This window comes from Streptomyces sp. NPDC004126 (genome assembly GCF_050275515.1).
Lineage (GTDB): Bacteria > Actinomycetota > Actinomycetes > Streptomycetales > Streptomycetaceae > Streptomyces.
In genome coordinates this window covers 1-51612 of the sequence record NZ_JBNNPF010000013.1, presented here as the reverse complement: position 1 = coordinate 51612, position 51612 = coordinate 1, and the positions used below count along the sequence as shown (strand labels likewise).

The 51612-nt window shown below is 74.3% G+C and carries 38 protein-coding genes and 1 pseudogene; 26 read left to right on the top strand and 13 right to left on the bottom strand.

Annotated elements, in window-relative coordinates:
- Positions 1-82, bottom strand: a pseudogene (locus ACQKM2_RS14850) (beta-ketoacyl synthase N-terminal-like domain-containing protein); the annotation flags it as partial.
- Between the two features lie 39 nt (positions 83-121).
- Positions 122-526 carry a DUF5997 family protein gene (locus tag ACQKM2_RS14845; protein ID WP_427709734.1) on the bottom strand — a complete coding sequence of 135 codons (405 nt, stop codon included), beginning with the start codon at positions 524-526 and terminating at the stop codon, positions 122-124.
- Between the two features lie 58 nt (positions 527-584).
- Here ACQKM2_RS14845 and ACQKM2_RS14840 point away from each other — a divergent pair, with 58 nt between their 5' ends.
- Positions 585-1382, top strand: coding sequence for a LysR substrate-binding domain-containing protein (locus tag ACQKM2_RS14840; protein WP_427709732.1), 798 nt, complete (start codon positions 585-587; stop codon positions 1380-1382).
- A 64-nt stretch (positions 1383-1446) separates the two neighbouring features.
- Positions 1447-2847 carry an NADP-dependent succinic semialdehyde dehydrogenase gene (locus ACQKM2_RS14835; protein WP_427709730.1) on the top strand — a complete coding sequence of 467 codons (1401 nt, stop codon included), beginning with the start codon at positions 1447-1449 and terminating at the stop codon, positions 2845-2847.
- 10 nt (positions 2848-2857) lie between these two features.
- Here the strand turns inward: ACQKM2_RS14835 and ACQKM2_RS14830 are convergent, their stop codons facing one another.
- Together ACQKM2_RS14830 and ACQKM2_RS14825 are read right to left on the bottom strand one after the other, a co-directional pair.
- The gene (locus tag ACQKM2_RS14830; RefSeq protein ID WP_427709728.1) at positions 2858-3451 is read right to left on the bottom strand and encodes a TetR/AcrR family transcriptional regulator; all 594 of its coding nucleotides are present in this window, start codon (positions 3449-3451) and stop codon (positions 2858-2860) included.
- Between the two features lie 83 nt (positions 3452-3534).
- Positions 3535-5544, bottom strand: a complete 2010-nt coding sequence (locus ACQKM2_RS14825; RefSeq protein ID WP_427709928.1) for a discoidin domain-containing protein — start codon at positions 5542-5544, stop codon at positions 3535-3537.
- A gap of 298 nt (positions 5545-5842) precedes the next feature.
- Here ACQKM2_RS14825 and ACQKM2_RS14820 point away from each other — a divergent pair, with 298 nt between their 5' ends.
- The 3 genes from ACQKM2_RS14820 (at position 5843) to ACQKM2_RS14810 (ending at position 8364) form a co-directional block, all read left to right on the top strand.
- Positions 5843-6952, top strand: coding sequence for a hypothetical protein (locus ACQKM2_RS14820; protein ID WP_427709726.1), 1110 nt, complete (start codon positions 5843-5845; stop codon positions 6950-6952).
- A 64-nt stretch (positions 6953-7016) separates the two neighbouring features.
- Complete coding sequence (locus tag ACQKM2_RS14815; RefSeq protein WP_427709724.1) at positions 7017-8003, top strand: alpha/beta fold hydrolase; 987 nt, start codon at positions 7017-7019, stop codon at positions 8001-8003.
- 97 nt (positions 8004-8100) lie between these two features.
- A complete protein-coding gene (locus ACQKM2_RS14810; RefSeq protein ID WP_427709723.1) occupies positions 8101-8364 on the top strand; it encodes a hypothetical protein in 264 nt (87 codons plus the stop codon).
- 3 nt (positions 8365-8367) lie between these two features.
- Here the strand turns inward: ACQKM2_RS14810 and ACQKM2_RS14805 are convergent, their stop codons facing one another.
- On the bottom strand, positions 8368-8826 hold the full coding sequence (locus ACQKM2_RS14805) for an N-acetyltransferase family protein (protein WP_427709722.1): 459 nt from the start codon (positions 8824-8826) through the stop codon (positions 8368-8370).
- A gap of 585 nt (positions 8827-9411) precedes the next feature.
- Between ACQKM2_RS14805 and ACQKM2_RS14800 the strand changes: the two genes are divergently transcribed.
- On the top strand, positions 9412-11652 hold the full coding sequence (locus tag ACQKM2_RS14800; RefSeq protein WP_427709721.1) for a hypothetical protein: 2241 nt from the start codon (positions 9412-9414) through the stop codon (positions 11650-11652).
- Between the two features lie 73 nt (positions 11653-11725).
- On the opposite strand, the gene ACQKM2_RS14795 is transcribed toward ACQKM2_RS14800, so the two are convergent.
- Positions 11726-15202 carry a M28 family peptidase gene (locus ACQKM2_RS14795; RefSeq protein WP_427709926.1) on the bottom strand — a complete coding sequence of 1159 codons (3477 nt, stop codon included), beginning with the start codon at positions 15200-15202 and terminating at the stop codon, positions 11726-11728.
- A gap of 169 nt (positions 15203-15371) precedes the next feature.
- Here ACQKM2_RS14795 and ACQKM2_RS14790 point away from each other — a divergent pair, with 169 nt between their 5' ends.
- The 10 genes from ACQKM2_RS14790 to ACQKM2_RS14745 all read left to right on the top strand — a co-directional run bounded on the left by ACQKM2_RS14790 (position 15372) and on the right by ACQKM2_RS14745 (position 29391).
- Positions 15372-16331: a LysR family transcriptional regulator gene (locus ACQKM2_RS14790; protein WP_427709719.1), complete on the top strand. Its 960-nt coding sequence runs from the start codon at positions 15372-15374 to the stop codon at positions 16329-16331.
- A gap of 126 nt (positions 16332-16457) precedes the next feature.
- Entirely contained in the window at positions 16458-17903 is a 1446-nt protein-coding gene (locus ACQKM2_RS14785; RefSeq protein WP_427709717.1) for a glyceraldehyde-3-phosphate dehydrogenase, read from the top strand.
- A 74-nt stretch (positions 17904-17977) separates the two neighbouring features.
- Complete coding sequence (locus ACQKM2_RS14780) at positions 17978-18334, top strand: zinc ribbon domain-containing protein YjdM (RefSeq protein WP_427709715.1); 357 nt, start codon at positions 17978-17980, stop codon at positions 18332-18334.
- A 410-nt stretch (positions 18335-18744) separates the two neighbouring features.
- A complete protein-coding gene (locus ACQKM2_RS14775; RefSeq protein WP_427709714.1) occupies positions 18745-18930 on the top strand; it encodes a thiazolylpeptide-type bacteriocin in 186 nt (61 codons plus the stop codon).
- A gap of 103 nt (positions 18931-19033) precedes the next feature.
- Complete coding sequence (locus ACQKM2_RS14770; protein WP_427709712.1) at positions 19034-21763, top strand: lantibiotic dehydratase; 2730 nt, start codon at positions 19034-19036, stop codon at positions 21761-21763.
- 29 nt (positions 21764-21792) lie between these two features.
- Positions 21793-22932 carry a lantibiotic dehydratase C-terminal domain-containing protein gene (locus tag ACQKM2_RS14765; protein WP_427709710.1) on the top strand — a complete coding sequence of 380 codons (1140 nt, stop codon included), beginning with the start codon at positions 21793-21795 and terminating at the stop codon, positions 22930-22932.
- On the top strand, positions 22929-24713 hold the full coding sequence (locus ACQKM2_RS14760) for a hypothetical protein (RefSeq protein WP_427709708.1): 1785 nt from the start codon (positions 22929-22931) through the stop codon (positions 24711-24713). Before ACQKM2_RS14765 ends, ACQKM2_RS14760 begins: the two co-directional genes overlap by 4 nt.
- On the top strand, positions 24713-26662 hold the full coding sequence (locus ACQKM2_RS14755) for a TOMM precursor leader peptide-binding protein (RefSeq protein ID WP_427709706.1): 1950 nt from the start codon (positions 24713-24715) through the stop codon (positions 26660-26662). Before ACQKM2_RS14760 ends, ACQKM2_RS14755 begins: the two co-directional genes overlap by 1 nt.
- A gap of 46 nt (positions 26663-26708) precedes the next feature.
- On the top strand, positions 26709-28388 hold the full coding sequence (locus ACQKM2_RS14750; RefSeq protein WP_427709704.1) for a thiopeptide-type bacteriocin biosynthesis protein: 1680 nt from the start codon (positions 26709-26711) through the stop codon (positions 28386-28388).
- A gap of 115 nt (positions 28389-28503) precedes the next feature.
- Complete coding sequence (locus ACQKM2_RS14745) at positions 28504-29391, top strand: DMT family transporter (RefSeq protein WP_427709702.1); 888 nt, start codon at positions 28504-28506, stop codon at positions 29389-29391.
- A 7-nt stretch (positions 29392-29398) separates the two neighbouring features.
- Here ACQKM2_RS14745 and ACQKM2_RS14740 read toward each other — a convergent pair whose 3' ends face one another.
- Complete coding sequence (locus ACQKM2_RS14740) at positions 29399-30796, bottom strand: STM4012 family radical SAM protein (RefSeq protein WP_427709700.1); 1398 nt, start codon at positions 30794-30796, stop codon at positions 29399-29401.
- Between the two features lie 188 nt (positions 30797-30984).
- On the opposite strand from ACQKM2_RS14740, the gene ACQKM2_RS14735 reads away from it, so the two are divergent.
- Together ACQKM2_RS14735 and recQ are read left to right on the top strand one after the other, a co-directional pair.
- Complete coding sequence (locus ACQKM2_RS14735; protein ID WP_427709698.1) at positions 30985-32124, top strand: DUF1152 domain-containing protein; 1140 nt, start codon at positions 30985-30987, stop codon at positions 32122-32124.
- 9 nt (positions 32125-32133) lie between these two features.
- Entirely contained in the window at positions 32134-34107 is a 1974-nt protein-coding gene (recQ, locus tag ACQKM2_RS14730) for a DNA helicase RecQ (protein WP_427709697.1), read from the top strand.
- A gap of 309 nt (positions 34108-34416) precedes the next feature.
- Here recQ and ACQKM2_RS14725 read toward each other — a convergent pair whose 3' ends face one another.
- A complete protein-coding gene (locus ACQKM2_RS14725; protein WP_427709695.1) occupies positions 34417-36798 on the bottom strand; it encodes an ATP-binding cassette domain-containing protein in 2382 nt (793 codons plus the stop codon).
- Between the two features lie 263 nt (positions 36799-37061).
- On the opposite strand from ACQKM2_RS14725, the gene ACQKM2_RS14720 reads away from it, so the two are divergent.
- Both ACQKM2_RS14720 and ACQKM2_RS14715 read left to right on the top strand, forming a co-directional pair.
- Complete coding sequence (locus ACQKM2_RS14720; RefSeq protein ID WP_427709693.1) at positions 37062-38003, top strand: NAD-dependent epimerase/dehydratase family protein; 942 nt, start codon at positions 37062-37064, stop codon at positions 38001-38003.
- 53 nt (positions 38004-38056) lie between these two features.
- Complete coding sequence (locus ACQKM2_RS14715; RefSeq protein ID WP_427709924.1) at positions 38057-41341, top strand: aminotransferase class I/II-fold pyridoxal phosphate-dependent enzyme; 3285 nt, start codon at positions 38057-38059, stop codon at positions 41339-41341.
- A 19-nt stretch (positions 41342-41360) separates the two neighbouring features.
- Here ACQKM2_RS14715 and ACQKM2_RS14710 read toward each other — a convergent pair whose 3' ends face one another.
- From ACQKM2_RS14710 to ACQKM2_RS14690, 5 genes are all read right to left on the bottom strand, one after another.
- Positions 41361-41927, bottom strand: coding sequence for a toxin (locus tag ACQKM2_RS14710; RefSeq protein WP_427709692.1), 567 nt, complete (start codon positions 41925-41927; stop codon positions 41361-41363).
- The gene (locus tag ACQKM2_RS14705; RefSeq protein ID WP_427709690.1) at positions 41924-42376 is read right to left on the bottom strand and encodes a helix-turn-helix domain-containing protein; all 453 of its coding nucleotides are present in this window, start codon (positions 42374-42376) and stop codon (positions 41924-41926) included. The genes ACQKM2_RS14710 and ACQKM2_RS14705 overlap by 4 nt, the downstream gene beginning before the upstream one ends.
- Before the next feature lie 306 nt (positions 42377-42682).
- Complete coding sequence (locus tag ACQKM2_RS14700) at positions 42683-43837, bottom strand: MAB_1171c family putative transporter (protein WP_427709688.1); 1155 nt, start codon at positions 43835-43837, stop codon at positions 42683-42685.
- Positions 43838-43878: 41 nt separating this feature from the next.
- Positions 43879-44607 carry a WHG domain-containing protein gene (locus ACQKM2_RS14695; protein ID WP_427709686.1) on the bottom strand — a complete coding sequence of 243 codons (729 nt, stop codon included), beginning with the start codon at positions 44605-44607 and terminating at the stop codon, positions 43879-43881.
- Between the two features lie 107 nt (positions 44608-44714).
- A complete protein-coding gene (locus ACQKM2_RS14690) occupies positions 44715-45977 on the bottom strand; it encodes an MFS transporter (RefSeq protein ID WP_427709684.1) in 1263 nt (420 codons plus the stop codon).
- Positions 45978-46129: 152 nt separating this feature from the next.
- Between ACQKM2_RS14690 and ACQKM2_RS14685 the strand changes: the two genes are divergently transcribed.
- The 6 genes from ACQKM2_RS14685 to ACQKM2_RS14660 all read left to right on the top strand — a co-directional run.
- On the top strand, positions 46130-47164 hold the full coding sequence (locus tag ACQKM2_RS14685; protein WP_427709682.1) for an ABC transporter substrate-binding protein: 1035 nt from the start codon (positions 46130-46132) through the stop codon (positions 47162-47164).
- Positions 47154-48416: a FecCD family ABC transporter permease gene (locus ACQKM2_RS14680; RefSeq protein WP_427709680.1), complete on the top strand. Its 1263-nt coding sequence runs from the start codon at positions 47154-47156 to the stop codon at positions 48414-48416. Before ACQKM2_RS14685 ends, ACQKM2_RS14680 begins: the two co-directional genes overlap by 11 nt.
- The gene (locus ACQKM2_RS14675; RefSeq protein ID WP_427709678.1) at positions 48413-49201 is read left to right on the top strand and encodes an ABC transporter ATP-binding protein; all 789 of its coding nucleotides are present in this window, start codon (positions 48413-48415) and stop codon (positions 49199-49201) included. Before ACQKM2_RS14680 ends, ACQKM2_RS14675 begins: the two co-directional genes overlap by 4 nt.
- Positions 49202-49211: 10 nt before the next feature.
- On the top strand, positions 49212-50096 hold the full coding sequence (locus ACQKM2_RS14670; RefSeq protein WP_427709676.1) for a Rossmann-like domain-containing protein: 885 nt from the start codon (positions 49212-49214) through the stop codon (positions 50094-50096).
- Entirely contained in the window at positions 50093-51148 is a 1056-nt protein-coding gene (locus tag ACQKM2_RS14665; RefSeq protein ID WP_427709674.1) for a GHMP kinase, read from the top strand. The genes ACQKM2_RS14670 and ACQKM2_RS14665 overlap by 4 nt, the downstream gene beginning before the upstream one ends.
- Positions 51069-51612: pyridoxal-phosphate dependent enzyme (locus tag ACQKM2_RS14660; protein ID WP_427709672.1), on the top strand; the 544-nt coding region annotated here is incomplete at its 3' end. The genes ACQKM2_RS14665 and ACQKM2_RS14660, both read left to right, overlap by 80 nt.

Here is a 51612-nt window from a genome sequence, read left to right as displayed (position 1 = left end):
GCTGCGGGTCCATGGCGGCGGCCTCGCGCGGCGAGATGCCGAAGAACCGGGCGTCGAAGGTGTCGACGCGGTCGCCGAAGGGTCCCGGCCCGGCCGTCGTCGTGTCCCGCGGTGGCGGGGCTCAGTCCTGCTTCCCGGCGCGCCGGGCCTCGTCCTGCGCGTGCTTCTCCTTGATCCGCACCGTTTCCTTGCGGACCTCGGCCTGGGTGGCGCGCTCCTTCTGCAGCCACTCCGGGTTCTCCTGCTTGATCGCCTCGATCTGCTCGGTGGTGAGCGCCTCGGTGACCCCGCCGCGCGCGAGGCCGGCGATGGAGACGCCCAGCTTCGAGGCGACCACCGGACGCGGGTGCGGGCCGTTGCGCCGCAGCTCCACCAGCCAGGCCGGCGGCTCGGCCTGGAGTGCGTTCAGCTCGGTGCGCGAGACCACGCCCTCCTGGAACTCTGCGGGGGTGGCCTCGAGGTACACACCCAGCTTCTTCGCCGCGGTCGCGGGCTTCATCGTCTGGGTGCTCTGGTGCGACGTCATGGGGTCAAGGGTATCGAGCATGTGCGCTACCTCCGACCACGACCGGTAGCCTTGCGGGGTGACAGGCTCGGATACACCCCCTTCGTTCCGGCTCGCCTACGTCCCGGGAGTGACGCCCACGAAGTGGGTGCGGATCTGGAACGAGCGGCTGCCCGACGTCCCGCTGACCCTCGTCGGCGTCCCCGCCGCCGAGGCGTTCGCCGCGCTGCGCACCAGCGACGCCGACGCCGGGTTCGTACGGATGCCCGTGGACGGGGCGGACCTCAGCGCGATCCCCCTCTACACCGAGACGACCGTCGTGGTCGTCCCGAAGGACCACGTCGTGGCCACCGTGGAGGAGATCACCACGGAGGACCTGGCCGACGAGATCGTGCTGCACCCCCTGGACGACGTCCTCCCCTGGGAGACCCTGCCCGGGCGCCCCGCCTTCGAGCGGCCCGCCACCACGGCCGACGCCGTCGAGCTGGTCGCGGCGGGCATCGGCGTCCTCGTCGTCCCGCAGTCCCTGGCCCGCCTGCACCACCGCAAGGACCTGACCTACCGGACGGTCTCCGACGCCCCCGCCTCGCGGATCGCGCTGTCCTGGCCGGAGGAGAAGACCACCGACCTGGTGGAGGAGTTCATCGGGATCGTCCGCGGACGGACCGTGAACAGCACCCGCGGCCGGCAGCCCACCCCGCCGCAGCCCAAGCAGCGCAAGGCCGCCGGGAGCGCCGGCGGCAAGACGGGCGCCAAGGCCGGCGGCGCGAAGAGCGGCGGCGGCAAGCCCGCCGCCCGCTCCGGCGGCAAGCCGGCGGCGAGGTCCGGCGGCAAGCCCGCCGCCAAGCGGGGCGGCAAGCCGCGCGGGCGGCGCTAGGCCGGGCATGACCACGGCCGGTCCTCGCGTTGCGGGGGCCGGGCCGGGCGGGCAAGGTCGGAGCATGCCCATCGCCACCGTCAACCCCACGACGGGCCGGACGCTGCTCTCCTTCGACGCCCTCGACGCCGCAGGCATCGAACGCTGCCTGGCCCTGGCCGCGCGCACGGCCGCCACGTACCGGCGCACCTCCTTCGCCGAGCGCGCCGCGCTGCTGAACCGCGCCGCGGACCTGCTGGAGGCGGAGGCCGAGGACGTCGCCCGCACCATGACCGTCGAGATGGGCAAACCGCTCGCGGCGGCCCGCGCGGAAGCCGCCAAGTGCGTCAAGGCGATGCGCTGGTACGCGGCCCGCGCCGAGTCCCTCCTCGCCGACGAGCACCCCGCCGACGCCGACGTCCGCGACGCGGGCGCCTCGGCCGTACGGGTCCGCTACCGGCCCCTGGGCGTGGTGCTCGCCGTCATGCCGTGGAACTTCCCCCTCTGGCAGGTCGTGCGCTTCGCCGCGCCCGCGCTGATGGCCGGCAACGTGGGCCTGCTCAAGCACTCGTCGAACGTCCCCCAGACGGCCCTGTACCTCGGCGACCTCTTCCAGCGGGCGGGCTTCCCGCAGGGCTGCTTCCAGACCCTGCTGATCGGCTCGGGCCCCGTCGAGGGGATCCTGCGCGATCCCCGGGTGGCGGCGGCCACCCTGACGGGCAGCGAACCGGCCGGGCGCGCGGTGGCGTCCGTCGCGGGGGACGAGGTCAAGAAGACCGTCCTGGAGCTCGGCGGCAGCGACCCGTACATCGTGATGCCCTCGGCCGACGTCGCCCGGGCGGCGCGGACGGCGGTGACCGCGCGGGTGCAGAACAACGGGCAGTCCTGCATCGCCGCCAAGCGGTTCATCGTGCACACCGACGTCTACGAGGAGTTCGCCCGCCTCTTCACCGACGGCATGCGGGCGCTGACCGTCGGCGACCCCATGGAGGAGTCCACCGATGTCGGCCCGCTGGCCACCGAGAGCGGCCGCGCCGACGTGGAGGAGCTGGTCGACGACGCCGTGCGCCACGGGGCCACGGTCCTGTGCGGGGGCCGCCGCCCGCCCGGCCGCCCCGACGGCTGGTTCTACGAGCCGACGGTGCTGGCCGACGTCACCCCGCGGATGCGCGTCGACCTGGAGGAGACCTTCGGTCCCGTCGCCACCCTCTACCGGGTGGACAGCCTGGACGAGGCCGTGGAGCGGGCCAACCGCACGCCCTTCGGACTCAGCTCCAACGTGTGGACCCGGGAGGACTCCGACCTGGAGCGCTTCGTCGCCGAGCTCGAAGCGGGCGGCATCTTCGTCAACGGGATGACCGCCTCCCACCCGGCCCTGCCCTTCGGCGGGGTCAAGCGGTCCGGGTACGGGCGGGAGCTGTCCGGGCACGGCATCCGCGAGTTCTGCAACATCACCACCGTCTGGGAGGCCGCGGAGCAGGGGTGACGGCGGCCGGTCAGCCCTCCATCAGCCCCACGACGTGCTCGGTGACCATGTCGAGGATCGCCCCGGCGGCCTTCTCGTCGCCGAGGACCAGCACGCTCAGGGTCAGCCCGTCGGTCATGGCCGCCAGGTACCGGGCCAGGACGGGGGCCGGGACCTTCGGGGCGAGCCCCATGTCCCGGCACAGCTGCCCGATCAGCTCCTCGTACGTCTGGCAGTACAGCTCGTACTGGCGGCGGGCCAGGTGCTCGAACCCGGGCCGGCGCAGGGCGTACTGGGTGAGCTCGTAGGTGAGCATGTGCTCGCCGGGCTGGGCGCCCACGTGGTCCCAGTACGCCTGGAAACCGGCCCGGACGGTCTCGCGGAGGGTGGGTTTCGGCCGGATCGCCTCCCTCACCACGGAGATGTAGTGCGCGGTGATCGCGTCGAGGACGGACTCCAGCAGCTCCTGCTTGGAGTCGAAGCAGTAGTGGAAGACGCTCAGGGACACGCCGGCCTCGGCGGCGATCGAACGGGTCGTGGTCCGGGCGACGCCGTCGCGGGTCATCGCGCGGATCGCCGCCTCGGTCAGCTGGGCGCGCCGCTCGGCCGACGGCATACGGGGCATGGAACTCCTCGGGGCGGGGGTCTTCGGGACCCGGGTACGGCGGCGGGGCCGGCCGGGTGGTCCCGGCCGGCCCCGCCGGTGGTTCAGCTGCTGTAGACGCGGACCTCGTGGAGGGAGTACCCCCACTGGGTGGCCCGCTGGACGCCCTGCACGCGCAGGTACCGGGCCGTCACACCGGCGAACCGGGCCGTGTCGAGCCCGCCGTCGCTGTCGGAGGTGGACCAGACCGTCTGCCAGTTCGTGCCGTCCGTGGAGGTCTCCAGCCGGTACGCCTTCCCGTACGCCCGCTCCCAGTCGAGGGTGACCCGCCCGATCCGGTGCGCGGAGCCGAGGTCGATGCGCAGCCACTGGCCGTCGTTCCACTCGCTGGCCCAGCGGGACCCGGAGTCGCCGTCCACGGCCCGGCCGGGGGAGTAGTCGACGAAGGGGTTCCACCACTCGGACGACGAGGCCGAGGCGGAGGAGCCGGCGGCGAGGTTCACCTCCGACCTGTGCCGCTCGGAGGCCCCCCAGGTGCCGAGGTAGGACTCGGCGCCCTTGAACAGGTCGTCCACCACGTCCTGGCCGCCGGTGAGCCGGATGTCCTCGATCCAGTCGGGGACCAGGCCGTAGTGCGAGGCGCCGTCGGTGTTGAGGTCCCAGGTGCGCTGCCCGGTGGTCTGCCGGTCGATGACGGAACCGCCGTCGGTGCTGGTGAAGGGGTACTTCACCGGGTTCGGGGTGTTCGCGCCCCGGGGGCCGGGCCAGCCGCCGACGCCGTTCATGTCGGTGCCGTAGCCGTAGCCGACCTTGTACTTGTCGCGCAGGGCGTCCGTGCGCTTGGCCTCCGCGCTGAAGGCCTCGGAGCCGCTCATGTACTGGGCCGCGAAACCGCCCAGCTTGTAGAGGCGCTCGGTCCAGCCCAGGTCCATCCAGCTGTGCGAGGAGATGACGCCCGGGTAGGACTCGGACTCCAGGATGTCGAAGGCGCGGCCCGCGGCCTTCACGCTCATGTGGTCGACTTCGAGCATCATCCCGCGCTTCATCATGCCGCGGACCGCGTACTCGCCGAGTTCGGTGAGACCGCGCTTGTTGCAGCGGGCGTCGGCGGAGTACGAGGGGACCGCGACCCCGGCCGGGAGCTCCTTCTGGGCCGCCGGAGCCGCCGCGAGGCCGATCGGGTTGTCCTTCTGCGGGCCGGCGCACTGCTCGGTCTGCCAGAAGGTGCCGGTCGACAGGAACTGGCCGACGTTGATCGCGGTGCCGAGGGCGCCCTCGTCGAAGCGGACCCCGCACAGGGCGTTGTCGAACTTGTGGCAGAGGAACATGCTGCGCACGCCCAGCTTGTACAGCTCGTCGAGGCCCCGGTCGACGTCGGCCTTGCCGCACTGGGCGATGTCGAGGATCTGCTTGCAGCCGAACGGCTCGGAGGTCTCGACCCCCATGACGACGGCCAGCTTCCCCTGCTTGATCACCTCGCGGGCCTGGTCGGAGTCGGTGACGATGCGGAACCAGCCCTTGCCCGGGCCGCCGTACATCTTGTCGACGAAGGCCTGCATGTCGTAGGTCTTCTGCGCCTCCAGGCGGATGGCGGTCATCTCGTCGCAGCCGCGGTCCTTGAAGAAGTAGACCGAGCAGATCACCCCGTTGGTGACGAGGTCGTTGACGAGGACGCGCTGCCCGCCGCGCCAGGCGCGCTCGACCCAGGCGTAGTAGTTCTGCTGGTGGGTCAGCGAGTCGTGGGCGGGCCAGTCCTTGAAGGTGGGCCAGCCGTTGGGGTCGTGCTTGCCGTCCCCGCCCTTGGTGATGAAGTCGAAGACGGCGAGGGTGCCGTCGGGGTAGTGCTCGGGGCAGTCCTTGAGGGCGTCCGCGACGCCCGCCTCGGAGAAGGGCTTGCCGCAGATCAGGCGGCCGCCGAAGCCCTCGTTGGACATCAGGTGGTCGTGCGCGTCGACGAACCCGCGCACCTTGCCCTGGGCGTCGGTGCCCTTGAAGGGCTCACCGGTGACGTTGATCGCGGAGTCGGGCTGGGGCCGGGCGGTGGGGTTCCACCAGCCGGCGTCGGCCGTGGAGCTGGTTTCGGCGGAGGAGAGGGGCGCGGGGCCGAGCAGCATGGCCAGCGCGGCGACGAGCGGTGTCAGGAGCGCGAGGCGGCGGCGCCGTCGGAGCGCGGCGCCGCGGTACGGCCGTGGGGGCGGGTGAGGGGTCAAGGTCATCACTCATGTCTTCGGTCGTCGGATGCGGCGCGGTCGGATCCGGGCATGAATTGTCATGCCCCGCACAAAGGTGGGACGAGAATCCCGACTGGCTCGAAAGGAGTCAAGAGTCCGGGACGGATGACCTGATCGGACGATGATCCGACGATGGCCGGAAAGATCAGGGCCGCGCCGGGGGCCTCCTAGCCTGCCCGGCATGCACCGCCTCCCCCTGCCCGGCCATCCGCTGGAGACCAGCCGGCTCCTGCTGAACCTGGTGACCCTCGCGTCCCTCGGCGCCGTCCTGGCGGCCGTCGTCCTCAGCGGCTACCCGGCCGGCGGCATCACCCTGCTCGTGGTCCTCGCCTGCGTCCTGGTGTGGAGCACGCGCCACCGCAAGGAGTCCCTGCGCAGACTGGAACTGCGGCGCGCCGAAGCCGTCCTCGCCCACGCCGCCCTGCTGGAGCGGCGCGAGCAGTACGCGCGCGACCGGGGCTTCGCCTACCAGGAGGCCTGCGCCGACACCGCCCTCGGCTTCGGGCGCGTCGAGCAGCACGTACCCGAGGACCCGGCCGCATGGGAGGGCGGCGCCACCATGGGGGAACGGGTCAAGGAGGCACCGCACCTGGAGCGCCTGGTCGGCCTGGCCCGGCACGCCGGCGCCCTGGTCGCCGAGGGGGTCGTGCGGATGGACCGCGAGGGCTTCCGCGTCACCGTCTTCGACCTGGAACTCGTCCACCACGGCGACTTCGACGGGCTCGTCCGGATGCTGAAGCCGGCCCGCGCGCTGGAGGTGTCCAAGGACTACGTCACCGTCTGGTCCGTGGAGCTTCCCTTCGCGCTGCCCTACGTGTCCTCCGCGTACGCCTGGGACGGCAGGCGCGACCCCGCCCTGGCCCTCGTCGAGGGGGAGGAGCGGATCGAACGGCGCGCGGAGGACCGGGAGTTCGCCGACCTGCTGCTGTCCGTGCCGGCCGTGCGCGAGGACGCCCTCTCCGACACCGCCCACCCGTGGTTCGTCGACGGCGCCCGGCTCGTCGCCTGCGCCCGGAGCAACGAGGGCGTGGACCCGCGGACCGTGGAGGCCACCGCCGCCCGCCTGGCCCGGCTCGCCGCCCGGATCCCGTGGACGGACCTGGAGCGCTTCGAGGTGACCGGCCCCGAGGACGCACGGGTACGCGCCGCCCGGATCCGCTGGACGCACCGCTGGTACGGGCAGCCCGGCGAACCCCCGACCGCCCGGGCGCTCTGGGAGGAGCGGCAGATCACCCACGCCGGGCTGCGCGCCTTCATGCCGGCCGACGAGGGCTTCGACGAGGCGGGCTGACCGCACGGCGGGCCCTGGCCGGATCCGCGCCGTGCCGGCCGGGCGTGATCATAGGGTCGGACCCATGAGCGAACAGAGTGACAACGCCGGGAGCGGCGGCTGGTCGCGGCGCGGGGTCCTGCGGGTCACCGCGGCCGGCGCGGGTGCGGTCGCCGCCGTGGGAGCCGGGGCCTCCGCCGCGCACGCCGACGGCCGCCGGCGCGGTGCGCCGACCTTCGTCCTGGTCCACGGCTCCGGGAGCAACTCCTACGGCTGGTCCCCGGTCCTCGCGGAGCTCGGCCTGCGCGGGCACCGGACGATCGCCGTCGACCTCCCGGGCCACGGCCCGGGCGCCTACTTCCCCCTCTCCTACCAGTCCCCGCAGGACCTGGAGCGGCTGGCCGCCGAGCCCTCGCCGATCGGCGGGGTCACGCTCACCGACTTCACGGAGCACGTCGTGGGCGTCGTGCGCGCCGCCCACCGCAACGGCCCGGTGGTCCTGGTCGGGCAGAGCCTGGGCGGGGCGACCCTGAACGCGGTCGCCAACCGGGTGCCCGAACTGATCTCCCACCTCGTGTACGCCTCGGCCTTCTGCCCGACGCGGCACACCTCGGTGGCCGAACTGATGACGACCCCCGAGGGCGCCACCAGCTCCCTGTTCAAGATCCCGCCCTTCCGGACCCCGCCGGACCTGGGGGTCAACCGGGTCAACTGGCGCTCCGCCGACCCGGCCTTCTTCGCGGCGGTGAAGGAGGCCCTGGCCGCCGACCGGACCGACGCCGAGGTCCGGGCGCTCCTGGCCACCCTGGAGCCCGACGAGTCCGCCGCGATCGCCGCCGCCGACTCCCGTGGGCTGGCGGACCGCTGGGGGCGGGTGCCGCGCACCTTCCTCCGGTTCACCGAGGACCGCTCGATCCCGCTCGCGCTCCAGGACCTGATGATCCGCGAGGCCGACGCGGCCACACCGCGCAACCGCTTCCGCGTACGGTCGGTCCCCGCCCCGCACGTGGGGCCGCGCGACGCCGCCGTATGGGGGGACGAGCTGGAGCCGGTCGCGGAGCTGTGCCGCTAGGAGGGCCCGGTCGTCGAAGCCGCTGCACCGGGTCGGTCCGCCGCCCGGGCGGACGCCGTACCCGGCGGGTTCCGCCCGGGCGGCCTATGGTCGAGGTATGAGCGGGACGGTCGTGGTGTACGAGTACGACGACACCCCGGGAGCGGCTCCCGGGGACGGGGCGCCGGTCCTGCGCGTGCACGCGGCGCCCGCCGCTCCCGGGCAGAGCGGCGTGCGGGGTCCGCGGACGCTGTGCGGCAAGGACACCTTCGCCATGGGGACGGCCTCCTGGCAGCCGGCCGGTCACCCAGGCTCCGGCTGGTACCCCCGGGAGTACGCGGACCGGGTCTGCCCCGCGTGCGACGACGCGGCCGACGGGTGATGGTCAGCGGCCGCCGGGTGCCATGTCGTAGGTGACCCACATGGTCCGGGTGGCCACCTGGTCGTACTTGGAGCGCGCCCGGTGGTTGTCGTCCGCGGTGATCCACCGCACCACGCTCCAGCCGCGCTCGGCGGCGAGCTCGCGCAGGGCACCGAGCAGCAGGTCGGCGGCGCCGGAACCGCGGTGCTCGGGGGCCACGAACAGGTCGTCCAGGAAGCAGCCGACGGTCGCGGACAGCGGCCGGGCGAAGGGCCGGTAGTGCGCCAGCCCCAGCAGCCGTCCCTCGGCGTCCTCGGCCACCAGGGCGCCGACCTCGTGCCCGGGGTCGTTCACCCACCCCCACACGGTGGCGGCCGCCTCCTCGGTCTGCTCCACCCGGTAGAAGTCGGCGTAGCCCCGGTACAGGGCACGCCACTGGGCGAAGTCCCCGGGCTGGACGGCGCGGACCTTGATGTCGGACATGTGCGGCAACTCCTGTGATCGACGGTCGGACGCAACGTAGCAAGCGCCCGGCGCCGCCACACCTGTCCACGGAGGTGTCCCGCCCGCCGCCCTTTTCGACGCGATGGCGGATTGTCAATCACCTGGACGGGTGAATGGCCCGCCAATTTGCGGGCGAGGCGAAACTCGGGCTTCGTCACGATCCGGCGTTGTTATTTAACAGCGCCGGATTCGTGCAGGCGTGCCATGCAACCCCCCTGCGGATGAAGGATCCGACCGCGAGCTCCTCAGTCCTGTCCGTCGTGCCATCGTGGGCTCACGAACAAGCCGTCGCGGTAGGGGAGTTGGCCATGGGGTCGAGGCTGCCGCGATATTGCCGAAAGGGCCTCGATCGTGACCTCTCCTGTGGAATCCTCGGACTCGGGTGGCGGGCGCAGGCGGCGTCGCCATAGGCGGAGGCGTCGCGAATTGGGGCGCACCTTCGCCCTCGTCCGTCTTGGCGCGCTCTGTTGGGGCCTCTTCGATGACAGTCCGATCGTACGCACCGTACAGGCGCCCCTGGCGTGGCTTGTCGAGTTCTTTCGTGAATCGGAGTGATGCGAGGTCATGACAGACGTCGAGACGCAGTCCCCCTTTCCCCTGCCCCCATCCCGCGAGCGGCAGTCCGCCTGGATCGACGCCGTCCTGGCGACGGACGGGGTCAATGTCCCGCGCGCGGCGCTGGAGAACGTCGCGCCGTTCATCGTGGCGCCCGAGGAGACCCTCGGCGAGCCGGACGCCAGCGGTGTGCGCAGGGTCAAGGGGGCTTCGGTGCGGCGCATCCGTACCGACGCGGGTGACATGGTGCTGCTCGTCGTGCGCATGCACGGCGCGGGTGGCGTGCAGTGGAGCCACAACGAACGCATCAGTTCGATCTGGCGTTCCGTCGCGGACCCGACCGTGGGTCAGGGGACGGAGAAGGCGCTCGCCTCCGTGCTTCCCTGGAGTGAGGTGGATGCCCAGGGCCGCGAGTGCTTCCTGGCCGCACTCAGGAGCGGTGCCAAGAACCGCCAGGCCCTCCTCATGGACGCAGAAGACGCGGCCGACGCGCTGTTGAAGCGCGACAAGGTGCGGCCGTACGACCTTGAGGAGGACCTCGTCCTCAATGGTCAGCAGGAACCCGGAATGTATGTTCCGCAGCAAGTCCTGCTCCAGGAACCGCCCGAATCGAACGCCCAGGGGGAGCCGCTTCACCCGAATGCGTTCTGGGGGTGGATGGCCGTCCGCGGAAATAATCGAACGCAAAAACGTCAGTCGATTTTCGGTTTGAGGTCCGGTGAGGTACTCACCGGCGTTCCGGCGGAGAAGCTGGGAAGGCAGGGTAACGGGACCGTCTGGGAGCCGCACGAGTGGCTCACGGAGTTCTCCACCCTCCTGAACAGGGAGTACGCGGAAGCCGCGGAGGATCTGGACCCCAAGAACGCGCCGAGGGCCCGCCGCGCCGCAGCCGTCGCCGTGGTGGACGCCCACCTCGTCGTCGGCAGCCCGACCCCGCAGCGGCTCTACCGCATCGTGCAGATGAGCAACCGCAGGGACCACGTCCATCCCCCGTTGGAGTTCGACCCCGTCGACCGTTCCCGGGCCCTGGGGCGCAGCGTGCTCGGGATGTACGTCGCGCGCGGGCTCATGGACGAGAAGACCGCCGAAGTGCTTTCGGGGCTGGCTCCCGTACGCGAACTCCCGGGCGCCACACCGGAGATGTCGGTCGCCGACTTGCGCGACCTGCGTTCCATGGCCCTCCTGCAAGAGCTGTTTCCGGTCGATCCCCAGAAGAGGCACCTCCTGCGCCGTGCGCTCAGTGAGGGGCCCCCGTCCCAGCTGAAGACGGAGGAGATCAACCAGCGGGCGAGGGCCTGGTCGGCCCTGACGTCGCTGAGTTATCCGGAACCATGGAATCCGCGCATTGGGCAGATCTTCACCAGCAAGGCCCGTGAGGGGATCGTCCTGTCCGGCCGCTCCCTCCCGGACCTGCTGGAGGCGGCCGGCACCGACGACGAGGCCTTCGAGGAACTCGTCTCGTACCGGGCCGCGCACTGGCTGGCGTCCTTCGCCATCGTCGAGCCGGACCGGGGGTCCCTCGACGGGCAGGAGGTCATCGGGGAGTCGGGCGAGCGCCACCGCAGGGCGCGGCGCGGAGTGCCGAACGTCCTCCAGGCGCTGCGCAATCAGAGGGCGCGAGCGGTCGGGGTCCTGAAGTCGCTCGTCGACGCCATGGAGGACGGCGACCGGATGCCGTGGCAGGTGAGCGCGTCCGGGATGCAGATGGACGGGAGGCCGATGGCCCCCTTCTGGCTCGACCTCGCCTTCCCCAAGGAGACCGGTACGCGCCCGCGCAAGACGGCGGCTCCCGCACCGGTTCCGCCCCCCGCCCCCGCCCCCGCCCCCGTCCCCGCCCCCGTCCCGCCGCGCCAGGCTCCCGCGCCGGAGCCGACGGGGCTCGCTCCGGAGGAGGCCGCCGCCGGGGCCGACGAGGACCTCACTCCGCCACCCGCACCGGCACCCGCAGCCGTGCCGGCGGTGCCCGCGGCCCGGCCCCAGGCCGAAGGGGCGGCCGGTGACGAAGCCGCCGGGCCGCCCCCGGCCGCCGACCTGCTCTCCCGCGTCGAGGCCCGGATCCGCGAGGTGCACGCGGGAACCGCCGAGATCCGGCTGCTCCTCACCGAGCTGAAGGAGCGCGCCGGGGATCCCTCGGCAGCCGCGCCCATCGAACGCGGGAGGGCCGACGCCGCCGTGCGCCTGCTGAACCAGACGGTCGCCCGGCTGCGCGAACTGCCGGAACTCGTCGAGGTGATGGCGGAGGCCGACTGAGTGCACGGGGCGGAGCCCGGTCCGGTGGTCGCCGGGCCGGGCTCCTGGGTGGTGCGGGTGGTGTGCCGTCGGGTCAGCTCGTCTGGAGGGTCACGTCGTCCACCACGAAGGAGGTCTGCAGTGACTGGTCCTCCACGCCCTTGAACTGCAGGACGACGGTCTGCCCGGCGAACTGGGAGACGTCGTAGCTCTTCAGCGTGTAGCCGGAGCCCGCGTCCAGGTTGGACAGGGTCGCCAGGGTCTGGCCGCCCACCGAGACCGTGAAGGTGTCGTAGGCGACGTTCTCGTTCTCGTCGGTGTCGATGTGCAGGTAGAAGGAGAGCCGGCCGGAGGCGCAGCCGGCGGGCAGGGTCAGGGACTGCGAGGCGCTGTCCGTGCGGGAGCTGCCCCAGCCGTTCAGCCAGGCCATGTACGAGCCGCCGTGCGGGAGCTGGCCGGACTGGTTGGTGATCACTCCGGAGGTCGCGGACCACGGGGCGGAGCCGCTCTCGAAGCCGCCGTTGGCGACGACCTGGGCCGGGGTGCAGGTGCCGCCGCCCCCGCCGACGGTCAGTGTGTACGTGGTGCTGTGGCTGACGGAACCGGTGCCGGTGACGGTCAGGGTGTGCGTGCCGGCCGGGGTGCCCGCGGCGACCTGGACGGAGAGGGTGGCGGACTGGCCGGACTGGACCGAGGCCGGGCTGACGGTCGCGGTCACGCCGGAGGGGGCGCCGCTCACGGACAGGGCGACGGTCTGCGCGCTGCCGCTGACGGTGGCGGTGTTCACCGTGGAGCTGACGGAGCCGCCCGGGTTGGCGGAGCCGGCGGCCGGGCTGGTGGCGATGGAGAAGTCGTTGGCGGGGGTGCCGCCGCCGACGGCCGTGTTCCAGATGGCGTACGCGACGCCGTCGGCGCTGCGGTCGAGGACGGTGGCGCTGATGTTGGACGGGGTGTCGCAGGCGCTGTGGTAGCAGGAGTCGTACGCCGCGTTCGCGGTGCCGCCCCACTTCGCCGCCTGCGCGGAGGTCTTGCGGGCGCTGGCGCCGGCGGCGTAGCCGGAGGTGGGGATACCGGCCTGCTGGAAGGAGTAGTCGTCACTGCGGCCCTGGCCCTCGGTGTTCTCCTCGGGGGCGAGGTTCAGCGAGGTCCAGTACGCCTTCAGCGGGGCGGCGGTGGCGGAGTTGACGTTGTTGATGAAGTAGCCGCCGTTGGTCGAGCCGACCATGTCGAAGTTGTAGTAGCCCTTGATGGCCGCCCGCTGGGCGCTGCTGAGCTGGTTGACGTAGAACTTCGAGCCGTTGAGGCCCTGCTCCTCGTCCGTCCACCAGGCGAACCGCACGTGCTGGGTCATCGTCGGGTTCTTCTGCGCCAGGACGAGGGCGTTCTCCAGCAGGGTCGCGGAGCCGGAGCCGTTGTCGTTGATGCCCGGTCCGGCCGAGACGCCGTCGAGGTGGGCGCCGAACATCACGGTCTTGTCGGCGGGGCCGCCCGGCCAGTCGGCGATCAGGTTGTTCGACGGGTAGGTGCAGGAGGTGCAGGCCTGCTCGGTGACGGTGTAGCCGGCGGCCTGCAGCTTGCCCTTCACGTACGCGAGGGACTGGGTGTACCCGGCGCTGCCGGCCCGGCGGTTGCCGCCGTTCTGCGAGGCGATCGTGCCGAGCTGGGCCAGGTGCGCCTGGACGTTGGCGACGCTGATGTCGGGCGCGGTCGGGTCGGGCTGGGTGCCGCCCACGGTGAGGGCGTAGTCGACGGTGTGCGCGAGGGACGCGCCCTGGCCCTTGACGGTGACGGTGGAGGCCCCCGGCGCCGTGTTGGACGAGGCCGAGAGGGTCAGCGTCGAGGACTGCCCGGACTGCACGGTGGCCGGGTTGAAGGAGGCGGTGACGCCGGCGGGCAGGCCCGTCGCGGTGAGGGTCACCTGCTGGGCGGAGCCGCTGGTGGTGCTGGTGGCCACGGTGGTGGTGGTGGAGCCGCCCTGCTGGACGGTGCCGGAGGCCGGGTTCAGGGAGAGCGAGAAGTCGTTCTGCCCGCTCGGGGTGCAGGTCGGGTCACCGCTCTGGGCGGGCACGCTGATGGCGTCCCAGGCGGCCTTGGTCTTGTTGAACAGGTTGCAGGTGGCGTCCAGGGACTTGGCCGAGCTCAGGGTCGCCGTCCGGTACTTCTTGTAGGACATGCTGCTGGTCTTGAGGAGCATGCCGCCGTAGAAGATCTTGCCGGCGTTCTGGGCGCCGACACCGGTCAGCGTGGTCTGGTTGCAGGTGCTGCTGCTGGGCTTGCCGCCACCGGGGTTGGTGCCCTCGGCCAGCAGGTAGAACCAGTGGTTGAGCGGCCCGGCCGCCTTGTGCACCTCGGTGCCGGGGATCGCGGAGCTGTAGCAGGCCGGGTCGTTGTTGACGGCCGGCGGGTCGTACATGTTGCGGATCGGGCCGCGGCCCTGGAGGTTGATGACCTCGCCGACCGTGTAGTCGGGGGTGTCGTACGGGGCCGGCTCGTTGACGTACGCCTCGGTCAGCGCGCCGAAGATGTCGCCGGTGGCCTCGCCCAGGCCGGCCTCCTGGCCGCTGGTGCCGCCGGGGGTGTTGGAGTCGATGGCGTGCCCGTACTCGTGGGCCACCACGTCTATGCCGGCGATCCACTCGTTGGCGCTGTTGCGGCCGATGGTGACCGAGCTGCCGTCCCAGTAGGCGTTGAGGTCGCTCAGGCCGACCTTGCCCGGGAAGCTGCGGCCGTTGCCGCTGACGCCGTTGCGGCCGAGCCACTGGGAGAGCATGTCCCACTGCTTCTGCGCGGCGAACATCAGGTCCGTGCACCCGGTCTCCTTGGAGGTCGGGTTGCCGGTGCCCCAGGAGTCCGAGGACTTGCTGAAGACCGTTCCGGTGCTGTAGTCCGCGCAGCTCAGACCCGGGCGGTTCGGGTCGCGCAGGGAGTACGTGCCACCGGAGGCGGTGGTGTCGATCGTCAGCGGGTTCGGCCCGTTCCACTTGCTGTTGCCGGTGCCGGCCACGACGTCGTCGTGGCGGTCGACGACCTTCCCGGTGCGGGCGTCCACGAAGACGTGCAGCCGGCTGGGCGCCGTACGGGTGCGGCCGATGAGCACGGTCTCCCAGGCCAGTACGGGCTTGTCGTCCTTGAGCCGGACGACGAGCCGGCTGCTCTCGACCTTGTCCACCTTCTCCAGCTCGCGCCGCGAGGAGGCCTCGGCGGCCTTCGCGTCGACGTCCGGGGTGGTCGCCACGTCGATCACCGTCGCGGAGGCCGACTGGAGCGCGCGGACCCGGCCCTCGCCGTCCGCGAGGACGACCGCGTCGCCGCCGACGACCGGCAGGCCCCGGTAGCTGCGCTCGTACGCGACGGAGTAGAGGTCCTTCACCCAGGGGGTGACCAGGCGTCGTTCGTACTGCTGGCGCGGGGAGTTGACCAGGGTGTCGAGTCCGCTGCGGACGGCCGCGTCCGCGGCGGCCACGGCCCGCTCGGCCTTGGACTGGCGGGGTGGTACGGGATCCGGCTGCGCGGCCGACGCGGTGCCGGCCAGCGCGCCGGCGAGGCTCGCGGTCAGCGCGAGGGCTGCCACGGACGCCGTCCATCTGGTGGGCTGCACGAGTCCACTCCGATCGTGTGTGGGGGGTGGGTGGCGGTACGCGTCGCCGAGTATGAGCGTGGACATGGCGAGATTGGGACATCCCTGCAGCCATAAGGCGCGGGTTATGGTGCGCTGCCGCGGTGCTTCGTAAGCTGCCCGGATGCAGCTGGAGTTGAGGCATCTGCAAGCCGTCTGCCGGATCGCGGAAGCGGGCAGTCTGGGGGAGGCGGCCAGGCGGCTGGGGATCTCGCAGCCGGCGCTCTCCGCCCAGCTGCGCCGGATCGAGGCGGTCACCGGCGGGGAGCTCTTCGCCCGGGGCCGCCACGGGGTGGAGCCCACCGCCCTGGGGCACTTCGTGCTGGCCAGGGCGCGCCGCGTGCTGGGCGAGATGGCCGCCCTCGGCGCCGAGGCCCGCGCGCTGGCGGCCGACGCCCCGCTCCGGCTCGGCTGCATCCTGCTGGTGCTCCTGGACGGCCTGCTCGCCCGGACCGACCAGGCCCTGTCCGGGCGCGAGGTCACCGTCGACCTGGAGGACTCCGTCACGGCACTGGTGCGGATGCTCGGCGCCGGCCAGTACGACGTGATCGTGTACGGCGAGGTGAACGACTACGAGGTCCCGCTGCCCAGGGGGGTCACGGCTCGCACGGTGGTGCCCCAGGAGCCGTTCTGCATCCGGATGTCCTCGGGGCACCGCCTCGCGGGACGCACCGTCCTGGAGCTGGCCGAGCTGGCGGGGGAGCAGTGGATGACCCTGGTGGAGGACGACGACGGCGGCCCCGAGGCCCTGGTCGAGGCCTGCGCGAAGGCGGGCTTCGTCCCCTCGCTGCGCCACCGGATCACCGACCGCCAGATGCGGCACGACCTGATCGCCGCGGGCCGCGCGATCGCCCTCTGCCAGCCCACGGCCCCGCCCGTGGCCGGGACCGTGATGCGCCCCCTGGCCGGCACGCCGGTCACCGGCCGCATCCGCCTCGCCTGGAACCGCTCGGCGGTCCCGGCGCAGCAGGCCGAGCGGCTCCACCGCGCGGCGGTCGCCGCGTACCTGGCGAACGTGGACAACAACGACTTCCACCGGGAGTGGTGGGACGCTCACCCGGAAGCCCGGCCGGTGCTCGACTGAACCGGAGAGGCCGCAGCTCAGGCCCGGTACGGCCGGCGCCGGCGGCGCTGGGGCGGTCCCCCCTTGAAGGAACGATCCGGCGGCGGGTTAGCATATGAGCGCCGCCTAGCTCGAAAGATAACGTCTGTGACTGTCAACGAGGACTCGTTCGCCAACTGGAAGACCCGCGAGGAGATCGCGGAGTCGATGATCCCCCTCATCGGGAAGCTGCACCGGGAACGGGACGTCACGATCCTGCTCCACAGCCGCTCCCTGGTGAACAAGTCGGTCGTGAGCATTCTCAAGGCCCACCGCTTCGCCCGGCAGATCGACGGCGAGGAGCTGTCGGTCACCGAGACGATGCCGTTCCTCCAGGCCCTCACCGCCCTCGACCTGGGCCCGTCCCAGATCGACATCGGCATGCTCGCCGCCACCTACAAGACCGACGACCGCGGTCTGTCGGTCGAGGCCTTCACCGCCGAGGCCGTCGTCGGCGCCACCGGCGAGAACAAGATCGAGCGCCGCGAGGGACGCGACGTCGTCCTCTACGGCTTCGGCCGCATCGGCCGCCTCGTCGCCCGCCTGCTCATCGAGAAGGCCGGCTCCGGCAACGGCCTGCGCCTGCGCGCCATCGTCGTGCGCGGCGGCGGCGACGCCGACCTGGTCAAGCGCGCCTCGCTGCTGCGCCGCGACTCCATCCACGGCCAGTTCCAGGGCACCATCACGGTGGACGAGGCCGCGGGCACGATCGTCGCGAACGGCAACACCATCAAGGTGATCTACGCGAACGACCCGTCCGAGATCGACTACACCGAGTACGGCATCAAGGACGCCATCCTCATCGACAACACGGGCAAGTGGCGCGACCGCGAGGGCCTCTCCAAGCACCTGCGCCCGGGCATCGACAAGGTCGTCCTGACGGCCCCCGGCAAGGGCGACGTCCCGAACATCGTCCACGGCGTCAACCACGACACCATCAAGCCGGACGAGCGCGTCCTGTCCTGCGCCTCCTGCACCACCAACGCGATCGTCCCGCCGCTGAAGGCGATGGACGACGAGTACGGTGTGCTCCGCGGCCACGTGGAGACCGTCCACTCGTTCACGAACGACCAGAACCTGCTGGACAACTACCACAAGGCCGACCGCCGCGGCCGCTCCGCGCCGCTCAACATGGTCATCACCGAGACCGGCGCCGCCTCCGCCGTCGCCAAGGCGCTGCCCGACCTCAAGGCCCCGATCACCGGCAGCTCGATCCGCGTCCCCGTCCCGGACGTCTCGATCGCCATCCTGAGCCTGCGCCTGGGCCGCGAGACCACCCGCGAAGAGGTCCTGGAGTACCTGCGCGGCGTCTCGCTCCACTCGCCGCTCAAGCGCCAGATCGACTTCACCACCGCGCCCGACGCCGTCTCCATGGACTTCGTGGGCTCGCGCCACGCCTCCATCGTCGACGCCGGTGCCACCAAGGTCGACGGCGACAACGCGATCCTCTACCTCTGGTACGACAACGAGTTCGGCTACTCGTGCCAGGTGATCCGCGTCGTCCAGCACGTCTCCGGGGTGGAGTACCCGACCTACCCGGTCCCGCAGGTCTGATCCCGCGCATCGCCTGATCCGGTGCCCCGCCGACTCCCGTCGGCGGGGCGCCGTGCGTTTCCTAGACTGGTCCGGTGACCGAGAACGCGCTTCCCCCCTGTCCCGAATGCTCCGGCCCCTACGCCTACGAGATGGGCGCCCTGCTCGTCTGCCCCGAATGCGGGCACGAATGGCCCCTCACGGCCGACGAGGACGGCGACGCCCCACGGGAGCGGGTCGTCAAGGACTCGGTCGGGAACGTGCTCGCCGACGGGGACACCGTGACCGTGGTGAAGGGCCTGAAGGTGAAGGGCCACCCGACCGGGATCAAGGCGGGCACCAAGGTCCGGGGCATCCGCCTCGTCGACGGAGTCGACGGCCACGACATCGACTGCAAGATCGACGGCTTCGGCGCCATGCAGCTGAAGTCGAGCGTGGTGAGGAAAGGCTGATTTCCCACTGACGCCCCTCCCCTTTTCCGCCCCCGTCCACCTCTGGTGGGCGGGGGCGTCGCCGTATCCGGACCGGCCATTGCCGCCCCATTGCCGCCGCATTCCGGCCACGCCGGCTCAAGCCTGCCGATCCGGTGCCCGGTGGGGAGGGTTTTTCCGTGAAATCCCGCCACTTGCCGTACGGGTTCGGAAATGCGGCTGGATCTCCGCTCTAGTGGACCTTCGGGCGGCCCGGGTGATCCTGAGTCCGGGTCGGCCGCACGAGTGGCCGGATGTCATCGATATCCGGTCGGGCCGCAACCCGAGAAAATCCGGCATTCCCTCCGACGGCCCGCGAGCCGTTTCACCGGCCTGCGGAAAACCGCCCGGCGAACAATCCGGCTTCCCCATCCACATGTAGGGAGACACTCATGTCCGACACCACGCGCACCACCGAATTCGCCTTCGAGGACCTCGACCTGGACCTCGGGGACCTCACCGTCACCGCCATGCGGGACACCGTCGCGCTCCCCGAGGGCGGCGCGTCCTGGGGCTCCTGCTCCTGCCAGGCCTCCTCCTCCTGCAACAAGCCGCACATGGACACGCCGCTCGGCTGACCTTCCCGCGACCGAACGCACACCCGCCACACGGAAACCGCTTCCCGCCGCACCCCGCGTGCGGCGGGAAGCCCGCGCGCCACACCCACAGGAGGGGACCGGCATGCCGCAGCAGCAGCACCGCACGCCGGCCGAGGCCGAAGCCGAGGCCGACGGCTACCGGGTGCGGGCCGCGCCGTACGCGCTGGTCCGCGCCACCGTACTGACCCATCCCGCCCAGACACCGGACGCCGCCGCGTTCCGCACCCTGCTCGCCCGCCTCCACGAGACGGAGCGGCGACTGCTGGAGACCGCCGCACCGCTCTGCGACGACCTCCACGACAGCCGGGCCGGGCACCCCGCCGCCCTCCACCGCGACGTGGTCCTCCCGCTGCGCCGCGCCCTGCACAACGGACGCGAACCCCGGCCCGCCCTGCTGGAGCGCCTCGGCGACCTCCCGGAACGGCTGCCCCGGCTCGCCGGCTGGCTCGCCCTGCGCGAACGCCGCACCGCGCTCCTCGCCGCCCTCACGGCCGCCGCCGCACCGGCCCTGGCGGCCGAGCGCGACGCCCTGGCCGTCCTCTGCCGCGAACCGGCCCTCGCCAAGGCCGTCGCCCTCACCAGCACCGACCTGCTGCGCGCCGTGGAACGGGCCGCCGCCGGGACCCGGGACCGCCGGACCCGCAAGGAGGAGGCGGCCGTCCTGCGCTACGCCCTGCGGGCCAGCACCAAGACCAGCCCGCTGTCCTGGTTCACCGCCGTCGGCTGGGGCCCGCTGCCCCCGGAGCAGGACCCCGCCGTCGCCTCCTGGGGGCGGGCGCCCCTGCTGGACGGCCCGCTCCTGCCGGTCGTACGGCCCAGCCGGACCCTGACCACCGCCCTCACCCTCGCCCTCCTGGACGCCCCGCACCGCCGGGCCGCCCTGCCCCACCGCATCACCAGCACCGCCCGTACCGCCGGCGGGCGGGCCGCGTACTCCCGGGACCGGACCGCCTTCGCCGGGGGCCGCTACCTCGTGGCCGGCGAGGACGAGGCCGAGCTGCCCGCCACCGGCCCGCTGGGCCTGGTCACCGAACGGGCCCGGAACCCCGTGCCGCTGGACGAGCTGACCGGACTGCTGGCCGCCGCCCTGAAGGGGGCCGGGGCGGGGGCCGGCGGCGACGGCCGGGCCGCCGCGGCCGGCTTCCTCGCCCGGCTCGCCGACGCCGGGCTGCTGGTCCCCGGCGAACCCGTCCCGCCGCAGGACCCCGACCCGCTGGAACGCCTCGCGCACTGGCTGCGCTCCCCGGACGGCGCCGGCGCCGGGGAGGAGGCCGCCGCCGACGCCGCCCACGCCGGGCGCCTCGGCGAACTCGCACGGCTGACCTCCGGCTTCGCCGACACCCCCGCCGCCGGCCGCCCCGCCCTGCTCTCCACCCTGTCCGACCGCTGGGCGCAGGCGCTGGCCGCCGCCGGCCGCCCCGTCCCGGCCGTGTCCGCCCCGCTCAGCGCCGTCTCCGAGGACGTGGTCGCCCCGCACCCGCTCGACCTCGGCGGGTTCCTCGGCGCCGCCGACCACGAGGCCCTCCGCGAGGTGTCCCCGCTGGCGGAACTCTTCGACCTCGGCCACCTCCTGCGCCGCGTCGTACGCGACCGCTTCGTCGCCCGCTACGGCCCCGGCGGCACCTGCCACCACCCGTGGGAGTTCGGGGCCGAGGTCGCCGAAGCCTGGGAGGCCGCCGGCCGGCTCTCCGCCCTCGGCCCGGCCGACGCCCTCCCCACCGGCACGGCCCCGCTGGCGGCCCTGCGCGCCGAGGCCGTCGCCGCCGTCCGGGAAGCCGCGCACGGCGGCCCGTACGCCGGCCCGTACGCCGGCCCGGCCGGGGCCGCCGAGCTCGTCCTGCCCCCGGACCTCCTCAAGGGCCTCGGCGACCGGCTCCCCGACTGGGCCCTGTCCCGCCCGCTCAGCCACGCGTACTTCCTCCAGCGCGACCCCCGCCGCGGCCTGCTCTGCGTCAACCAGGTCTACGGCGGCTGGGGCCGCTTCACCAGCCGGTTCCTCGACACCCTCGACCCCCGCGCCGCCACCGAGGTCTCCCGGCAGGTCCGCCGGGCCCTCGGCCCCGACGCCCGGGCCGCCCAGATCCGGCCCGTCGGCGGCTTCAACGCCAACCTCCACCCCCTCCTCGTCCCCGACGAGATCGGCCCCGACCGCCGCTGGAGCTCCCTCGGCGAAGCGGACCTGGACCTCGTCCACGACGAGACCGACGACCAGGTGCGCCTGCGGCTCCGCGACACCGGCGAACTCCTCGACGTGCTCTACCCCGGCTTCCTCTCACCGGTGCTGCTGCCGCGCCGCCTCGGCGCCCACCTCGCCGACCAGCCCCACGGCATCGTCGACCTCCGCCCGCTCGTCCCCCGCACCGCCCTCACCGCGCCCGGCGGCGGCACGGTCACCCACACGCCCCGGCTGCGCCACCGCCACGTGGTCCTGCGCCGCCGCCGCTGGCTGCTCCCGCCCGGCGCCGTCGAGCGGCTGCGCGCCGACCTCACCGCCGGCGGCGAGGTCCCGGCGGAGGCCGCCGCCAGCTGGCGCGCCGCCCTGGGCCTGCCCGAACAGCTCTTCCTGCACCCCGCCGCCACCGCCCCCACCGGCCGCCCCGCCGAGGACTTCCTCAGCGGGCTGAGCCGTCCCAAACCCCAGCTCGTCGACCTCGGCAACGCCCTGCACCTGCGCTGCCTGGCCAAGTGGCTCTCCCGCCACGGCGGCGGCGCCGTCCTCGAAGAGGCACTGCCCGCACCCGGCGCCCAGGACGCGCCCGCCCGCGCCGTCGAACTCGTACTGGAGGTCTACCGGGCCGGACGGACCCGATGACCCGCCCCCGGACAGCAGAGGAACCGACCATGCCGGCACCCACCAGCCGCGCCCTCGACGTGATCGCCTACCACCACCACCCGGTCAAGGCCCCGCTGCTGCGCGAGGCGCTGCTGCCGCTCGCCGCCGCCGGCACACGGCAGGGGCTCGCCGCCCACGTCGAGCGGCACTGGCTGTACGGCCCCCACCTGCGGCTGCGCCTCCAGGGCCCGGCCGGCCGGGTGGAAGCCGCCGCCGGGTCCGCCGCCTCCGCGATCCGCGACTGGCTCCGCCTGCACCCCTCGCGGAGCGACCGCACCGAGGCCGAACTGCTCGCGGCGGCCGCCGAGGCGGGGCGCGCCGAACTCGTCCCCCCGCCCTACGGGCCGATCACCCCGGACAACACGGTCCGCGTCGAGCCCGCCGACCGGTCCTCCGTACGCGCCCTGCTCGGCGACGACGGCGCGGCCCTGCGCGACGACCTGCTGCGCGACGGGCTCGACGCGCTGCGGGCCGGCGCCGGCTTCCTCGGCGACCGCGGCGACGACGAGCGGGCCCGGATCCGGCTCGCGGTCACCGCGCTCGCCGCGCACGCCGCCGCCCACCCCGACGGCCTGGCCGGCGGCCACTGGTCGTACGTCTCCCACCTGGAGGACTTCCTCCTCCACGACGACCCCGGCGGACGGCTGAGGGCCTCCTTCGACCGGCAGTGGGAGCGCGCCGGGGACACCGTCACCGCGCTCGTCGCACGGATCGCCGGCGGCGGCGCCCACGGCTGGGAACGGTCCTGGGCCGACTTCTCCGCCGGAGCCCGGCAGCTGGCCCGCTCCCGGTACGAGGCCGGCGCCGACCTGTACGGCAGCGCGCCCGCCTACCGGGACCGGGCCGCCGCCACCGGCGACCGGGCAGCGGCCGAACGCTGGGACCCGGACACCCGTACCCGCTACAGCGAGTTCCACCGGCTGCTGAGCCGCGCCGACCCGGGCGGGGCCATGTTCACCGACCCCGACTACCTGGTCCACCGGGCCGGCACCAACGCCCTCTACCGGCTCCTCGCCATCTGCGACGTCCGCCCCCTGGAGCGGTACCTCGCGGCGCACCTGGTGGTCCGCACCGTCCCCGCGCTGACCGGCTCCGACTGGCGCACGGAACTCGACGCGCTCGTCGCCGCCGCGGAGCGCGGCGCATGACCGCCGCCCGGGACGCGCGAAGGCTCCGGCCGGGCGTCGCCGTGACCCCGCTGCGGGCCGGCCTCCACCTGCGGGGCCGGGCCGGCAGCGTCACCCTGGAGGGCAGCGCCGCACTGCCCGCACTGTGGCAGTGGGTGGAGGGGCCGCTGCGGGCCGGCGCGCTCGACGACCACCTCGACGCGGCCGCGGCCGGCCCGGCGCTGCGCACCGCGGTGGAGACCCTGCTCGGGCAGCTGGACGCCCACGGCCTGCTCGTGTCCGAGCCCGACGGGTACGCGGACCAGCGCCACGACCCCGTCGCGCTGTGGCTCGGGGCGGCCGCCGAGCGGCCCGCCGCCGCCCTCGCCGCCCTCGGCGCGGCCCGGGCCGAGGTGCTGGCCGGTGACCCCGGGGGGCCCTTGGCCCGGGCCGCCGGGCGGGCGCTGGAACTGGCCGGTGTACCCGTCACCCGCACCGCCGACCCGGCCCTGCCCGAGGGCCGGGTACTGCTCCACCTCCACGGCACCGGGCCGGTGCGCGCCCTCGCGGCCGGGCTCCGCCCCGACGGCGGCTACGCCACCGCCCCCGGCAGCCCGGCCCGGGCCCGCGCCGACGCGGCCGCCCTGGAGACCCGGCTCGACGCCGGCCGGAACCCCGGCGAAGGCGACACCGGGAGCGGTGCCGAGGGCCCCGGCGGGGTCGGCGGCGAGGCCCCCGGCGAAGGCGGTGCCGGTGCCGGCCCGGTGCTTGCCCCGCTGCTCGGCGGGGCCGCCGCGCACCGGCTGCTGTGCGCGGCCGCCGGGCTTCCCGACCCGGCCGGCGAAGGCGGCGACGAGCGGCTGCTGCCCGGCCTCCCGGCGGTGCTCCTCGCCGAGGCCGCGCCCCTGCGGGCCGAGTACCGCACCTGGCCCGGGCCCCGCCTGCCGGCCCCCGACCGCGGGCCGGGCCTCGCCCCCGCGGCCACCCTCGGCGAAGCCCTCCGGCGGCTGTCGGCCCTGACCGACGAGCGCTGCGGCGCCCTGCCCGCCCCGCTCGCGGCCGGCCTGCGCCAGCTCCCGGCGCCCCTCGCCGCCTGCGAACTCCCCGGCGACGGCCCGGTCCGCCGGCGCCTCACCGCCGGGGCGCCGCGGCTGGACCTGGCCCGCCTGGAGCTGCTGTGCCGGGCGGCGGAACTGCTGCTGCCCGCGCCGGGCGGCACCGTCGGCGCGAACCCCGGCCACGCCCGGGGCCGGGCCCTGCGCGCCGCCTTCGCCCGCCGCGCGGCCCGGACGCCCGGCGGGATCCCCGGAGCCGTGGACGCCGCCGGACCCGAGTGGTCCGGGCACCCGCAGTTCCGGCACTGGTGGCACACCCTGACGGCCCGTCTGGAGGTGCCCGCCCGGATCCGGGTGCGGCGGGCCGGTGCGCACGGGGTGCACCACGCCGTGGTCCGCCGGGCCGGGGACGCGGGGGTGCTGGGGGAGGCCGTGGAGGCCACCGCGGCCGACGCGGCCGCCTTCGCCGCGCTCGCCGCCGTGGCCGCCGTCCAGGCGGGCGGGCCCGGTGACGGCCTGCCCTCCGGCGGCGCCGTCGCCCCGCTGGCCGCGGCCGGTGCCCGCGCCGCCGGCTGGGAGGACGACGGCTGGACCGGCCGCTGGCTGGCCGGCACCGCCGAACGCGAGGCGGCCTTCCAGGAGGCCCTGCGCCGCCTGACCGGACCGCCCCGCCACACCGCGGCCGGCGCCCCGGCCCGGGACGGCGAACTCCCGGAGCTGTTGCGGGCCTTCGGGTTCACCGTCCTGTACACCCCCGAGGAGCCGTGATGACCACAGCCGTCCGCCCCGCCCCGGCCGCCGCCGACGCCTTCTCCGCCGCCCTCTCCGCCGTCCTGCCCGTCCCGGTCCTCGACGCCGCAGCCGCCCTGGCGGCCACCGCCGGTCCGGCCGCCGTCCTGCTCACCGACTGGACGCGGGGGCTCGCCGAGGAGCTGAGCCGGCACGCGCTGGCCCACCCCGTGGCCCTGGTGCCCGTACGCTTCGACGGACCGCTCGCGGTGGTCGGACCGCTGCTCGCACCCGGCGCACCGGCCTGCCTGTGCTGCGCCGAGTACCAGCGCCTGGCCACCGCCGGCGGACGCGTGCCCCGGCAGAGCCCGAAGCTGGCGCTGGCCGGCGTACCGTCCCCGGCGCTGACCGGGTCCCTCGGCGCCCTCGTACGCGACCTCCTGGACGGCCACGCCCGGCCGGAGCCCGCCCAGGACCCGCCGACGGCCGCCGTCCACCTGCTCCACCAGGACCGCGGGACCTGGTCCGGCCACCGGATCCGCCCGGTCGGCGGCTGCGCCGTCTGCCACCCGCTGCCCGCCGACTCCGCCGCCCCGCCGGCCCCGCTGCCCGCCGCGCCCCGCCCCCTGCCCGACCCGTACCTGCTGCGCGCCCCCAACCCCCGCACCACCGCGGCCGGGTTGCGCGCGGCCCTGTACGACGAGCGGTTCGGGCCGGTCCGCGGCCTGTTCCGCGCGGAGGACTCCGCCTTCTGCCTGACCAGCGCCCTCGTCACCGACGACCGGGGCGTCGACGACGGCGGCCACGGCCGGGCCGGGGACTTCGCCGACAGCGAGCGGATCGCCCTCTTCGAGGCCGTCGAACGGTACGCCGGGATGCGCCCCACCGGCCGCCGCAGCGACCTGCGGGCCTCCTTCGCCGAACTCGGCCCCGACCGCGCCCTGGACCCCGAACGCCTCGGCCTGCCCGACCCCGCCCACCACGGCCACCCGGCCTCGCCGACCGTCCCCTACACCCCCGGCCTGGAACTGGACTGGGTCCGGGGCTGGTCCCTCACCCGGCGCCGGGAGATCGCCGTCCCCGAGCACGTGGCGTACTGGGACCCGCCCGGCGAGGGCCGCCCGCGCGTCGTGTACGAGTCCTCCAACGGCTGCGGCCTCGGCAACAGCCCCGAGGAGGCCGCGCTCTACGGCCTGTTCGAGGTCGCCGAGCGCGACGCCTTCCTGATGGCCTGGTACACCGCCACCCCGCTGCGCCGCGTCCAGCCGCCGCCCGAGGACACCGACACGGCCCTGCTCGCCGACCGGGCCGCCCTGGCCGGCTACCGGCTCCTGCTGCTCGACGCGACGAACGACTTCGGGATCCCGGCCGTCGTCGCCGTCTGCCGCTACGAGGGCTCCCACCCCGACGCCCCGCGGATGTTCCTCGCCGCCGGCGCCCACCACGACCCGCGCGCCGCGATCCGCTCCGCGGTGGCCGAGGCCGTCACCAACGTGCTGGAGTCCGCGCAGCGCGCCCTCGCCGAGGACCGCCCGCGCGATCCCGGACGGCTGCGCCCGATGCTGGACCGCCCCGAGCTGGTGGTCACCCTCGACGACCACGTCGGGGTCAACGCCCTGCCCGAGGCGGCCCCGAGGCTGGAGTTCCTCTTCGCCGACACCCCCTGCCTGACCGTCGCCGAGACCTGGCCGGGAGCGCCCGGGCCGGTCACCGACCTCTCCGCCCTGCTCACCGCCACGGTGGACCGGCTGGCGGCGGCCGGCCTGGAGGTGGTCACCGTCGACCAGACCGAGCCCGGACTGCGCCGGCGCCTCGGCCTGCACTGCGTGAAGACCGTCGTCCCCGGCTCGCTGCCGATGACCTTCGGGCACGTCAACCGCCGCACCCGGGGCCTGCCCCGGCTGCTGGAGGTGCCCCACCGGCTGGGCCGCACGGACCGGCCGCTGCGCCACGAGGACCTCGCCCTCCACCCGCACCCCTTCCCCTGACCCCCCGTCCCCCCTGCCGAACCGAACGAGGACCGGACGTGACGCCGTGACGACCCCCGACACCTGGCACAGCCACCACCTCTACCTGCACTCCGCCACCGAGGACACGGACGCGTTCCTGGTCCACGAGGCGGCCCCGCTCCTCGACGGCCTCGTCGCGGCGGGGGAGGCCGCCGGATGGTTCTTCATCCGCTACGGGGAGGGCGGACCCCACGTACGCGTCCGGGTCCGCGGCCTGAGCGCCGCTGCCGCCGCCGCGCTCCCCGGCGAACTGGCCCGCGCGGCGAAGGCGGTGCCCGAGGTGCCCGGCCCCTGGCCGTCCCGCCACGGCGAGGTCCGGGCCGTGCCCTACGAACCGGAGCCCGGGCGCTACGGCGGCCCGCGGGCGCTGCCCGTCGCCGAGGAGGTCTTCGAGGCCTCCACCCGCGCGGCCCTCGACGCCCTGCGCGCCCTGCCGGCCGGCGGCGGCACGGGAGCCCGGCTGACCGCCGCCGCCGACCTGGCGCACACGACGGTGCACGCGCTCGGCACCGACCCGCTGACCGCGGCGCGATGGCTGCGCGGGCACGCCGCCGGCTGGCGGTGGGTCACCGAGGTGCCGCTGCTGCCCGGCGCGTCCGTCCACACGAGGGTCAACACCGTGTACGCGGCTCAGCGCACGGGCCTCGGGCGGCGGGCCGGGGAACTGCGCGGGCGGCTCGGCGCGGGCACCGCGGCACCCGGGCTCCTGCGCTGGGCGGCCGCGGTCCGCGGGGCCGACGAGCGGCTGCGGGACCTGGGGGAGGAGCTGCGGGCCTGGGTGTGGGGCTCACAGCTCCACATGCTGTTCAACCGGCTCGGGATCACCCCCGACGAGGAGCGGGCCGTGTGCCGGCTGGCCGCCCGCACCCTGCTGGAGACCGGGGAGGAACCCGACTACTTCCCCGGCGGCCACACCGCCGCGGACTTCCGCTACCTGGAGAGGAGCAAGTTCCAGATCGGCCGCGGCGAGGACAGCGAACTGCGCGACCTCCCGGAGGGCGCGGAGCGGGCGTGGGCGGACCGGGCGTGGGCCGCGGGCCCCGAACTGGCCCTGCCCGCCGGTCCGCTGCCCGAGGTCCCGCTGGCCGCCGTGCTGGCGGCCCGCACCTCGATGCGCGGCCGGCTCCGGGGACCGCTGGACGCCGCGGCCCTGGGCTCGCTGCTGTGGCACTCCCTGGCCGAGAGCGCCCGCAGCGAGCAGCCGGACCCGGACGGCGGCCCGCCCTTCACCGTGTCCCACCGCCCCTACCCGAGCGCGGGCGCCCTCTACACCGTCCGGGTGCGGCTGCTGGCGTTCGACGTGGCGGGGGTCCCGGCGGGCACGTACGACTGCCTGCCGGAGCGGCGCACCCTGCGCCCGGTCGGCCCGGCGCCGGCCGTGGCGGACCTCAAGGCGCTCTCCACGTACCTGTCCCGGCCCGGCACGGCCCCGCACTGGATCGGCGTCGACGAGGCGCCCGCGGTCCTGGCCGTGTACGCCGACCTCGGCCTGCTGCGCCGCCGCTACGGCCTGCGCGCCCTGCGCCTGGCCCTGCTGGAGGCCGGCCACCTCACCCAGACCCTGCTGCTGACCGGCGCGGCGCTGGGCCTGGCCGGTACCCCGCTGGGCGGGTTCCACGACGACCTCGCGCACGAACTCCTGGGCCTGGACGACCTGGAGCAGCCGCTCCAGTACCTGCTTCCGCTGGGGCGGCGCACGCCCTGAGCGCCCGGCGCCTTTGTGCGAAGCCACGGACCGGGCCCCGCGGACGGGCGGAATCCCATGGGTTTCCCCAGTGGGTCCGGGGGCTCCCGCCGGATACGTTCGCCACGTTCTTGACGTGGCGAAAGGGGAGACCGTGGGAGCGGTGGCGTCCGTACTGGCGGCGGCGGTGCTGTGGGGGACGGTGGGGCCCGCCCAGTTGTGGGCGGACACCGGCGTGCACCCCGTGTCGCTCGGGGCCTGCAGGATGCTGCTCGGCGGGCTCGTGCTCAGCCTGCTGACGGTGCGTCCGGCGGGTCTGCGCAGCCTGGGCAAGCCCGGGGCGGGCCGGTGGCTCGTGCTGAGCGTGCTGGTGACGGCCGCCTTCCAGGTCTGCTTCCTCCAGGCGGTGGAGCGCGGCGGAGCGGCCCTGGCGACGGCCGTCGCCTTCGGGACCGTGCCCGTGGTCGGCGGGCTGAGCGCCCGCCGGCTCACCGGCGAGCGGCTCACCCGCCGCTGGCTGTGGGGGACGGGCTGCGCCGTGGCCGGCATCGCCCTGTTGCTGCTGCCCGGCAGCGGGGCCCGCGCCGACCTGCTCGGGCTGGTCTTCGCGGTGGTGTCCGGGGCGAGCTTCGGGGTGTACATCGCCGCGTCGAAGCAGCTGGCCGCACACGGTGCGGAGCTCGCCGCGGCGGCACCGGTGAGCGTGCTGTGCGCGGGGCTGCTGGTCTCCCCGTTCCTGCTGGTGGCCCCCGAGGGGCTGGCCACGGGCCGGGCGCTCGCGCTGATCGGCTGGCTGGGCCTCGGCACGACCGCCCTCGGCTACCTGCTGTTCACGCGCGGCGTCGGCCGGCTCAGCGCCGCGACGACGGGGACGCTGAGCCTGACCGAGCCGCTGGTGGCGGCGGTGCTGGGGGTCGCGGTGCTGGGCGAGCGGCCCGGTCCGAGCGCGGCGGCCGGAGCGGCGCTGATGCTGCTCGGGCTGGTCCTCGTATCCGTGCCGGAGCGGCGCCGGGTCCGGCCGTAGCGGCCGTCTACCGGTCCTGGTAGGCGGTCATGTCCGTGCGGACGCGGTCCGAGAAGAACATCGGGCCTATCGCGTCGGCCCAGGCCATGCCGTCCGGGGTCAGCCCGAGGGTGCCGCCGTTCTCCCGCAGCCAGTTCCGCTTCAGCAGGAAGTCGAGCTGGGGCCCGAAGTCGTCCTCGAAACGCGTCGTGAACCGCTGTGCGTAGGCGGTGGTGCGCATGCCCGTGGACTCCAGCAGGTGCTGGAGCACGTACATCCGGCGGCGCTCGGCGTCGTCCATGCGGAACGCCCACTGGGCGCGCCGGAACCGGTCGGTCGGGGTGGCGATGTAGTCGTCGATGATCCGCCGGACCTCGGGCACCGCGACGGCGTAGTCGGTGGTGTAGTGCAGGTCGGTGGTGAACGAGCGGGCGCCGACGCCCAGTCCGACCATGCCGGCCTGCTGGTTGTACTCGCTGATGCTGCTGCCGTCGGTGTCCTCCACGGCGGCGGTGCCGGTCCGGCGGAAGACCCGCATGGAGGTCTGCTCGTACCCGGCGGAGAGGAGGTGGTCGCGGCCGTAGCGGTAGAGCCGCAGCCGCTGGTCGTTCCAGTCCTGGAGCGTCTTGGCGTGGCGGGTGCTCAGCCCGGTCAGCGGGCGCACGTACAGCGGGTAGAGGTAGATCTCCTCCGGCTCCCAGGCGAGGGCGGCGTCCAGGGACACCCGGAAGGTGCGCTCGGTCTGGCCGTCGATGCCGTAGATGAGGTCGATGTTGAGGATGGGGAACTCCGCCTCCTTGAGGCGGGCGAGCGAGGCCTCGACCTCCGCGCGCTTCTGCGGGCGTACCGCGGCGCGCGCCTCCTCGTCGAGGAAGCTCTGGACGCCGATGCTCAGCCGGGTCGCGCCGCGTTCGGCGAGTACGGCGATCCGGTCGGCCGTCGCGGTCGCGGGGGAGGTCTCCACCGACCAGGAGGCGGCCTTGAGGTCGGCTCCCATGATGTTCTCGCTGATGTCGCAGAGGCGGGTGAGCTCGTCCGCGGTCAGGTACGTGGGGGTGCCGCCGCCGAACGCCGCGAGGGTGAAGCGGATCGGCTCGCCCTTGGCCTCCAGCGCCTCGCGGGTGACGCGCGCCTGCCGCTCCAGGGTGGCGAGGAAGGCGCCGGTGACCTCCTCGGGGGCGCCGGTGCGGGTGAAGAGGTTGCAGAAGCCGCAGCGCATCTCGCAGAAGGGGATGTGCGCGTAGAGGGAGAGCGCGTCGAGGCGCTCCCCGGACCACAGGTCGCCGAGCAGCGGACCGTCCTCCAGGAGGCGGTACGCCTTCTGGTGCGGGTAGGCGTACACGTACTGCTCGTAGGGGGTTTCCGGATCCGCGTCGGCGGAGGGGACCGGGAAGGAGGGGGCCGGAAGCAGGACAGGCGCGTTCATCAGGGGAATCGACTCTCGCTCGGCAAAAGAGGACGTCACTCTTCGTGACCAGGCGTCACCTTAGGTTCGTGCGCGGGCCGTTTTCAGCAGTGCAATTCCCATGAACCGCCTTTCGGCGTGTAGAGCTTCATATGCACTTTTTGCGGAAGGTGGGATTCCGTCCCGGGGACGGTGTATCCGTGGCCGCCATGGAGAACACACGGAGACTTCTCGTCGCCGCCGGGGGCGGCGGCGACGCCATCACGGCCGCCATGGTCCACGCCGCCCTGTACGGCGCGGACACCCCGGCACTCGTCCTGACCTACGCCTGGGAGCGGCTGGTCGTCGACCCCGTCCCGGGCCCCCGGTGCGCCGGCGACTTCCACGGCACCGAGGCCGCCGCACCGGACCTCGTCCTGGTCACCCCCGGGACCCGGCCCGTCGCCCCGGCCGGCTCCCTGCTCCCGCGGCTGTCGGGCGAACTGCGGCCGCGGCTCGGACTGCTGGACCCCTACGGCGGCGCCCTCGGCCTCGCCCGCCAGATCGCGGCGGCCGCCCGCTGGTGCCGGGCCGACCGGATCGACCTCGTCGACGTGGGCGGCGACATCGTGGCCCGGGGCGACGAGCCCACCCTGCGCAGCCCGCTCGGCGACGCCCTCGCCGTCGCCGCCTGCGCGGCCACGGGACTGCCGACCGGCGTGTACGTGGCCGGGCCCGGCCTCGACAACGAAGTGCCCCCGCCCGACCTGCTGCCCCGGCTCGGCGAACCGGCCCTCACCCTCGGCGCCGGGCACACCGGGGTCGTGCTCGGGGTCTTCGACTGGCACCCCTCCGAGGCCGGCGCCCTGCTGGTGGCGGCCGCCCGCGGGGTGCGCGGGGTCTGCGGCACCCGGGACGCCCCGCAGCCGGTGCACCTGGACGCGGGGGCCGCCGCCGTCCACCGGCTCACCCTGGACCGCGTCCTCGCCCTGAGCCCCCTCGCCCGCGCGCTGGCCGGCACCGGCGGCCTGGCGGAGGCCGAGGAGGCCTCCCGGGCCGTGTGCGGCTTCTCGGAGATCGAACGCGAACGCCGCCGCGCCGCGGCCCTGCCCGCCGCCCCGCCCGCACCGCGCCCGGACCGGGACCCCGCCGCGGTCCTGGCCCGCTTCGCCGCCTGGGAGCGGGAGACGCTGGCGCAGGGGATCGCGTACACCACCACCCGACGGATCACCGAGGAGCTGGACCTGGGCGCCGGGGAGGCCCGGCGCCTGTTCGCCGCGCTGGGCGACCGGCGGGCCGCGCCGCTGTGGCGGCTGGGTCCGGCCGTCGGCCGTCCACAGGCGGGACGGGGTGTCGGCGGGGCCCGCTAGGCTTCTCGAATGGCTCTTTCGGACGCTTCCCCCGAGATCTCGGACTCCCTGCAGGTACTCCACCGCGTGTTCGGCTACAGCTCCTTCCGCGGCGAGCAGGAGCAGATCATCGAGCAGGTCGCCGGGGGCGGCGACGCCCTCGTGCTGATGCCGACCGGCGGCGGCAAGTCGCTCTGCTACCAGATCCCGGCGCTCGTCAGAGAGGGCACCGGGATCGTCATCTCGCCGCTGATCGCGCTGATGCAGGACCAGGTGGACGCGCTCACCGCCCTCGGGGTGCGGGCCGGGTTCCTCAACTCCACCCAGGACCCGTACGAGCGGCAGGCCGTTGAGCAGGCCTTCCTCGCCGACGGGCTGGACCTGCTCTACCTGGCCCCCGAGCGGCTGCGCACCGAGAGCACCCAGCGGCTGCTCGACCGGGGCAAGGTGTCCCTGTTCGCGATCGACGAGGCGCACTGCGTCGCCCAGTGGGGCCACGACTTCCGGCCGGACTACCTGGCCCTGTCGATGCTGCACGAGCGGTGGCCGAAGGTGCCGCGGATCGCGCTGACCGCCACCGCCACCGAGGCCACCCACGCCGAGATCGCGAAGCGGCTGGGCCTGGAGGACGCCCGGCACTTCGTCGCCAGCTTCGACCGGCCGAACATCCAGTACCGCATCGCCGCCAAGGACAAGCCGCTGGCGCAGCTGCTGGAGCTGATCCGCTCCGAGCACGACGGGGACGCGGGCGTCGTCTACTGCCTGTCGCGGTCCTCGGTGGAGAAGACCGCGGCCTTCCTGGTGGAGCAGGGCATCGACGCCGTGGCCTACCACGCCGGGATGGACGCCCGCACGCGCGCCGCGAACCAGGCGCGCTTCCTGCGCGAGGACGGCGTCGTGGTGGTGGCCACGATCGCCTTCGGCATGGGCATCGACAAGCCCGACGTGCGCTTCGTGGCCCACCTGGACCTGCCCAAGTCCGTCGAGGGCTACTACCAGGAGACCGGCCGCGCCGGCCGCGACGGCGAGCCGGCCACCGCCTGGCTCGCGTACGGCCTCCAGGACGTGGTCCAGCAGCGCAAGCTCATCGACGGCTCCGAGGGCGACGAGAACCACCGCCGCTCCCTGGCCGCCCACCTGGACGCCATGCTGGCGCTGTGCGAGACCGTCGACTGCCGCCGGGTCCGGCTGCTCGCGTACTTCGGGCAGTCCGGCGAGCCCTGCGGCAACTGCGACAGCTGCCTGACGCCCGCCGAGTCCTGGGACGGGACGGTCGCCGCGCAGAAGCTGCTGTCCACGGTGTGGCGCCTCGCGCGGGAGCGGCGCCAGAAGTTCGGCGCCGGGCAGATCATCGACATCCTCCAGGGCAAGAAGACCGCCAAGGTCATCCAGTTCGACCACGACGGCCTGTCGGTGTTCGGCGTCGGCGCGGACCTGAGCACCGGCGAGTGGCGCGGGGTCGTCCGCCAGCTGCTGGCGATGGGACTGCTGGCGGTGGAGGGCGACTACGGAACCCTCGTGCTGACGGACGCGAGCGGCGAGGTGCTGGGCGGGCGCCGCACCGTCCAGATGCGCAAGGAGAAGGCGCCGGCCGCCTCCCGGAAGAAGGACTCCGGCTCGCGCTCCGGCAAGAGCGCCCGCGTCCCGGTCGACCTGCCCGCCGAGGCCGTGCCGGTCTTCGAGGCCCTGCGCGCCTGGCGGGCCGCGACGGCGCGCGAGCAGGGCGTCCCGGCGTACGTCGTCTTCCACGACGCCACGCTGCGGGAGATCGCGACGCTCCTGCCCGGGACGGTGGAGGAGCTGTCCGGGGTGGGCGGCGTCGGCGAGGCCAAGCTCGCCAAGTACGGCGAGGGCGTCATCGGGGCCCTCGCCGAGTTCACCGCCGGCAAGGCCGGCAAGGCCACCGGGGCCCCGGCCGCCGCCGAAGCGGAACCCCCGCTCTCCCACGAGGACGAACCGCCCTTCGACCTGGACGAGGACCCGCCCTGGGACGACTGGCAGTAGCCCCGCCGAACCGGAACGGGATCGTCAGGCCCGCGTCAAAGATCGGTCTCCTTGTGCAAAGGGCGCGTCAGGATGTGCGCCCAGGGGAGTCGGCCGGCCACAGACTGGTGGTGCGACGGAGCCGGACGACGGCCGGCGGCACGCCGACCGGAGCACGGTCCCACCGTGGGGGTACGGACCGGGCGACGCGGGCGCGTGCCGTCTCCGTTCGCACAGCACGGGCCGTCCGGCCTCCGGTGTGGGGATACCGGTGCCCGGACGGCCCGCCTGCGTGGCCGCCGCCGCAGCGGATCAGCTCCCGGCCAGGACCTACGCGCCGGTGTAGGCGGCGAGGTGTTCGGCGGTGAGGGTGGAGCCGTCGGCGACGAGGTCGGCCGGCGTGCCCTCGAACACGATCCGGCCGCCGTCGTGCCCGGCACCCGGCCCGAGATCGATGATCCAGTCCGCGTGCGCCATGACCGCCGGGTGGTGCTCGACGACGATCACCGACTTGCCGGAGTCGACCAGCCGGTCCAGCAGCCCGAGCAGCTGCTCCACGTCCGCCAGGTGCAGACCCGTCGTCGGCTCGTCCAGGACGTAGACCCCGCCCTTGTCCGCCATGTGCGTGGCCAGCTTCAGCCGCTGCCGCTCGCCGCCCGACAGCGTGGTGAGCGGCTGGCCGAGGGTGAGGTAGCCCAGCCCGACGTCGGCGAGCCGGCCCAGGATGCGGTGCGCGGCCGGCACGCGGGCCTCGCCGGAACCGAAGAACTCCTCCGCCTCCCGCACCGGCATCGCCAGCACCTCGCTGATGTCACGGCCCCCGAGCCGGTAGTCCAGCACCGACGCCTGGTAGCGCTTCCCCTCGCAGTCCTCGCAGGTGGCGGAGACGCCCGCCATCATCCCCAGGTCCGTGAAGACCACGCCGGCGCCGTTGCAGGCCGGGCAGGCGCCCTCGGAATTGGCGCTGAACAGGGCCGGCTTCACCCCGTTGGCCTTGGCGAACGCCGAACGGATCGGGTCCAGCAGCCCCGTGTACGTCGCCGGATTGCTGCGCCGCGAGCCGCGGATCGGGCCCTGGTCGACGGAGACCACGCCCTCTTCCCCCGGGATCGAGCCGTGCACCAGCGAGCTCTTGCCGGAGCCGGCGACCCCGGTGACCACCACCAGCACCCCGAGCGGGACGTCCACGTCGACCGCCCGCAGGTTGTGCGCGTCCGCCCCGCGGATCTCCAGGGCGCCCGAGGACGTCCGTACGGTCTTCTTCAGGCCGGTGCGGTCGCCCAGGTGGCGGCCGGTGACCGTGCCGGAGGCCCGCAGCCCCTCCACGGTGCCCTCGAAGCAGACCGTGCCGCCCGCGGTGCCCGCCCCGGGGCCGAGGTCGACGACGTGGTCGGCGATCGCGATCGTCTGCGGCTTGTGCTCCACGACCAGCACCGTGTTGCCCTTGTCGCGCAGCCGCAGCAGCAGGTCGTTCATCCGCTGGATGTCGTGGGGGTGCAGGCCCGTGGTGGGCTCGTCGAAGACGTAGGTGACGTCGGTGAGTGCCGAGCCCAGGTGGCGGATCATCTTGACGCGCTGCGCCTCGCCCCCCGAGAGCGTGCCCGCCGGGCGGTCGAGCGCGAGGTAGCCCAGGCCGATCTCCACGAAGGAGTCCAGGGTGTGCCGCAGCTTGTCCAGCAGCGGCGCCACGGAGGGCTCCTCCAGGCCGCGCACCCATGCGGCCAGGTCGCTGATCTGCATCGCGCAGGCGTCCGCGATGCTGATCCCCCCGATCTTCGAGGAGCGGGCCTCCGCGGTGAGCCGGGTCCCCCCGCACTCGGGACAGGTGGCGAAGGTCGTGGCCCGTTCCACGAACGCCCGGATGTGCGGCTGGAGCGCGTCGATGTCCTTGGACAGCATCGACTTCTGGATCTTGGGGATCAGCCCCTCGTAGGTGAGGTTGATGCCGTCGACCTTGATCTTGGTCGGCTCCTTGTGGAGGAGGTCGGCCAGTTCCTTCTTGGTGAACTTCCGGATCGGCTTGTCCGGGTCGAAGAAGCCGCAGCCTCCGTAGATCCGCCCGTACCAGCCGTCCATGCTGTAGCCGGGGATGGTGATCGCGCCCTCGTTGAGGGACTTGGAGTCGTCGTAGAGCTGGGTCAGGTCGATGTCGGAGACGGAGCCGCGGCCCTCGCAGCGCGGGCACATGCCGCCGGTGCGGTTGAAGGTCGCCTTGACCGTCTTCTTGGCGCCCTTCTCGACGGTGATCGCCCCGCTCGCCCGGACCGAGGGCACGTTGAAGGCGTACGCGCCGGGCGGGCCGACGTGCGGGTCGCCGAGGCGGCTGAAGAGGATGCGCAGCATCGCGTTGGCGTCGGTGGCGGTGCCGACCGTGGAGCGGGGGTCGGCGCCCATCCGCTGCTGGTCGACGATGATCGCCGTCGTCAGCCCTTCGAGCACGTCGGCCTCGGGCCGTGCCTGCGTGGGCATGAACCCCTGGACGAAGGCGCTGTAGGTCTCGTTGATCATCCGCTGGGACTCGGCGGCGATCGTGTCGAACACCAGCGAGCTCTTCCCCGAGCCGGAGACGCCCGTGAACACCGTCAGCCGCCGCTTGGGGATCTCGATCGCGACGTCCTTGAGGTTGTTCACGCGTGCGCCGTGCACGCGGATCAGTCCGTGGCTGTCGGCGATGTGGGGCTCGGGCGACCCCGTGTCCGTCCTCTTGGCCATGCTCTTCGTGTCTCCGTCGCTCGCTCCGGCCCGTGGCGGCGTGACCGCCGCACCGTACGGCAGCCACGCTATGCGGGGTCCGGGCCCCGGCGCTTCTCGAATCCTGATCGGTCCGCCGTGTCCCGCCCGGCACCCGGGGCCCGTTCCACTGCGCAAAGCCTTACTGACCGGTATAAACCTCTGGGCGTCTTCAAGCCAAACGGTGCGGTGGGGCTGGAGGGTGCCATTCCGGGGATCGGTACCCCCCGCGCTACTGTGCGTACGTGAACTCTCATGTCGTCATAGGTTTCGGGCCCGCCGGGGCCGCCACCGCTCGGCTGCTCGCCGAACGGGGCCACTCAGTCAAGGTCGTCACCGCCTCGGGCCGGGCCCCGGAGCCCGGCATCGAGCACGTCGCACTGGACGCCCGGGACAGCGGCCGGCTGACCGAGGTGGCGCGGGACGCCGTCGCCCTCTACAACTGCGCCTCGCCGCCCTACCACCGCTGGGCCGCCGAATGGCCCGCGCTGGCCGCGTCGTTGTGCACGGCCGCCGAGGCCACCGGTGCCGTGCTGGTCCTGCTCGGAAACCTCTACGGGTACGGCCCCGTGGATGTCCCCATGACGGAGGACCTGCCGCTCGCGGCGACCGGTCCCAAGGGACGGGTCCGCGCGGCCGTGTGGGAGGGGGCGCGGACCCTGCACGAACAGGGCCGCGTCAAGGCCGTCGAGGTGCGGGCCTCGGACTTCTTCGGACCCGGCGTCACCGACGGCGGGCACCTGGCGGCCCGCGTGCTGCCCCCGCTGCTCCGCGGCAAGCCGGTCTCCACCCTCGGCGACCCGGACGCCCCGCACAGCTGGACCTACCTCCCCGACGTGGCCCGGGCCCTGGCCGACGCCGCGGGCGACGAGCGCGCCTGGGGCCGGGCCTGGCACGTGCCGACCGGACCCGCGCTGTCCGTCCGCGAGATGACCCGCCGGCTGGCCGACGAGGCGGGCACCGGGCCGGTCGCGGTGCGCGGACTGCCCCCCGCCGTCCTGGCCGTCGGCGGCCTGTTCTCGCCGCTGCTGCGCGAACTCAAGGAGATCCGCTACCAGTTCGACCGCCCCTTCGTCGTCGACGCGAGCGCCTGGGAGACCGCGTTCGGTGTCCGGGCCACCCCCGTCGACGAGCAGGTGAAGGCGACCGTGGCGTGGTGGCGCGAGCGCCTGGCAGCCGGCCGATGATCCCGCCGGACCGGTCCGCCCCCGTCGCGCGCGACGACGTCGCCGTCGTCGGCATGGCGTGCAGGTTCCCCGGAGCCCGCGACGTCAACCAGTACTGGCGGCTCCTGACGGACCCGGAGCCGCAGTTCTCCGGCGTACCCGACTCGCGGTGGCGCAAGGCCGCCTTCCTCAGCGACGACTTCCGCGACACCTTGGCGGCCTACACCGACACCATGGCCCTGCTGCCGGACGTGGACCGGTTCGACGCCGCGCACTACGGCATCCCGCCGCGCCGGGCCCGGGCCATGGACCCCCAGCACCGGCTGCTGATCGACCTCGCCCGAGAGGCGGTCCAGGACGCCGGCTGGGAGGTGGACGGCTTCGACCGCGAGGAGACCTCGGTCATCACCGCCCTCACCGAGAGCGGCTACCGCCAGCTCAGCACCATGCGGCTGCGCATGCGCCAGCTGGTCGGCGGTGAGTTCGGGGCGCGGGCGGCCGACCCGCACTGGCAGGAGACCGTCCGCGCGGTGGACGGCCTGCACGGCACCTCCGCCGCCGGGCTCCTGCTCAACATGGGCCCGAACAGCATCAGCTCGGTCTTCGACCTGCACGGCGAGAGCTACGCCCTGGACTCCGCCTGCTCCGGCGGCCTGATGGCCGTGGCCAACGCCGTGCACGCGCTGCGCTCCGGCCGCACCCGCGTCGCCCTCGCCGGCGGCGCCCAGCTGCTGCTCACCCCGGACCTGCTGGTGGGCCTGTGCCGGATCGGCGCGATCTCGCGCAGCGGCCGGTGCCTGCCCTTCGGGGCGAAGGCCGACGGGTTCGTCCTCGGCGAGGGCGCCGGGATCCTGGTCCTGCGGCCCCTGTCCGACGCCCTCGCCGCCGGCGACCGCGTCTACGCGGTGATCCGGGGCGTCGGCACCGCCAACGACGGGACCGTACAGGGCGGGATGCACCCCCAGGCGGCCGGACAGCTCCGTGCCCTGCGCCGCGCCTACCGGGACGCGGACCTGGCACCGGACGCGGTGGACTACCTGGAGGCGCACGGCACCGGCACCACGGTCGGCGACCCCGTCGAGCTCGACGTCCTGCGCGAACTGCGCGGCGAGGGCGCCCGCCCGGCCCATCTCGGCGCGGTGAAGGCGGTGGTCGGCCACTCGCTGAACTCCGCCGGCATGGCGGGGCTCATCAAGTCGGTGCTGGCCGTGCACCGGGGAGTGGTCCCGCCCCAGCCGGAGTTCGAGGCGGCCGACGCCGCCCTGCTGGACTCCGCGCGGCTGACCGTCCCGACGGCGCCGGTCCGCTGGCCGGAGACCGGCACGCCGCGGCGGGCCGGGGTGAGCGCCTTCGGCTTCGGCGGCACCGGCGTCCACATGGTGGTGGAGGAGGCCCCCGCCCCGGCCGTGCCCGCTGCGCGGGCGGAGGGGCCGCACGTGCTGGTGCTCACCGCCCGCGACCGGGCGGGGCTGGCCCGGCACGCCCGGGAACTGGCCGCGGTGATCGCCGAGGACGGGCCGGAGCCGGCCGCGGTGGCGGACACCCTGGCCCGCCGGACGCCGCTCGGGGAGCGCCTGACCCTGGTGGTGGACGACGCCGCCGACGCCGTGGCGCGGCTGACGGAGGCCGCCGCCGGGGTGGAGGCGGGGCGTACGGAGGACCCCGGGGCGGAGGTACCCGCGGTGCCCGGGCCGCGCGTGCCGCCGTGCACGCTGCCGCCGAGCCCGCTCGCCCCGCGCCGGCACTGGGCCGTGGACGAGTCGGCCCGCGAGGCGGCCGGGCCGGACGCGCCCGGGGACGCGTGGGCGGCGGAGCGGCCGGCGGCCGGCCCGGCGGTCCCCTCGGGTACGGAGTCCGTCGCCGCGGTCGTCCTGGAGGAGGTCTCGCGGGCCGGCGTCTTCCCGCTCTCGGACCTGGGCACGGGCATGTCGCTCGTGACCGACCTCGGCTTCGACTCCCTGATGCTCCAGGAGCTGGAGGTCAACATCGGCAAGCGGATACCGGGCTTCCGCGCCAACGAGCTGTTCACGCCCGGCCTCACCATCGGCCGGCTGATCGCCGTGGCGGCCGGGGAGGGGGACCAGGAGGTGACCGGGGGCCCGGCGAGCCATGCTGAAACGATTCTGCTCGACGTGCCGCCGCAGTGGAGCCCCGAATCCGCCACCGTGGACGAGTTCCCCGAGGTGGCCCGCTTCGAGGAGCGGCTCGACGCGGTCGCGGGCAGCCCCGCGGGGTACCCGTACTTCCGGGTCCACGAGGGCACCATCACCGACACCACCGTGATCGGCGGCCGCCCGTACCTGTCCTTCGGCAGTTACAACTACCTCGGCCTGTCCGGCCATCCGGCGGTCAACGCGGCCGTGCACGAGGCGGTGGACCGGTACGGGACCTCCGTATCGGCGAGCCGGGTGCTCTCGGGAGAACGCGACCTGACCGTCCGGCTGGAGCGGGCGCTCACCGAGTTCCTCGGCGTCGAGGGATGCCTCACGCTGGTCAGCGGCCACGCCACCAACGTCACCGCGATCGGCCACCTCGTGGGCCCCGGAGACCTCGTGGTCCACGACGCGCTCGCCCACGACAGCATCCTCCACGGCTGCGCCCTCTCGGGAGCCGCCCGCCGTCCCTTCGCCCACAACGACACGGCCGAGCTGGAGCGGATGCTGCGGCTCAACCGGTCCCGGTTCCGGCGGGTCCTGATCGTCGTCGAGGGCGCGTACAGCATGGACGGGGACCTCGTCGACCTGCCCGCCGTGATCGAGCTGAAGAAGCGCTTCGGCGCCCTGCTGATGGTGGACGAGGCGCACAGCATCGGCACCGTGGGCGAGTACGGCCGGGGCGTCGGCGAGTTCCACGGGGTCGACCGCTCGGACGTGGACGTGTGGATGGGCACCCTCTCCAAAGCCTTCGCCAGCTGCGGCGGTTACCTCGGCGGCTCGGCCCGGATGGTGCGCTGGCTGCGCCACACGCTGCCCGGCTTCGTCTACAGCGTCGGCCTGACCCCGGCCAACGCGGCGGCCGCGCTGGCCGCCACCGAGCTGATGACGGCGCAGCCGGAACGGGTCCGGGCGCTGCGCCGCAACTCCGCGCTCTTCCTGGGCCTGGCCGCCGCGGCCGGGCTGTCGACGGGCTCCAGCGGGGGCACGCCGATCGTGCCGTGCATCCTCGGGGACTCGGCGAAGACCCTGCGGGTCGCGCACGGCCTCTACGGGCGGGGTGTGATCGCGGACCCGATCTTCCACCCGGCGGTGGAGGAGGGGCTCTCGCGGCTGCGCTTCTTCATCACCAGCGAGCACCGCGAGGACGACATCAGGCGCGCGGTCGCCCTGCTGGCCGAGGAGGTGGCGTCCGCCGGGGCGTGAGCCGGGAGACGAGCCCCTCTCAGATCAGGGTGCGTTCGATGCGGCTGAGGGTGGCGCTCTTGGCCGGGCGGTCGCCCGTGCCCTCTTCGGTGTCATCGGGCTGTTCGGCGCCGCCCATGCGCTGCGAGAGCAGGTAGGCGATGATCTCCGCCTCCTGTTCCTGGACGTCGTCGTAGGTCGCGCGCAGGAGCATGTCGCGCACGATGTCGGGGTCGAGGTCGGGGAACAGGAGGCGGGCGGCCGCCTCGTCCAGTCCGCCGGCCCCGCGGTGGCAGCAGATGATGTGGCCCAGCTCGTGCAAGATGATGTGCTCCTGATGCGCGCTGGTGGTGTTGGCGTCGTAGAAGATCAGGTCCTCGTCGCGGGCGGCGACCCACATGCCGCACGGGTGCGACGAGGGCATCTGCATCGGGACCAGGATGATCGGGCGGTCGCGGACCTCGCCGAGGTGGCGGCAGAGCTCGGCGACGTCGGGGGCCTCGGGCAGGTCGAGTTCGGCGAGCCTGCGGGCCCCGGCCCGGCGCAGCTTCTTCAGCCGGCTGCGGCGGTCGTGGTCGGCGGCCCGCTCCTTCCAGACGCCCCTCATTCGGGGTCGCCCGCGTCGGTGACGGGGGGAAGGCCCTGCATCTGCCGGTACTGGTCCATGATGGCCGTGATCGCGGCGAGGTTCTCCTTCCTCATGCCGGCCGCCCGCATCGCCACGGCGCGGACGCCGGACTGGCGCAGCGCCTCGATGGCGGCCACCTGGCTGAGCACGGACTCGGCGACCTTGTCGTCGAAGAAGTAGGCGACCGAGACGCCGAAGAAGCGGGCGAGGGCGGCCAGGAGGTCGGGCGAGGGGTTGGAGCGCTTGCCGGTCCGCAGCTGGGACAGGTAGACACCGCCGACTTTCAGTTCGGGGTTGGCCCGCTTGAGCTCCTCCGCCACCTCGGCGTTCGTCCAGTGTTTGCCCTTGGGGCGGACGGTCTTGAAGAGGTCGTCGAGGCGCGTCGCGAGCAGGGGCCGGTCGTCGGCCTCGGTCTCGGTGTCGGTCATGGTGATCCTTCCTCCCGTCACCTCCTCGGTATAGCCCTTGGCTATACGTCAGTTTCACAGATTAGCGGTCAGTTGACAATTGGGCTGGACTCCGCCAACGTTGGGTCTCGCCGATAGCTGGCAGTTAACTCGACTCACGGGGGTTTGTCGGTTGGCTTGCCGGTGAAAAACGGACTGGCCCGGCCCTCGGGGGATGGGCCGGGCCAGTCCGGGCGGTGAACCGCCCGTCCCGCCCCGTGCGGAGACGGGGGGTAACGGGGGAGCTGCCCGCCCGGTTTGACGGGGGATGCAAACCGGGCGGGAGCTTCAACTCGCGGTGCCGAGCTTACTGTAGGCAGCCGCTACTTTGGTGAGCCATGCGACCTCCGCCGTGAAGTTGTCGGTGTCGCGGTCGTCGAAATCGCCGGCGTCCTTGCTGTCCTGAGGGACGGTGCCGTTCCGCTTCGCCAGCAGGGCCTGCTTGATCTGCGCCGCTTCCGTGAACGCCTGCCGGGACTCCTCGCTGGCGTCCTTGCCGGGCCCCCCGGAACCGGGGGCGGTGCGGTCGATGTAGGGGCGCAGATCCCGCCACCCGTCACGTATCTCCACGACCCGGCGGTGCAGCCGGTAGTCCATCTCGGAGACCGAGGCGCCCGGCGGCTCCAGCGCGATGTCCGGGGAGGACTCGTACAGGTCCCGCCACAGCGGGTACAGCGCCCGGTAGGACCGGTAGCTGCGCGCCCAGTCCAGCAGCCGGGTGGCCGAGGGGCCCCAGGAGGAGTTGGTCAGGCTCAGCGACAGGATGACGATGCCCGTCGCGCTGAAGACGTTCGACGCGAGCTTCCAGACGCCGATGTCGATCCCCGCCGCCGACGTCAGGATGTTGACCGTCCTCGCCGAGCAGTACAGGAACAGGACCACGGCGGCGACGCGCAGCATCCGCAGCGCCTGCCGCAGCGAGGCGTTGTCGGTCATCTCGGCGTAGGGGCCGCACTGGCGGAAGATCGTGACGCAGGGAACCGCCTGCGACACGATGAAGGCCAGCAGGTACGTGAGCACCAGCGGCTGGCCGCTGCCCGTGTCGAAGTCGGAGGACGGCCGGTTCGTGCCGTCGGCGAGCAGGAACAGCGCGACGAGCAGCGCGTTCAGGGCGAAGCCGGTGACGGTCCACCAGCGCGCCCTGCGCAGCGCCTCCTCGTCGGCGTCCGCCCACTTCAGCAGGATGATCTGCGAGCTGACGCAGAAGGCCACCGCCGCCAGGTGCATGAGGAGGATGGCGAGGTTGCCGACGCCGAGGACGCTGCCGCCGCCCATGGCGACGGCGCCCATCGTGAAGGTCAGGCACTGGAGCAGGAGGGTGGTGATCAGCGCGCGGTAGGCGCTGTCCCGCCAGCTGCGGCGCGCCTGGCACAGCCGGTAGACGAGCGCCGCGTACGACGACAGCGCGGCTATGACGAAGCAGAGGGTTCTGGTGGTGTTCACGTCCTGGATTTTCTGCGGGTGCCGCGTAGGGGGCGGACGGGTCAGGCGGTCTTCTCGGTCAGGGGGACGTCCAGTCCGACGCCCTCGGCCGCCACGGCGATCGCGTAGTCGAAGAAGGCGGCCTCGTCGCTGACGCTGTCGTGGGTGCGGCTGAAGACCTGGAAGACCAGGAGGCCGATCAGGTTGCTCCACAGGACGATGCCGCGCTCGATGATGTCCGAGAACGGAGCGCCGGGCACGCCGCCGAAGGCCGCGACGGCCTCGGGCAGCAGGAGCCGGCGGGCGGGCGGCGTCCGCCGGGGCGGGGTGAGCTCACCGGCCTCCAGGGCCGAGCGGATGATCCCGGCGAGCACGCCGGGCGTACGGGAGGCGGGCGGGACCGTGTCCTGCGGCGCGTGGTACCCGGGTACGGGCGAGCCGTAGATCAGGGTGAATTCGGCCGGGTTCTCGAACGACCACTGCCGCAGCGCCCGCGTGGCCGCGAGCAGCCGCGCGCCCGCCGGCGCCCCCGCGGCCGCCGCGTCGGCGTCGGCCCGCTCCATCGCGGCGCCGGACGCGTCGTACGCGTCGATGACCAGGGCGGTCAACAGCTCGTCCCGGTGCGGGAAGACGGCTTCCACGTCGGTGACGGCGAAGCCGCCCTCATGCGCGACGGCCTCCGGGGACAGCCCTGCGGCCCCCAGTTTCGCCAGCTGGGCACGCGCGGCGTCGAGGATCCGGGCCTCCCGGCCCGTGCGTTCGGGATTCGAACTCTTTGCGGAAACGTCCATGCCGGAACCGTACCGGCCGGGGGTCGGCGGCGGTGAGCACGCCCTTGCGGACGCCCCGGCGGGGCGCCCGGTTCAGGCCACCGCGGGCGCGCCCCCGGCCGGGCCGGTCAGTCCCGTGCCGCCGGGGCCGTGCGGGCGAAGTGGCGGGCGGAGGGGACGAGGGCCGCCGCCGCCGGTACGAGGAAGCAGGCGGCGGCGCAGGCCGTGAGGACGGGGGTGACCCCGAAGGCGGAGACGGCCGGGGCGATCAGGGCCAGGCCGACCGGGGCCAGGCCGTAGGACACGAGGAAGTCCAGCGAGGACACGCGGGCCAGCTTGTCCGGGGCCACCTCGCGCTGGGTGGCCGTGAACCAGGGCACGTTGAAGAGCTCTATGCCGGTCCCGGCGACGGCGTACGCGGCGACGACCACCACCGGGTGCACGGGCAGGACGAGGCTCAGCGGCGCGAAGCCGTACGCCGCCAGCCCGGCGAAGGCGGCCCAGCCCTGCGAGCGCGGCCGCCGCCGGGCCATGAGCAGCGCACCGGCGAGCGCGCCGACCGTGTAGGCGGTCATGGCCGAGGCCAGCACCCACTCGGTGCCGTAGCGGTCCCGGCTGATCAGCGGGAGGGCGACGCTGGTGGCGGAGTAGCCGAGCGAGATCACGCAGGCGAGGGCGGCGAGACCGGCGAGGAACCAGGGGTGCCGGCGCGCCTCGCGCATCCCCTCCAGGAACTCGGCGCGGAAGCCGGCGCGCGGCGCGGGACCGGCCGCCGCGGCCGGGGCGGCGGCACCCGGGGCGGGGACGAACGCGGCGACCAGCCAGAGCAGTCCGATGCCGAGGAGCAGCGTCCGGACGTCGAGGAAGGCGGCGAGCAGCGCCGTCAGGGCGGGGCCGGCGAGCGTGGAGGCGCGTACCGCGAGGGTCATGGCGGCGTTGGCCCGCTGTCGGCGCTCCGGCTCGACGGTCTCGGCGACGAGCGCCTGGAACGCCGGGCGGCAGGCGCCCTGTCCGGCGCCGGCGAGGGCGGCGGCGGCCGTCATCAGCACGAGGGAGCGGCCCAGTCCGGCGGCGAGCAGGGGCGCGGCGGCGCCCGCCGCGAGGGCCGACCAGAGGACGACCGCGCGGCGTGCGTGCCGGTCGGCGAGTACGCCGCCCACGGCGACGGCGGCGAGGAAACCGGCGGTGCGCGCGGCGAGGACCAGGCCGAGTCCGGCGGCCGAGAGGTCGCGGTGGAGCACGGCGAGTCCGAGGACGAAGGGCAGGGCCCAGGTCGCGAGGCCGGAGGCGGTGGTACCGGCCCACAGGCGCAGGAAGACGGGGTCGCGCAGGATCGAACGCGGGGGAGGGGAGGGGGACTTGGCGGCGGTCGGGGCGGGTGTGGTGGCCACGGTGAGGGCGCTCCTGGCAGGCGGGGAGGCGGTTCGGCGAACCACCCCCGAGGTGGTTAATGAAAATGATTACCATTACAGTACCCTTCCATCGCGGCACTCCTGCCCGGTGCACGACAACGCCCGTCCCCGCCTCCCCGACCGGAGAACCCATGCGCCACCCCGCACGCCCCCGCATCGCCCTGACCCTCGCGGCCCTCGCCCTCGCCACCGCCGGCTGCTCCACGGCGGGCGGCGGCTCCGGCGCGCCCGCCGCCCCCGGCCCCGCCGCCGCGGCGGCCTCCGTCACCAGCTGCGGCACGCCGCTGACCGTCGCCGGCCCCCCGAAGCGGGCCGTCGCCCTGGACCAGGCCTCCACCGAGACCCTCCTCGAACTGGGGCTCCAGGACCGGATGGCAGGGACCGCCAACCTCAAGACGAAGGTCCCCCCGCAGTACGCCGCCGCCTACGCCAAGGTCCCGGTCATCGCCCCCAAGATCGCCACCGGCGAGCAGCTGCGCGCCGCGACACCCGACTTCGTCGTCGCCGGATCCGCCGACCTCTTCACCGCGGACCGCGCCGGAACCCGCGAGGAGCTGGCTGCCCTCAAGGTGCCCGCGTTCGTCAGCGCCGTGGACTGCCCGGACCGGAACCCGGCCGGGAAGTCCCCCTTCGAACTGCTCTTCTCCGACTACGAGAACCTCGGCCGCGTCTTCGGCGCCGAGGAGCGCGCGGGCAGGCTGGTCGCCGCCCAGCGCGACGCCGTCGCCAGGGCGGCGGAGACCGGCGCCGAAGCCGGACGGGGCGCGGAGCGGCCGACCGTGGTCTACCTCTACTCCGTCTTCAACGGCATGCCGTACGTGGCCGGCAAGAGCGGCCTGCCCAGCGAGATGAGCCGGATCGTCGGCGCGCGGAACGCCTTCGACGACGTCGACGGGGACTGGCCCGAGGTCTCCTGGGAGGAAGTCGCCAGGCGGGACCCGGACTTCATCGTGATCGGCGACCTCTCGGAGCGCGGGCGGCCCGGCGACAGCGCCGCCGAGAAGCGCGCCGCGCTGGCGCAGCACCCGGTGGTGTCCCGGCTGGGCGCGGTCCAGGGCGGCCGGATCATCGAGGTGCCGGGCATCGAACTCGACCCCTCCGTACGGTCGGTGCACGCCCTCGGACTGCTGGCCGCCGGGATGAAGGATCTCGGCCGTGCCCGCTGACCCGGCCCCGCGCGGCGCCGGCCCCGCGGACCTGCTGCTCCCGCCCGGCCCCCCGCCCGCGGCCGACCCGCTGCTCCCGTCGGCCCGCGACCGGGACGCCGCCGGCGGGGGCTCCGGTCCCGGCGCGGTCCACGGCGCGGTCCACGGCGCGGAGCCGGGCTCGGGCCGCGGCTCCCGGCCCGGCTGGGTGACCCGCGGCCTCCGGTCCCGGGCGGGCGGCCCGGCGCGGCCGGGCCGCAGGGGCCGTACGCTCCGCGCCCTCCGGGTGCTCGGCGCCGCCGCCCTGCTGGCCGGCTCCCTCGTGGCGGGCGTGCGCATCGGCACCGCCGACGTCGGCTGGGGCGGCCTCGTACGGGCCTTCGGGTCCCGGCTCGGGCCGGCCGTGGAGCCGCTGCCCCCGCTGCTGGACTCCCTCGTCTGGGACCTGCGGCTGCCGCGCGTGCTGACGGCCGCCCTCGTGGGAGCCTCGCTCGCCGTCTGCGGGGCGGTCCTCCAGGCCGTCACCCGCAACGCCCTTGCCGACCCCTACCTGCTGGGCGTCTCCTCGGGCGCCTCGGCGGGAGCCGTCACCGTCGTCGTGCTCGGCGTGGGCGCGGGCGCGCTCGGCGTCACCGGCGGGGCGCTCGCCGGAGCGCTGCTCGCCTTCGGGGCGCTCCTGCTGCTGCTGCGGCGCACCGGGCTGGACTCGGTCCGCATCGTGCTCACCGGTGTGGTCGTCGGCCAGCTCTTCACCGCGCTGACCTCGCTCGTCCTGATGGCCTCGGCGGACGCGGACACCACGCGGGCCGTCACCCACTGGCTGCTCGGCTCGATGGCGCCGGCCCGCTGGGACACCGTCGCGGTCTGCGCGCTCGTCACCCCGCTGGGCCTGGCGGCCGCCTGGCTCTGCTCCAACGCCCTCGACGGGCTCGCCTTCGGCAGCGACACCGCCGCCTCCCTCGGCATCGGCGTACGGCGCACCCGGCTGCTGCTGCTCGTGGTCACCGCCGCGCTGACCGCCGTCGCCGTGGCCACCGTCGGCGCCATCGGCTTCGTCGGCCTGATCGTCCCGCACGGGGTGCGGTTCCTCGTCGGCCCCCGGCACCGGGTGCTGCTGCCCTACGCGGCCCTGGCGGGCGCGGTGTTCCTGGTGTGGACGGACGCGCTGGCCCGGATCGCCTTCGCGCCCCGCGAGGTGCCCGTCGGAGTGGTCACCGCCCTGCTCGGCGTACCGCTCTTCCTCCTCGTCCTGCGCAGGAGGGGGGAACTGTGAGGATCACCGCCGAAGGGCTGAGCTGGTCGGTGGCGGGCACGCCCGTCGTACGCGGCGTCAGCCTGGACGTGGCCCCCGGCGAGACGGTCGGCCTGCTGGGCCCCAACGGCTCCGGCAAGTCCTCGCTGCTGCGCTGCCTCGCCGGGCTGCGCGTGCCCGACGCCGGAACCGTCCGCTACGACGGCGCGTGCGTACGGGACTGGAGCGCGCGCCGGACCGCCCGGCACGTCGCCTTCGTCGGACAGGACGCGGCCGCCGACAGCGATCTGAGCGTCGCCGACGTCGTCGGCCTCGGCCGGACCCCGTTCCGCGACCGCTGGCGCGCACCCGGCGCCCACGACCGGGCGGTGGTCGCCGCCGCGCTGGAACGCGTCGGGCTCACCGCACTCGCCGGCCGCTCCTGGCGGGCCCTGTCGGGCGGCGAACGGCAACGCGCCCACATCGCCCGCGCGCTGGCCCAGCAGCCGTACGGGCTGCTCCTGGACGAGCCCACCAACCACCTCGACGTCCGCCACCAGCTGGAACTGATGGAGCTGCTCACCGGTACCGGCCGGACCGTCCTGGTCGCCCTGCACGACCTCTCGCTCGCCGCCCGCTACTGCGACCGGCTGCTGCTCCTGCACCACGGCCGCCTGACCGCCTCGGGCACCCCCGCCGCCGTCCTGACCCGCGAGCGGCTCGCCGAGGTCTTCGAGGTCGACGCCGAACTCACCACCGACGCCCTCGGACACCCCGCCGTCGGCTACCGGGGACCGCTGCCCGCGACCCCCCGACCCGCCCCCTGAAAGGACACCCGTGCACAGCACCACCAGCACTACCAACACCGTCGGCACCGCCCACACCGCCCACACCGCCCACACCGCCCACACCGTCGACTCCCTCGTCGACGCCGTCCTCGCCGGCGCCCACGGCCCGCTCCCCTCCGCGCTCACGGCCACCAGCGTCTTCTGGATCCACCACGGCACCCGGCTGGCCGGCGGCGACACGACCTACCTCAACCAGTACGTCCTGGTCCGCCTCGGCGCCTCCTTCGGCGGCTGCGCCTTCGAGGCCGGGCAGATCGACCCCGCGGTCTGCCGCGACCACTCCGGCGCCCCGCTCGACGTCCTGCTGCGCGAGGCCCCGCGTCCGCTGCGGATCGCCGCGCTGGACGCCTACCTCGGCGCGGTACGCCCGCACACCGCGGCCGCGGACGCGGGCGAAGCCGAGCCCGTCGTCCTGCCCGCCGGCACCCCGGAGGTCCGGGCCGGGGCCAGGGACGCGGCGATCGCGGGCCTGCTCGACATCGAGGAGGGCGCGGCGGTCGGTCTGATCGGGGTGGTCAACCCGCTGGTCGCGGCGATCCGCGAGCGCGGGGGGCGGCCGCTGCCCTGCGACTTCAACCTGAAGGCCACCCAGTGGGGCGACCCCGTCACCGACGACATGCACGAGGTGCTGGAGCGCGCCGACGCCGTCGTCGCCACCGGGATGACCCTGGGCAACGGCTCGTTCGACACCGTCCTGGAGCGCTGCCGGGCCCGGGGCGTCCCGCTGGTCGTCTACGCGCAGAGCGGCAGCGCGGTGGCCCGGGCCTTCCTCGGGTCCGGGGTGACGGCCCTGTCCGCAGAACCGTTTCCCTTCTCGCAGTTCAGTGCCGGTGAGACCCTCCTGTACCGCTACCGGACGGCGGACCGCGCGTGATCCCCGCCGCCCGCACCGCCCCCTCCCGCACCGCACCGGTCCGCGGCGGCCTCCGCGCGGGGACCGGGCGCGCCCCCTGCCACCACGGCGAGATCCTCCAGGGCGTCTTCCTCGACGGCACCGGACGCCGCTGCGCGGGCCTGGTCACCCTCCCCATGGCCGGCCCGGCCGGGCGCGCCCGCTTCCAGCCCCGGCCCGGCACCGCCCCCGAGGCCCTCGGCGTCGTGCCCGCCGGCCGGACCAAGGCCGCGCGGGCCGCAGCCCTCGCGGTCGCCGAATGCGCGCGGCGCACCGGACGACCGCCCTGCGGCGGTGAGCTGCGGCTCACCGGCGGTGTCCCGGTGGGCCTGGGCATGGGCAGCTCCACCAGCGACGTGATCGCCGCCGTGCGCGCCGTCGCCGACGGGTACGGGCTGCGGCTGCCGCCGGCCACCGTCGCCCGGCTGGCCGTCCGCGCCGAACTGGCCAGCGACCCGCTGATGCTGGACGCCCGGCCGGTGCTCTTCGCCCAGCGCGAGGGCCGCGTCCTGGAGGTCCTCGGGCCGGCCCTGCCGCCGCTGGTCGTGGTCGGCTGCGTCCTCGGCGGCGGCGCGCCCGTCGACACCCTGTCCCTGCCCGTACGCCCGCCCGCCGAGGCCGGCGCGGACGAGGTGCGGGCCTTCGAGCGGCTGCGCGCCCTGCTGCGCCGGGCGGTGGCCACGGGCGACGTACGGCTGCTCGGCGAGGTCGCCACCGCCAGCGCCCGGATCGGCCAGCGCGTACTGTCCCACCCGGAGTTCGACGCCCTCACCGCCGTCGCCCGGCGGGTCGGGGCGGCGGGCGTGCAGATCGCGCACAGCGGGGCCGTGGCGGGCCTGCTGTTCGACCCGGCCGAGCCCGGTCTGCGCCGCCGCGTCCGCTCCTGCCTGCGCGCCCTGGACGCCCACGGCATCCCCGCCACCCGGACCTTCACCACGACCGAGGAGATCCCCCATGGACCAGCACATCGCGGAGGCGGTCGGCCGGCCCGACCTGGTACGGCTCGACGACCGGCTCGTCTGCCTGCGCTTTGAGACGATGAAGGCGGTCTCCGCCCTCGCGGCGGTGCGCCACCTGCTGGACACCGGCGCCGTGCGGCGCGGCGACACCCTGCTGGACAGCTCCAGCGGGATCTACGCGTACGCCCTCGCCCTGGCCTGCCACCGGTACGGCATGCGCTGCCACATCGTCGGCTCGTCGACCGTGGACCGCACCCTCGGCGTCCAGCTCGCCGTGCTCGGCGCCACGCTGGAGCGGATGGAGCCGTGCGACGACCTCAAGCTCGACCAGAAGCGGCGGGTCGAGCGGATCCACGAGATCCTCGCCGAACACCCCGAGTACCACTGGATGCGCCAGTACCACGACGACGTCCACTACCTCGGCTACCGGGCCGTCGCCGACCGGATCCGCGGGGCGGTCGGCGACGGCGCCGCCCTGGACGGGCTCGCCTCGCAGCCGCCGCCGGCCGAGGCCCGCAAGCGGTGCCGGTCTTCACCGT

What these genes read in the sequence shown, in the direction of transcription:
- ACQKM2_RS14845 (WP_427709734.1), bottom strand. Translation starts at nt 526, where the DNA reads ATGACGTCGCACCAGAGCACCCAGACGATGAAGCCCGCGACCGCGGCG.
- ACQKM2_RS14835 (WP_427709730.1), top strand. Translation starts at nt 1,447, where the DNA reads ATGCCCATCGCCACCGTCAACCCCACGACGGGCCGGACGCTGCTCTCC.
- ACQKM2_RS14830 (WP_427709728.1), bottom strand. Translation starts at nt 3,451, where the DNA reads ATGCCCCGTATGCCGTCGGCCGAGCGGCGCGCCCAGCTGACCGAGGCG.
- ACQKM2_RS14825 (WP_427709928.1), bottom strand. Translation starts at nt 5,544, where the DNA reads ATGCTGCTCGGCCCCGCGCCCCTCTCCTCCGCCGAAACCAGCTCCACG.
- ACQKM2_RS14820 (WP_427709726.1), top strand. Translation starts at nt 5,843, where the DNA reads ATGCACCGCCTCCCCCTGCCCGGCCATCCGCTGGAGACCAGCCGGCTC.
- ACQKM2_RS14815 (WP_427709724.1), top strand. Translation starts at nt 7,017, where the DNA reads ATGAGCGAACAGAGTGACAACGCCGGGAGCGGCGGCTGGTCGCGGCGC.
- ACQKM2_RS14810 (WP_427709723.1), top strand. Translation starts at nt 8,101, where the DNA reads ATGAGCGGGACGGTCGTGGTGTACGAGTACGACGACACCCCGGGAGCG.
- ACQKM2_RS14805 (WP_427709722.1), bottom strand. Translation starts at nt 8,826, where the DNA reads ATGTCCGACATCAAGGTCCGCGCCGTCCAGCCCGGGGACTTCGCCCAG.
- ACQKM2_RS14800 (WP_427709721.1), top strand. Translation starts at nt 9,412, where the DNA reads ATGACAGACGTCGAGACGCAGTCCCCCTTTCCCCTGCCCCCATCCCGC.
- ACQKM2_RS14790 (WP_427709719.1), top strand. Translation starts at nt 15,372, where the DNA reads ATGCAGCTGGAGTTGAGGCATCTGCAAGCCGTCTGCCGGATCGCGGAA.
- ACQKM2_RS14775 (WP_427709714.1), top strand. Translation starts at nt 18,745, where the DNA reads ATGTCCGACACCACGCGCACCACCGAATTCGCCTTCGAGGACCTCGAC.
- ACQKM2_RS14770 (WP_427709712.1), top strand. Translation starts at nt 19,034, where the DNA reads ATGCCGCAGCAGCAGCACCGCACGCCGGCCGAGGCCGAAGCCGAGGCC.
- ACQKM2_RS14765 (WP_427709710.1), top strand. Translation starts at nt 21,793, where the DNA reads ATGCCGGCACCCACCAGCCGCGCCCTCGACGTGATCGCCTACCACCAC.
- ACQKM2_RS14760 (WP_427709708.1), top strand. Translation starts at nt 22,929, where the DNA reads ATGACCGCCGCCCGGGACGCGCGAAGGCTCCGGCCGGGCGTCGCCGTG.
- ACQKM2_RS14755 (WP_427709706.1), top strand. Translation starts at nt 24,713, where the DNA reads ATGACCACAGCCGTCCGCCCCGCCCCGGCCGCCGCCGACGCCTTCTCC.
- ACQKM2_RS14740 (WP_427709700.1), bottom strand. Translation starts at nt 30,796, where the DNA reads ATGAACGCGCCTGTCCTGCTTCCGGCCCCCTCCTTCCCGGTCCCCTCC.
- ACQKM2_RS14735 (WP_427709698.1), top strand. Translation starts at nt 30,985, where the DNA reads ATGGAGAACACACGGAGACTTCTCGTCGCCGCCGGGGGCGGCGGCGAC.
- recQ (WP_427709697.1), top strand. Translation starts at nt 32,134, where the DNA reads ATGGCTCTTTCGGACGCTTCCCCCGAGATCTCGGACTCCCTGCAGGTA.
- ACQKM2_RS14725 (WP_427709695.1), bottom strand. Translation starts at nt 36,798, where the DNA reads ATGGCCAAGAGGACGGACACGGGGTCGCCCGAGCCCCACATCGCCGAC.
- ACQKM2_RS14715 (WP_427709924.1), top strand. Translation starts at nt 38,057, where the DNA reads ATGGCGTGCAGGTTCCCCGGAGCCCGCGACGTCAACCAGTACTGGCGG.
- ACQKM2_RS14710 (WP_427709692.1), bottom strand. Translation starts at nt 41,927, where the DNA reads ATGAGGGGCGTCTGGAAGGAGCGGGCCGCCGACCACGACCGCCGCAGC.
- ACQKM2_RS14705 (WP_427709690.1), bottom strand. Translation starts at nt 42,376, where the DNA reads ATGACCGACACCGAGACCGAGGCCGACGACCGGCCCCTGCTCGCGACG.
- ACQKM2_RS14695 (WP_427709686.1), bottom strand. Translation starts at nt 44,607, where the DNA reads ATGGACGTTTCCGCAAAGAGTTCGAATCCCGAACGCACGGGCCGGGAG.
- ACQKM2_RS14685 (WP_427709682.1), top strand. Translation starts at nt 46,130, where the DNA reads ATGCGCCACCCCGCACGCCCCCGCATCGCCCTGACCCTCGCGGCCCTC.